We start from the raw sequence: 54,652 nt of genomic DNA, 5'->3' as shown, positions 1-54,652 counted from the left end.
CGGGTCGGCGAAGCGGTCGGCGGCTGCCGCCGACGGCAGGTTCCCGGTGGTGATGTTCAGCCACGGCCTGAACGGACGCCCGGACGACTACGCGACGCTGCTGACCCGCTGGGCGGCGGCCGGCTTCGTGGTGGCCGCGCCGACCTTCCCGCACACCGCCCGGGGCGGCGACGGCAACGTCCTAGACGTGCTCAACCAGCCGGCGGACGTCTCCTACGCGCTGACCGAGGTGCTGGCGCTGGACGAGAAGGCCGGTGATCCCCTACGCGGCCGGATGGCTGCCGACCGGGTGGCCGCCGCCGGACACTCGGCGGGCGGGGTGACCACCATCGGCCTGTTCACCGCCGGCCGCGACGAGCGGCTGGACGCCGGCGTGGTGTTCGCCGGCACCGCACTCGGCGTAGGCACCGCCTTCGCGGGCGCCGCCGCGCCGCAACTGTTCGTGCACGGCGAGCTGGACGAGGTGGTCGACTACGCGGCGGGCCGGGCCGCGTACGACAAGGTGCCCTGGCCGAAGGCGATGCTGAGCCTGCCGAAGGGCGACCACGGGCGGGCGCTGCTCAGCGACGGCGCGGCGCTGCGGGTGGTCTCGGACACCACCGTCGAGTTCCTGCGCTGGTCGCTCTACGGCGACGCGGCGGCCAAGGAGCGCATCCCCACCGACGCCGCCCGCGGCGACATCGCCACCCTCGACGACCACCTCTGACGGCGCGCGGCGGCGCTCAGGCGGTGTGGTCGATGACGACCTTGCCGAAGGTGTCGCCGGAGTGCAGGCGGGCGAAGGCGTCCTCGATCCGGCTGAACGGGACCACGCTGTCCACCACCGGGCGCACCCCGCTGTCGGCGCAGAACGCCAGCAGCTCGTAGAGCTCACCGGGGGTGCCCATCGAGGTGCCCAGGATCTCCAGTTGCATGGCGAAGACCCGGCGCAGGTTGACCATCGGCTCGTGCCCGGCGGTCGCCCCGGAGACCACGATGCGGGCCATCGGCGCGGCCGACTTCAGCGAGTGGTCGAAGGTGGCCGCGCCGACCGTCTCGATCACCACGTCGACCCGCTCCGGCAGCCGGGTGCCCGGCTCGACGGCGGTCGCGCCGAGCGCGGCGATCCGCTCCCGCTTGCCGGGGTCGCGGCTGGTCGCGTACACCCGCTTGCCCATGGCGACGGCGAGCGCGACGGCCGCGGTGGCCACGCCGCCGCCGGCGCCCTGCACCAGCACGGCGTCCGCGTCCTCCACCCGGCCCTTGGTGGTCAGCATCCGCCAGGCGGTCAGCCACGCCGTGGGCAGGCAGGCCGCGTCGGTCGCGGTCAGCTCCTCGGGCAGCGGGACCAGGTTCGACCGGGGTACGGCGACCCGCTCGGCGAACGTGCCGGGGAAGTACTCGGAGAGGATGGACACGCCGCGCGGGTCGCCCGGGGTCACCACCACCGGGTAGACGACCACGGGGTGACCCTCCGGGTCCACGCCGACCGCGTCACAGCCCAGGATCACCGGCAGCTGCCCCTCGGCCAGCCCGACCCCGCGCAGCGACCAGAGGTCGTGGTGGTTGAGCGAGGTGGCCCGTACCTGCACGGTGACCCAGCCGTCGTCCGGATGGGTCGGCTCGGGGCGCTCGCCGACGGTGAGCGCGGCGAGCGGGTCGGCGTCGTCGAAGCGGGTGGCGAAGGCGGCACGCATGATCGGCACCGTAACAAGCTGCGGGCTGGTTCAGAAGGGCCGGGCCGGAACCGGGCCCTTCCGCGCGCCTCAGGCCCGTGCGACGCCGTCGCGGCGGGCGGCCTCGGCGACCGCCGCGGCCACGGCCGGTGCGACCCGCGGGTCCAGCGGCGACGGGACGATCGCCTCGGCGGTCAGCGACTCGGCCACCACGCCGGCGATGGCGTCCGCGGCGGCCACCTTCATCCCCTCGGTGATCCGGGTGGCGCGGGCGTCCAGCGCACCGCGGAAGACGCCGGGGAAGGCGAGCACGTTGTTGATCTGGTTGGGGAAGTCGCTGCGCCCGGTGGCGACCACCGCGACGTGCCGACCGGCCACTTCGGGATGCACCTCCGGAGTGGGGTTGGCCAGTGCGAACACGATCCCGCCCGGGGCCATGCCGGCGACCGCCGCCTCCGGGATCTGCCCGCCGGACACGCCGATGAGCACGTCCGCGCCGCGCAGCGCCTCGGTGATGTCGCCGTGGCGGCCGTCGGCGTTGGTCGTCGCGGCCAGGTCGGCCTTGGTGCCGGTGAGGTCCGTCCGGTGCCGGCCGATGATCCCCTTGGAGTCGCAGACCACCACCTGGTCAGGGTTGACTCCCCCGGCGATCAGCATCTTCGTCACCGCCACCCCGGCCGCGCCGGCGCCGCTGACCGCGACGCGCAGGTCACCGAGCTTGCGGGTGAGCAGGGCGGCGGCGTTGCGCAGCGCGGCCAGCACGACGATCGCGGTGCCGTGCTGGTCGTCGTGGAAGACCGGGATGTCCAGCGCCTCGTCGAGCCGGCGCTCCACCTCGAAGCAGCGCGGGGCGCTGATGTCCTCCAGGTTGATGCCGCCGAAGGAGGGCGCCAGCGCCCGCACCACCGCGACGATCTCGTCCACGTCCTGCGTGTCCAGGCAGACCGGCACCGCGTCCACACCGGCGAACTGCTTGAAGAGCACCGCCTTGCCCTCCATCACCGGCATCGCGGCGCGCGGGCCGATGTTGCCCAGCCCGAGTACCGCGGAACCGTCGGTGACGACCGCGACGGTGTGCGACACCCAGGTGTAGTCGTCGGCCAGGGCCGGGTCGGCGGCGATCGCCTCGCAGACCCGGGCGACCCCGGGGGTGTACGCGAGGGAGAGGTCCTCCCGGCTCGTCAGCGGCACCGTCGAGGCGACGGCCATCTTGCCGCCGAGGTGCAGCCGGAACACGGGATCAGCGGGGTCCACGGTGGACGAAGGCATGGTGGTGACTCCAGGATCTGTCGAGCAGACGGGGCGGCCGGCCCGGCCGCGAGGTGGGCGGCGAGCGGTGGCACGCGGTGCGGGGGGTCACCCGGGCACTTTCCGAGCATAGTGTCGACCCTGCCCGCCGGATGTGAGCAGGGTCATAACGGTCGCGGCCGGACCCGCCCGGGGTGCGGCCAGTAGCGGGCCACCACCCGACCGCGCACGTCCGCCACGCCGTACGCCCGGGAGTCGTCGGTGACCAGGTCGTTGTCGCCGCGCAGCCACCAGCCGCCGTCCTGGGCGCGGACCGCCCGCTTCACCACCAGCAGTTCGGGACGGGTGCGGAAGACGGCGACCACCACGTCCCCGGGCCGGACCGGGCGCCCGCCCCGGCGTACCAGCACCGCGTCGCCGTGCCGCAGCGTCGGGGCCATGGACGGCCCGGTCACCAGGACGGCGGTCAGCGGCCCCCGGAGCCGGGGTGGCTCGGTCGGAGGATCGGGCCGCACTGGTTTCACCTCCACCCGCTTCGGGGAGCACGTCCAGGAGTAATGTCGGCTTGGATCATCGCAAACTTCCCATGGAGGATCCTGATGCGACTTCCACGCATCCTTACGCCCCGCGTGACCGCGAGCGCCCACTGCGACCTGCCGTGCGGCGTCTACGACCCGGCCCAGGCCCGGATCGAGGCCGAGTCGGTCAAAATGATCTGCGAGAAGTACCAGGCGAACACCGACCCGGAGTTCCGCACCCGCGCGATCATCATCAAGGAGCAGCGCGCCGAGCTGGTCAAGCACCACCTCTGGGTGCTCTGGACCGACTACTTCAAGGCCACCCACTTCGAGAAGTACCCGCAGCTGCACCAGCTGTTCAACGAGGCCACCAAGCTCGCCGGCTCCGGCGGCGTCAAGGGCAGCCTCGACCCGGCCACCGCCGACCAGCTGCTGCAGAAGATCGACGACATCTCGAAGATCTTCTGGGAGACCAAGAAGGCGTGACCTCTCCGGTTACCCCGACGATCCGGCCGGTACGTCCCGAGGACGTGCCGGCCGTCGTCGCCATGGTGCACGAGCTGGCGGAGTACGAGCGCGCCCCCGACGAGTGCCACCTCACCGCCGAGCAGTTGACCACGGCGCTGTTCGCGCCCGCGCCGGCGCTCTTCGGCCACGTCGCGGTGGACGAGCACGACGAGCCGGTCGGCTTCGCGCTCTGGTTCCTCAACTTCTCCACCTGGGCCGGCGTGCACGGCATCTACCTGGAGGACCTCTACGTACGGCCGGCGGCCCGGGGCACCGGGGCGGGCCGGCTGCTGCTGGCCACCCTGGCCGAGATCTGCGTCCAGCGCGGCTACCGGCGGCTGGAGTGGTGGATGATCGACTGGAATCCGGCGGCCGGTTTCTACGCCTCCATCGGCGCCGAACCGATGAGCGAGTGGGTCCCGTACCGGCTCAGCGGCGACGCGCTGCACCGGCTGGCCGGTCAGGCCGCGCCCGCCGTCGCACGCCCGACCGACTGACCGGGTAGAGTCCGCGACCGGGGGGATGAGGGTGACTCAACTGACCGGGCAGCCGACGACCGACGACGACGTGGTGCACCTCACCGTGCCCGCCGACGGCGGCTATCTCGGCGTGCTCCGCACCGCCACCGCCGGTCTCGCGGCCCGGTTGCAGTTCGCGCTCGACGAGATCGAGGATCTGCGGATCGCGGTCGACGAGGCCTGCGCCATGCTGCTCGCCATCGCGACCCGCGACGCCGAGTTGGAGTGCCGCTTCTCGGTCACCGAGGACGCGCTGACCGTCGAGGTGACCGTCCCGACCGTGCGGGGGGCGACCCTGCCGGCCGAGTCGTCGTTCGCCTGGAAGGTGCTCACCGCGCTGACCACGTCGGCGTCCGCCACGGCCGCCGACGGCCGGGCGACGATCTCACTGCTCACCCGCCGCTCCGGCGGCTACTGACCCCGGCCCCCGGCGGCCGCGGTCACTGGAAGCCGAGGGCCCGCGTCGTCGGCGGACTCACCAGCAGCCACGAGACGCCGAGGCCGAGCGCGATCAGTGGTACGCCCAGCCAGCCCAGACCGCCCTGGATCATGAACCATCCGATCGGCAGCAGCATCAACTGGAGCACGATCGCCGGGGCGCGGGCGCCGGCCTGACGGCGCAGCAGCGCCCGGCCCAGGGCCCAGAGTGCCGCCGCCGCCCCGAGGGCGAACGCGGTCACCAGCAGCGCCGACGGCAGGTCGGTGGTGGTCGCGGTGAGATCGGCCCAGACCAGCCAGGCGGCGATCAGCCCGACGGCGACCGCCTCGGCCCACAGCAGACGGACCGCCCAGCGCAGCGTGACGGGAATCGGGTCGGAGTCGATGGTCACGCGCGCCACGATACCCGGGCTACCAGGCGGTACAGTGCCGCCCATGCGGGCCGTCCTGGTGGTCAATCCGAAGGCCACCACCACCAGCGAACGCAGCCGGGACGTGCTTGTCCGGGCGCTGCGCAGTGAAGTCGACCTCAGCGTGCGCTACACCCGCCGCCGGGGGCACGCCATGGTGCTGGCCCGGGAGGCCGCCGAGGAGGGGGTCGACCTCGTCGTCACGCTGGGTGGCGACGGCACGGTGAACGAGGTGGTGAACGGCCTCATGACGGCCGAGCCGCCGGTACGCCCCGACGCGGGCACCCGGGCCGACCAACTGCCCGCACTGGCCACCGTTCCGGGCGGCTCGACGAACGTGTTCGCCCGCGCGCTCGGCCTGCCCCGGGAGTGGCCCGAGGGCGCCAGCATGATCCTGGAAGGGCTGCGCCTGGGTCGGCACCGGATCATCGGGCTGGGGCGTGCCGACGACCGCTACTTCACCTTCTGCGCCGGCTTCGGCCTGGACGCCGCGGTGATCCACCGGGTGGAGCAGGCCCGGCGGCGGGGGCGGGTTTCCACTCCGGCGCTCTACCTGCGCTCGACGATGAAGCAATACTTCCTCGGCTCGGACCGCCGGCACCCGGCGATCACCCTCGAGCGTCCCGGCGAGCCGGCAGAGGGCGAGCTGGCCACCGTCATCATCCAGAACACCGCGCCATGGACGTACCTGGGCGATCGGGAGATCAATCCCAACCCGGCAGCGTCGTTCGACCTCGGGCTGGACGTGTTGGCGCTGCGTCAGCTCCGGGTCGCCAGCACCACACGCACGGTGACCCAGTTCCTCACCGGGAGCCCGGATCCACGCGGCCGGCAGGTGCTGCGGCTGCACGACACGGCGGAGTTCACGCTGCTCTCCAACCGTCCGCAGGCGTTCCAGCTGGACGGCGACTACCTCGGCGAGCGGGAGAAAGTCAGATTCACATCCGTTCCCGCCGCACTGAGAGTAATCTGCTAGGTCTCGGGTACTGCCCTAGGTCGACGCGGCCGCCACAACCGCAGCGACGCGGTCGCCGCCACACCGAGGGGCAGGTGCCGGAAATGTCAGCAATGTCACGCGCACTGTACTATATTGATCCTCGACTGTGGCACGCCGGGTAACCAGCAAGACGCTGAAACTCGGGCAAATGGGTTGTGGGCTTGCTCACCGCCCGGAGTTTTTCCGAGCGTCACCCTTGACATCGCGAGTGTTCGTGAAAGTATTCACAAGCGAACTTGAGTTACCGGGACATTGCCTGGATATGCTCGTCAGGTTGAGCTGTTCCAGCAGGTCCACCGGGCTAACAGCCTGCTCACGCACTGCCGAAAAGACGGACGCGAACCGTCACCATCGGCACTGCGGATGCATATAGGAAAAGCACGACAAGCAATAACTGCCACCCATCCAGAATGAGGAGTGTTGCCGCCATGGACTGGCGTCACCATGCTGTCTGCCGCGACGAGGACCCGGAGCTGTTCTTCCCGATTGGGACGTCCGGACCGGCTCTCCTGCAGGTCGAGCAGGCCAAGGCCGTCTGCCGGCGCTGCTCCGTGACCGACCAGTGCCTGCAGTGGGCACTCGAGTCCGGTCAGGACGCTGGCGTCTGGGGCGGGATGAGCGAGGAGGAACGGCGCGCTGTCAAGCGTCGCGGTGGCCTCCGGGTGCTGCGCGCTCACTCCGCCTGATCCCACATCACAGCTGCACGCCCCGGCGGGTCCGCCCGCCGGGGCGTTCTGCTTTCCCGCGCTGAGCGGCACACGGAGCACGGATACCCGTTCCGCCGCCCACCGATCCTGCTCGGGCCGCGAGGCTGGTCACACCGACTCGTCGGCGAGCCGGCCGGGATCGCAGTCGACCCGGCGCAGCACCAACTCGGCCAACTCCGCCGCGTCGGTCAACGGTGCCGCCACGGCCACCGCCCCGGCCGCCCGGGCCGACCGCTGCACCGCGTCGTGAAAGAGGCCCGGCGCCAGGAAGTACGCCGCCACCGCCACCCGCCGAGCACCGGCCGCCCGCAACCGGGAAACCGCGACGCCGGTCGCCGGCGGGGCCGCCGAGGCGTACGACACCCGGCAGGGCACATCGAACTCCGCGCCGAGCGCGTCCGCCATCCGGCCCACCGAGCCGCGGGCCCGGGCATCCCGGGTGCCCGCCGCGGCCAGCACCAGCGCGTCGAACCGGCCCGGCCGCGCCTCGGCCAGCCGGCGGCCCAGCCCGGCCAGCAGCGCCGCGTCCACCGTCCCGTTCGCCGGGCCGAGCACGTCGGTCACCCGTACCGTCAGCGGTGGCCCGTCCTGCGCCGCGGCGGCGACCGCCGCCGGGATGTCCACCCGGTGGTGGTAGGCGGCGGTCAGCAGCAGCGGCACCAGCACCGCACGGCGGTGCCCAGCGCCGGCCAGCGCCCGCAACACGTCGGTCGGCCCGGGCGCGGTGTGGTCCAGCCAGCTCGCCTGGACCCGGGTGCCCGGCCGGGCCGCCGACACGGCGCGGGCCAGCGCCCGGGTCGCCTCGGCCGCCCGCGGATCACGACTGCCGTGGGCGACCAGCACCACCGGATCGGCCGAGGAGGTCAGACGTGCAGGCCGCACTCGGTCTTCTCGAACATCGCCCACCGGCCCGCCCGCGGGTCCTCCCCCGCCTTCGTACGCCGGGTGCACGGCCAGCAGCCGATCGAGCCGTAGCCCTGCTTGAACAGCTCGTTGACCGGCACGTTCCACCGGGCGATGTAGCGGTCCACGTCCGCCTGCGACCACGCGGCGATCGGGTTGACCTTGACCTTGCCGCGCCGGGCGTCGAAGGTCACCACCGGCGTGTTGGCCCGGGTCGGTGATTCGTCCCGGCGCAGACCGGCGGCCCAGGCGTCGTACCCGGACAGGGCCCGCTCCAACGGCTCCACCTTGCGCAGCTGACAGCAGTCGTCCGGGGACTTGCTGAACAGCCGCGGGCCGTACTGGCCGTCCTGCTGCCCGACGGTAAGTCGGGGCCGGATCGACCGGACGTTCACCGGCAGCGTCCGGGCCACCTCGTCGCGCACCCGCAGCGTCTCGGGGAAGTGCAGGCCGGTGTCGAGGAAGACCACGTCCACCCCCGGGGCCACCCGGGACACCAGGTGGGCCAGCACCGCGTCGGCCATCGAGCTGGTGACGCAGAACCGGTCGCCGAAGGTCTCCGCCGCCCAGCGGGCGATCTCCAGCGCCGGCGCGCCCTCCAGCTCCCGGCCGGCCCGCTCGGCCAGCGTCCGCAGCTCGTCCGGGCTGCGCCGGGCCGGGTCCGCCGGCGTCGGCCCCCCGGGGCCGACCAGCCCCAGACCGGCGGCGGACACCAGGCCGCTCACCGGGTCACCGCCCGCGGGAGCAGCCCCGTGAACTTCACCGAGAAGACCCGGGTGCAGGCGTGGCACTCCCAGGCGCCGTGCCCGGCCTCGTGCGGCCGCAGGTCCTCCTCTCCGCAGTACGGGCAGTACAGAGGTGCCGCTCGGTTCTCGCTGCTCATCGCAGTTCCTCCTCGTCGACTCTGATCACCCAGTTGGCGAACGCCTCGCCCTCGCTCCGGCCGGCCAGGTAGCGGCGGGCCAGCCGTTCCACGTACTCCGGAAGCTCCTCGGCGGTGGTCTTCAGGCCGCGCAGCTTGCGCCCGAAGCCGGCGGTCTGCCCCTGCGCCATGCCCAGGCCACCGCCGAGGTGCACCTGGAAGCCCTTCACCTGATGCCCGTCCGGGCCGACCACCAGCTGGCCCTTGAGACCGATGTCGGCGACCTGCGTGCGGGCGCAGGCGTTCGGGCAGCCGTTGATGTGGATGGAGATGTCCGCGTCGAAGTCGCGCAGCCGCTCCTCCAGCCGGGCCACCAGCTCCTCGCCGCGCGCCTTGGTCTCGACGATGGCGAGCTTGCAGTACTCGATGCCCGTGCAGGCCATGGTGCCGCGCCGCCAGGCCGACGGCCGGGCCTCCAGGCCGATCCCGCGCAGGGCGTCGACCAGGGACTCCGTCCGCTCCGGCGGCACGTCGAGCACCAGCAGCTTCTGGTACGGGGTGAGCCGCACCCGGTCGCTGCCGTGCGCCTCGACCACGTCGGCCAGCTTCGCCAACTGCCCGCCGGAGACCCGCCCGACCACCGGTGCCGCCCCCACGTAGTTGCGGCCGTCGCGCTGGCGGTGCACGCCGATGTGGTCGACCGGCTTGTCGGGCAGCTCCGGGGCGGGCCCGTCGAGCAGGGTCCGGCCCAGGTACTCCTTCTCCAGCACGTCGCGGAACTTCTCCACGCCCCAGTCGGCGACCAGGAACTTCAGCCGGGCCCGGTTGCGCAGCCGGCGGTATCCGTAGTCGCGGAAGATGCCGACCACGCCGGCCCACACGTCCGGCACCTCGTTCAGCGGCACCCAGACGCCCAGCCGCTTGGCCAGCATCGGGTTGGTGGAGAGGCCGCCGCCGACCCAGACGTCGAAGCCGGGGCCGTGCTCGGGGTGGTCGACCCCGAGGAAGGCGACGTCGTTCGCCTCGTACGGGGTGTCGACCAGCCAGGAGATGGTCGTCTTGAACTTGCGCGGCAGGTTCGAGTACGCCTTGTCGCCGACGTACCGGCGGACGATCTCGTCGATCGCCGGGGTCGGGTCGACCACCTCGTCGGGGGCCACCCCGGCGACCGGGCTGCCCAGCACGATCCGGGGGCAGTCGCCGCACGCCTCGGTCGTCTGCAGGCCCACCGACTCCAGCCGGCGCCAGATCTCCGGCATGTCCTCTACCCGGATCCAGTGGTACTGGATGTTCTGCCGGTCGGTGATGTCGGCGGTGTCCCGGGCGAACTCGCGGGAGATCTCGGCGACCACCCGCAGCTGGGCCAGGCTGAGCTGCCCGCCGTCGACCCGGACCCGGAGCATGAAGAACTCGTCCTCCAGCTCGTGCGGCTCGAGCACGGCCGTACGCCCGCCGTCGATGCCCGCCTTGCGCTGGGTGTAGAGACCCCACCAGCGGAACCGGCCGCGCAGGTCCTGCGGGTCGATGGAGGCGAAGCCACCGTGGGCGTAGATGTTCTCGATCCGGGCCCGGACGTTGAGCGGGTCGTCGTCCTTCTTGATGCGCTCGTTGGCGTTGAGCGGCTCGCGGTGGCCGAGTGCCCACTGACCTTCACCGCGTGGACGGCGCGGCGCCCGGCCTGCGGGGGCCGTCGGGTCCTCGGACCGGGCCGGGGTGCTGCTGACCGCCATCGCGGCGTCCTCCGTTGTCTGCTGTGCCTCGGGGCAGGCGCGGGGGCGCGGCGGCCGGCCCGTCGATCACGGGCGGGACAACGGTGTCGGAGACAGCCGGCGCGGAGCGCGCCCGAGACGGATTTGTCGGGCGTCGTCAGTGGGCCGGACAGATCGCGCTGCGCACGCGGCCGTAGTCGACGTGGCGACGGGCCACGAAGCGGCGGACGACAGCGGCGGTCATGGGGTCATGCTGCCACACCGCATGGGAGCGGGCCAATGTCCGCGTGCCCGATCCCACATGACGGGTGTGGGCGGGCCGACCCTCGACCAGGGCTGCCGTGGCAGGCTCACCCCGTGGGCATATTGTCCGGAAAGTCGACCGGGAGGGCGCGGAGCGGCCTGCACCGCGTCCCGGTCTGGCTTCCCCCGGCGCTGCTGACCCTGGTGGTGACCGGCACCGGGCTGGGCTCGGCCCAACTCTGGCGCGACGAGCTGGCCACCTGGAGCGCGGCCACCCGGTCGCCGGCCGACCTGGCCCGGCTGGCCGGCACCATCGATGCCGCCACCGGCCCGTACTACCTGCTCATGCACGGCTGGCTCGCGCTCGCCGGCGACTCCACGGTGGCCCTGCGCGCGCCGGCGGCGCTGGCGATGACCGTCGCCGCCGGGCTGCTCGCCGTGCTCGGCGCGCGGCTGGTTGACGACCGGGCGGGTCTCTTCGCCGGGCTGCTCTTCGCGGTGCTCCCCGGCACGTCCCGCTACGGTCAGGAGGCCCGCCCGTACGCCCTGGCGACCATGTTCGCGGTGCTCGCCACCCTGCTGCTGGTGGCGGCACTGCGTCACCCGGGCTGGCCCCGCTGGGCCGGGTACGCCGCAGCCGTGGCGGCGCTCGGGCTCACCCACCTGGTCGCGCTGACCCTGCTCGCCGCGCACGCGCTCGTCGTGCTCGTCGCCTGGTGGCGAGGCCCCACCGCATCCGGGGTGGCCACGGGAGCGGACGAGGCCGGGTCGGGCGGGCCCGGCGAGGCGGACCGGCCGGACCGGCGGGTGTGGCGGTGGGTGGTGGCGCTGCTGCCGACCGCGCTGCTGGTGGGCCCGCTGCTGATCGAGGCGCGGACGCAGCGTTCCCGGCAGTTGGACTGGGTCGCGTCGGCCCGCCTGGACGACCTGAGCGCGCTGCCCGGTGGAGTGGCCCAGAGCTCCGTGGTGGGCGGTCTGCTGGTCGGCCTCGCCGCGCTCGGCGCGGCCCGGCTCGGGCGGCGCGCGCTGCTCCCGACGAGCGCGGTGCTGCTGCCCGTACTGCTGCTCTTCGCAGCCGGCACGGTCGTACCGCTGTGGGTGCCCCGGTACCTGGTCTTCGTGGTGCCCTTCGCCTGTCTGCTGGCCGGCGCGGCGCTGGCCTCGGTCGCCGCGCCGGCAGCGCTGGCGGTGGTGGTCCTGGCCGGGCTGCTCGGTCTACCCGACCAGGCGGCGCTGCGGCGCACCCACGAGTGGCCGCGCAGCGCCCCGGTGGACTACGCGGGCGCCGCACGGGTGATCGCCGACGGGCAGCGGCCCGGGGACGCAATTGTCTACTCGCCCCGGCAGAGCTGGCTCTTCCTCGACCTGGGCATCGGCTACCACCTCGGTGACCCGCCACGGGACGTGCTGCTCACCGAGGACGAGGCCCGCCGGGGCGACCTGTGGGCCGCCGAGTGCCCCCGACCGGCGCAGTGCCTGGCCGGCACGCCACGCGTGTGGCTGGTGCTCGCCGGGCGGCACGCCGAGCCGCTGGTCGCCGTGCCCGGCACCAAGGGCGACGCGCTGCGCGCCGGCTTCACCGTCACGCGGGTCTGGCCGCGCCCCGGGCTGACCGTCGCCCTGCTCACCAGCCGCCCCGGCCGCTGACCTGATCCGGCCGGCGGGCGGGGCGGCGGGGCGGCGGCCGGCGAAACGACGGCGGCGGGCGGCAGGCGGGCGGCAGGCGGCAGGCGGCGGCGCGGGCAGCGGGCCGGCGGCGGGCGACAGGCGGCAGGCGGCAGGCGGCGGCGCGGGCAGCGGGCCGGCGGCGGGCGACAGGCGGCAGGCGGCAGGCGGCGGCGCGGGCAGCGGGCCGGCGGCCGGCGGCAGGCCGGCGGCCGGCGGCAGGCCGGCGGCCGGCGGCAGGCCGGCGGGCGGGCAGCGGCGGGCGGCACCGACTCCGATGAGCGTTATGCCTCTGAGTCATAATGCTTATCCGCGTGCCCGGGCCCGGAGGCGTCCCATGGTGCGGCAGGACTTCCAACGCCGGCATGGCGCCGCATCGCGAGCAGGGCAGGCCGGCGCCGGCCCGGCGCGCACCGTAGGCAGGGCAGGCGCACGCCGGCCCGGCGCCGCACCGCGAGCAGGGCAGGTCCACGCCGGCCCGGCGCCGCACCGCGGCCAGAGCAGGCCCACGCCGGCACGGCGCGCACCGCGGCCAGGGCAAGCCCACGCCGGCCCGGCGCCGCGAGCAGGCAGGCCCACGCCGGCAGGAAGCGGCAGGCAGGAGCAGCAGAGGTGGACGTGGGCGTGCGCGGCAGGTAGGCGCGGGCAGCGCGGGGCGGGCGCCCCGGGCGGGTCAGGGCTGCGAGCGGCCGTCCGGCGCGCTGCGGGCCAGCGGGACGACCAGCACCGCCTCGGTACCGCCGTTGACGCCGGCGCGCAACTCGAGGGTGCCCCGCAGCTCGCCGGTGACCAGCGCCCGGACGATCTGCAACCCCAGCTTGCTGCCACGCTCGGCGTCGAAGTCGGGCGGTAGCCCTCGGCCGTTGTCGGCCACCGAGACGTGCAGCATCTTGCGGAACCGGTGCGCCGAGACCACCACCTCCGGCCGGCCCGACAGGTCGGTCGCGGGGACGAGGGGGTGGATGGCGTCCGGGGCGGCAGGCAGCGTCGGAAGGTCCGGGTCGTCCGCCTGCGGGAAGCCGTGCTCGACGGCGTTGAGCAGCAGTTCGTTGAGGACCATGACCAGCGAGGTGGCGATCTCCGCCGGCAGCACACCGAAGCTGCCCCGCCGGCGCATGCCGACGCTCACCTCGGTGGCCGCGACCTCGGTCGCCGCGCTGGCCACCCGGTCGACGATGCCGTCGAACTCGACCGCCTCGTCGCTGGACATGGAGAGCGTCTCGTGCACCAGGGCGATCGAGGCGACCCGGCGGACCGACTCCTCCAGGGCGACCCGTGCCTCCGGCATGGACACCCGGCGGGCCTGCAGACGCAGCAGCGCGGCCACCGTCTGGAGGTTGTTCTTCACCCGGTGGTGGATCTCCCGGATGGTGGCGTCCTTGGTGATCAGCGCGCGGTCGCGGCGGCGTACCTCGGTGATGTCGCGGACCAGCACCAGCGCGCCGATCGGCACTCCGGCGGGCATCAGCGGCAGCGCCCGGGTGAGCATGGTCGCGCCGCGCGCGTCGATCTCACGCCGGGGCGGCGCCTCGCCGCCCAGCGCGGCCAGGATGCCGTTCGAGGCCTCGGTGCCGTCCAGCGGGTCGCCCGCCAACCGGCGGTGCAGCGCGGCCAGGTCCTCGCCCACGAGGTGCGAGGCGTAGCCGAGCCGGCGATAGGCCGACTGCGCGTTCGGGCTCGCGTAGGTGACCTTGCCGCCGGCGTCCAGCCGGACGAGGCCGTCACCGACCCGGGGGGCGGAGGTGGTCTCTCCCGGGTGCCGGGGCGGCGGGAAGGTGCCGTCGGCGATCATCTGGGCCAGGTCGTCGGCCGTGGTCAGGTAGTTCAGCTCGAGCTGGCTGGGGGTACGCGCGGTGGAGAGGTTGGTGTCCCGGCCGACCACGGCGACCACCTCGCCGGCCTCCCCCTCGGCGGTGCGCAGCCGGACCGGGATCGCCTCGTGTCGGGCGGGTACGTCGCCGTACCAGACCGGGTCGCCCTCCCGCCAGATCCGGCCCTGGGAGTAGGCCACCTCCAGGTGGGTCATCTCCGGCCCGCCGACGATCCGCCCCACCTGGTCGTCCTGGTACGCGGTGGGCGCGGTCGTCGGGCGGACCTGGGCGACGCAGAGGAACGTGCCGTCGTTGTCGACCGGTACCCAGAGCAGCAGATCGGCGAAGGACAGGTCGGAGAGCAACTGCCAGTCGCCGGCGATCCGGTGCAGGTGGTCGATGTCGGCCGGACGGAGGTGGGTGTGCTCCTCGGCGAGGTCGCGCAGCGTGGACACGGTGACCAGCGTGCCACGCCGCGTGTCACATCGTCGCGGTGACCTTCTTCAGGCCGCGCGGCGCGTCCGGGTCCTGCCCGCGGGTCAGCGCCAGCGCCAGGGCCAGCCGCTGCAACGGCAGGATGTCCAGCAGTGGGGCGTACCGCTCGTCGACCTCCGGCACGGCAAGCCGGGTGGCGCCCTCGACGTCGGCGGAGCCGATCACCAGCACGTCGGCGCGGCGCTCACCGAGCCGGGGCAGCACCTCCTCCATCGACCGGCCGCCGGGCCCGGAGCCGACCACGGCGAGCACCGGCACGTCCGGGTCGGTCATCGCGAGCGGGCCGTGCAGCAGGTCGGCGCCGGAGAAGGCGAGCGCCGGCAGGTACGAGGTCTCCATGAGCTTCAGCGCGGCCTCGCGGGCGGTCGGGTACGCGTACCCGCGGCCCGTGGTGACCAGGTGGGCGGCGAACCGGTAGCGGGGTGCGAGCTGGGCCGGGGTGGGATCGGCCAGGGTCTCGGCGGCCAGCTCGGGCAGCGCGGCCAGCGCCTCCCGCTCGGCGGCCGGGAGGGCCCCGTCGCCGGCCCGGATGCCCTCGACCAGCATGAGCAGGGCGAGCAGTTCCGCGGTGTACGTCTTGGTGGCGGCCACCGCCCGCTCGTGCCCGGCGGCGATGTCGACGCTCAGCTCGGCCACCTCGACCAGCGGGGACTCCGGGGCGTTGGTGACCGCGAGGGTCAGCGCGCCGGAGGCGCGGGCGGAGCGCAGCACCTCGGCCAGGTCCGGTGAGCCGCCGCTCTGGCTGACCGCGACCACGAGCGCGTCGGAGAGGTCGGGACGGGCGCCGAAGAGGGTCACCGCGCTGGGCGAGGCGAGCCCGGCGGGCAGGCCGAGCCGGATCTCGGTCAGGTAGGCCGCGTAGAGGGCGGCGTGGTCGGAGGTGCCCCGCGCGGTGAAGACCACGTGCCGCGGCCGGCGCTCGGCGACGGTCGCCGCCACCCGGGCGATCGCGTCCGCGTGCTCGGCGGAGAGCAGTCGGGCGTAGCCGGCCGGCTGCTCGTCGATGTCGGCGGCCATGCCGACCCCTGCACGTGTCACGGAAACCCCTCCCCTTTGCGCGATTGCCGCGCGTTTCCTGCTCAGTCTTGCATCTTTGATCTGATCGGAGCAATCAAACGAGCAGTAGTGCGCAGTTGATCAGCGATTTGCTCCAACATCACCTAGGCTTTCCCCGCTTCACCCGAAAGCTGCGACGAGAGGACCACGTGCCAGAGGGACGGGACGACCCCGGGCTGTCCGCGACGGAGGAGCTGGCCCTGGCCCGGCTGGCGCTGGACGAGGGCGACCTCGACCACGCCGCCGGTCACCTCGCCGGCGCGCTGGCGCGGGCTCCGACCCTGCCCGAGGTGCACGAGACCCTCGCCCGGCTCGCCGTCGCCAGCGGGGGCGGCCTGGACCTCTTCCCGATCAACCACCACACCTTCGTCGGCGCGGTCGTCGCCCGGGCCCACCTGCTCGCCGCCGCCGGACAGCCGGCCGAGGGGCTGGAGCTGCTGGCCGCGGCGACCGCACACGCACCCGCGACGGACTGGGCCGGGGTGCCCTGGGTGACCGCGCCCGAACTGGCCGAGCGGCTCGACCCCGAGCACACCGCGCGGATCCTCATGCAGGTCTGCGCCGTGCTGTCCGACCCGGTGCCCCGCGCCGGCCGGGCCGCGCTCGCCGCGTACCTCACGCTGGCTCGCAACGCGGTCACCGTGCATCCCGAGCACGGGCTGCTGCTGGGAGCGGCGTCCGCGCTGGCCCGGCGGGTCGGCGAGGTCGCGCTGGCGATCCGCTGGGCCGCCCGGGGGGTACGCGCACAGCCGTCGAAGATGGGCGAGGTGTGGCTCGGGTACGCGTACCGCAGCGCGGGCCGGACCCGGGAAGCCCTGGCCGCGCTCGGCCGAGCCGTCGCGCACGACCCCGACGACCTGGCCGTCTACGCCGACATCGCCGGCACGCTCGCCGACACCGGCCGCCTCGACGAGGCGCTGGAGTGGACCGAGCGCGCGCTGGCCCGCGATCCCTCGTTCGACTGCGCCGTGCACACCGCGTACCGGCTGCGGTACCTGCGCGACTCCGACCTGGCCCATCTGGTCGCGCTCGCCGACTTCGCCCGCGACCACCCGGACGACACCCACGAGCACGGTGACCTGGCCCAGTGCTGCCGGGGGAGGCCCTGGCTGGGTCAGGTGACCCCGGCCGGCGGACCGCTGGTCGACGCGCTGCGCTGGGCGGTCACCGAGGACCACGTTGGTCTCGGTGCCGCCGTACGACTGGACGCGGCGGCGCCGCCCAGCGCCGTACGGGCGGCCACCGCGGCGCTGCCGGGGCTGCGGATCGAGGTGGCCGGCGCGCCGGATCCCGACCCGCGCGAGCCACGGCGGGCGTCCGTCCGGCAGCTCTGGCACTACGACGGCAGCACCCCGGCGCCCGCGCTGCCGGCGCCCTCGGCGGCTGCCGAGGAGCGGATCCGGCAGGTCGCCCACCCGGCCTGGCCCCACCCGCCGGCGGCCTACGACGCCGCGGTGGGCCTGGCCGGGCTGGACCTGACCGACCTGCTGGGCCTCCTGGTGCACCCGCCGGCCGCGCCGGCGAGCGCGCTGGGGCGGGTACTGACCGGCCAGGATCCGTCGCTCTGGGTGCGTTGCGTGCAGGTCTGGGCCTGCCTGGGCCTGCTGCACCACCGCACCGACGAGCCGTGGGACGACTCGACCCGGCGCCGGGTGCTGCTTGACCTGGTCTGGGGCGTGGAGGACTGGATCACCGAGGCGGCGCTGTTCGCCCTGGTCACCGCCGCCTGGGTGGACCCGGCGGTGCGGGCGGACGTGGCCCGGGTGGTGGCCGAGCGGCTGGCCGACGCGGCGGCGGTGGCCCGGGTCCGCCCGGTTCCGATCGCCGTCTCGCTGGCGCACCTGGCGCTGGCCACCCCGGCGCTGGATGCGGCCACCGCGGCGCTCGCCGCCGAGCTGATCGACTCGCCGCCCCGGATCCCCCGGCCCCGCGGCCCGCTGCGCCGCCTCTGGCACCGCCTCACCGCCCCCCTGCGCCGCCCCACGCCCCCGGCTGGGTGATCAAGAGGTGCGCGTCCTCCGGAAGCCGGATTCCGGAGGACGCGAATCTCTTGATCGACGAGACCGGCCCCGACCCCGAGGGGGCCGGGGCCGGTCGGGCCGGGGTCCGGGTCAGGCGACCGGGGCCCTGCCGAGGGCGATCTCGGCCTCCTCCTCCGGAGTGGCCTGCGCCGGCGCCTCGTTGGCGGTGCGCAGTGGGATCTCCTTGATGAACCAGGCGAGCACCGGGACCACCACGGTGAACAGCACCGCCCAGGCGAAGACATGCGAGATCGAGTCGGCCAGACCGCCGAGCACCAGCTCGCGCGCCTGGGCCGGCAGCTCCTTGAGCTTCTCCAGGTTCATCGCGCCGCCCTCGCCGCCGCCGCCGCTGAACGCCGTGCCGGCCGGCGAGTCGGCCAGCCGGTTGGCGAAGATGGCGCCGAACAGCGAGATGCCGAACGAACCGCCGATCGACCGGAAGAAGGTGGCCGCGCCGCTCGCCGCGCCCAGGTCCTTCTGCTCCACGCTGTTCTGTGCGATCAGCATCGAGGTCTGCATGAGGAAGCCCATGCCGGCGCCGAGCACGACCATGTACAGCGAGGACTCCAGCTTGCTGGTGCCGGTGTCGAGCAGGGTCAGCAGCCCCATGCCGACGGTCATCACCACGCCGCCGACGATCGGGTAGAGCCGGTAGCGCCCGGTCCGGGTGATGGCGCGGCCGATCACCAGTGAGACCACCAGCATGCCGAACATCAGCGGGAGCAGCAGCAGGCCGCTGTTGGTCGCCGAGGCGCCCTGCACGGTCTGCTGGTAGAGCGGCAGGAAGTTCATCGCGCCGAACATCGCGAAGCCGAGCAGGAAACCGATCAGCGAGATGAGCGCGAAGTTGCGGTTGGCGAAGAGCGCCAGGGGCAGGATCGGCTCGGCGGCCCGCCGCTCGACCACGGCGAAGACGGCCAGGGCCACCACCGCCAGCACGGCCAACCCGAGGATCTGCGGGGACGTCCAGTCGTACTCGTCGCCGCCCCAGGTGGTGATCAGCACGATGGCGGTGATCCCGACCGAGAGCAGCCCGGCGCCGAGCCAGTCGATCCGGTGCTCGGTGCGGTACTTCGGCAGGTGCATGGTGGTGATCAGCAGCACCAGCGCGATGCCGCCCAGCGGCAGGTTGACGTAGAACGCCCAGCGCCAGGAGAGGTGGTCGGTGATGAAGCCGCCGACCAGTGGGCCGGCCACCATGGCGATGGCCATGATCCCGGCGATCATGCCCTGGTAGCGCCCACGCTCGCGGGGCGGGACCAGGTCGCCGATGATCGCCATCACGCCGACCATGAGGCCACCCGCGCCCAGACCCTGCACGGCACGGAAGGCGATGAGCTGGACCATGCCGTCCTCCGGCCCACCCAGCATGCCGGAGCCGGCCATGCCGCAGAGCGCGGAGCCGACCAGGAAGATGCCGACCGAGGTGAGGAAGACCGACTTGCGGCCGTAGAGGTCACCCAGCTTGCCCCAGATCGGGGTGGAGACGGTGGTGCCCAGGACGTACGCGGTGACCACCCAGGTGAAGTGGTCGAGGCCGCCGAACTCGCCGACGATCCGCGGCAGCGCGGTGCTGACGATCATGTTGTCGAGCATCGCGAGCATCATCGCGATCATCAGACCGAAGAGCACGACCCGTACGTTGGGTCGCGCACCGGCCTGGGTTGCCTGTGTCATGGGTAAGCTCCCCCCGAGGATTGCCTTACTTACTTGCCGCCCGGCTAGTCACCTTACTAGCCGCACGGTAAGTTGGGTAGCGAGTGACGGTCAAGCGGATTGGGTGGTGGGCGTGAGGGAGAGCACAGGCGGCACGCGGGAACGCATCAAGGCCGTCGCACTGGAGCTCTTCACCGAGCAGGGGTACGAGAAGACCTCGCTGCGGGAGATCGCCGAGCGGCTCAACGTCACCAAGGCGGCGCTCTACTACCACTTCAAGAGCAAGGACGACATCGTCGCCAGCTTCGTCGAGGACCGGCTGGAGCGGATGGACGCGCTGACCGCCTGGGCGGAGTCGCAGCCGGCGACCCTGGCCACCCGACGCGAGCTGATCTCCCGCTACGCCGACACGATGTTCGCCGGCGAGCAGCCGTCGGTGATGCGCTTCTTCGAGCAGAACCAGACCGCGCTCAAGAGCCTCGCCGCCGGCCAGCAGATGCGCGGCCGGATGATGCAGCTGGCCAACGCGCTGTGCCGGGGCGACGACTCACCCGCCGCCCAGCTGCGCGCCGCGCTGTCGCTGTTCGCGGTCCACACCAGCTGGTTCGCCGTACGGGCGCCGCACATCACCGACGACGAGCGTCGCAAGATCGCCCTGGAGGTGGCCGACGAACTGCTGGCCGCCATCGGTGAGGAACGCGACCAGGACCCGGCCACGGCTCCCCCGGGCAGCCCGCGGCACTGACCCGTGGTCGGTCGCGGCGTCGACCCCGGTGCGCTCGTCGCGCGGGTGCGCGGTCAGTCTCGGGGTAGGTCGAGGCGCAGGCCGAGCAGGTCCACGCCCGGCGCCGGCGACCAGTCCTTCTCGGGCAGCCGGACGAAGCCCATCCGCTCGTACAGCCGGTGCGCCTGGGCGGCCATCCCGGCCCGGACGCAGATCACCACCGCGGTGCAGCCCAGCTCCGCGGCGCGCTCGACGCACGCCCGGACCAGCGCCACGCCCACACCCCGGCCCTGCGCGCCGGGATCGACCGCGAGCATGCGGAACTCCGCCTCGCCCGGGCCGGACAGCTCGGCGAACGGGGAGCCGGGCAGCACGAAGGTCACCGAGCCGAGGATCGCGCCGGTGGACGGGTCCACGGCGACCAGCACCTCGCCGCTGTCCGCCCGGGTGGCCACGTCGGCCAGCACCGCGCCGTACCCGTGCTCGCCCTTGAGCTGACCGTCCGCCTCGTACGCGGCCACGGTCAGTCGCGCCACCGCCGGGAAGTCGGCCGGCTCGGCGCGGCGGACCAGTGGGCCGGTCAATCGATCACCGCGATGAGGTCGCCGTCCTGCACGACGTCGCCCTCGTGCACGGCCAACTGCTTGACCACACCGTCGGACTCGGCGATGACCGGGATCTCCATCTTCATCGACTCGAGGATCACCAGGGTGTCGCCCTCGGACACGGTGTCGCCCGCGGAAGCGACGACCTTCCAGACGTTCGCCACCATCTCGGCGCGGATCTCCTCGGCCATGTCCGGCCCTCCCTCTCGCGGTTTGCCTGCCGACGTATCCAATCATGCGGCAGGCTCGGCGCGGGCGCGCAGCGGTCCGTCACCCGTGACCCCGGCCGCCCCGGGGGAAGGCTGCGGGTGCCGGTCGCACTAGCATCAGCGGGTCGGACCCGGCGTCGGGCGGCCCGGTGGGTGCACCGGCGCCGAGGTCGTGCGCAGGGCGGATCCGACCACTACGAGGAGGTCAGCATGGCGAAGAAGGCCCGGAAGAAGAAGGCCCGGAAGAAGAGCGGCGCGAACCACGGCAAGCGTCCCAACTCCTGAGCGGCACCGACGGGCCGGCGGCCCGTCACCGGTCGGTACGCCGGTGGCCCGGGTCGAGATCGACCCGGGCCACCGGTCTGTCCGTAGGTGTGTCCGACGCTCAGTCGGCCAGCTCGCGCGACTCGGTGGTCTCGAAGACCACCAGCTCGGTCAGCTTGACCCGCAGTCGCTCGCGCAGCTCGTCCGGCGCGGTCTCGTTGCCGCAGCAGCGAGCCACCAGCGCCTTGACCTCCTGTTCGAGGCCGTACTCGCGCAGGCAGGGCCCGCACTCGTCGAGGTGGTGCCGGATCAGCGTGCGCCGCTCGTCGGCGCACTCCAGATCCAGGTAGAGGTAGACCTCCGCGAGCACCTCACGGCAGTCCGTCTCGTGCGGCTCTCCACAGCTCACGTCACACCTCCCGGCCGGCAGCGGCGGTCGAGCCCTTCGAGGACCGCGCGGCGCTGAAGCCCCGCTCCGCAGCGTATTGCTCGAGCAGCTTGCGCAGATTACGACGGCCGCGGTGCAGCCGCGACATCACGGTGCCGATCGGCGTGCCCATGATGTCGGCGACCTCCTTGTAGGAGAAGCCCTCGACATCGGTGAGGTAGACGGCCAGGCGGAACTCCTCCGGCAACTGCTGGAGGGCCTCCTTGACGTCGCTGTCCGGCAGCCGGTCCAGCGCCTCGGTCTCGGCGGACCGCAGCCCGCTGGAGGTGTGCGACTCGGCCTCGGCGAGCTGCCAGTCGGTGATCTCCTCGGTGGGCGCCTGGATCGGCTGGCGCTGCCGCTTGCGGTAGGAGTTGATGTAGGTGTTGGTCAGGATCCGGTAGAGCCAGGCCTTCAGGTTGGTGCCCTGCTCGAACTGGTGGAAGGCGGCGTACGCCTTCAGGTACGTCTCCTGGACCAGGTCCTCGGCATCCGCCGGGTTGCGGGTCATCCGCAGCCCAGCAGCGTAGAGCTGATCGACGAATGGCATCGCGTCCCGCTCGAAGCGGGCCCTGCGCTCGTCCGTCTTCTCGGTGGTCAACCGCACATCCCCTCGCGTCGGATGCTTTCCCGCCGAGGATACGCGCACGGACCTGGCCACAGATTCACTTCCGGCCGGTGTGCTCGTGCTCACCGCACCCGCCCCGCCCGGTTGCGCCGTCGCGGGCCATGCCGGGCTGTTCAGCAGCCGCTTGAGCTGCCGGGCATCCCGTTCGTCCCGTTCCCGGCTCCGTGTCTCGGTCGGCACCGGTCACCCCCTCACCAGAAAAGTCGTCCGGAGTTGGTAACGCGGAACGACGGGTGGGGCATTCCGACCCGACCTCCCGTTCCTGGTCCCGGCGCCGGCGAACGGCCGGCGCTGGGACCAGGAAGGGCCTGGGAGGACGGTTCCGCCCGCCCGAACCGGGCCGGCGGCACCATCGGATGCAACGAGGGGGCCGGCGGGGCGGACACGGGCGGCGCTGCCGGCGGGCGCGCCCCGACGCCTTCGCCCGGGATCGTCAGCCCGCCGTCAGGGCCACCTCACCCAGCCAGGCGAGCACGGCCTCGGCCGTGCCGGCCGGGTCCCCGCGCAGGTCGTGGCGCTCCCCCGGCCGGACGACCACCCGGACCTCGCCGCCCGCGAGCGGCACCCCGAACGGGTCCCGGTCGCCGTTGACCACCAGCGTCGGCAACCCGGTAGACAGTTCCGCGGCCCGGGACCGCTCCGGCCGGCCCGGCGGGTGCAACGGAAACGCCAACGCGACAATCCCGACCGCGCCCACGGCGACCGCTGTGCGGCAGGCCACCCGGGCACCGCTGGACCGCCCGCCGACCAGCAGCGGCACGTCCGGGTGCCGGGCACGCAGCACTGCCAGCACCGCCGTCCACGCCTCGTCGAGGTGCCCGGCCGGGGCCGGCGTCCGCCGCCCCGCCAACCGGTACGGCTGGGTCACCCGGGCCACCGCCAGCCCCGCGCCCACCACGGCGTCACGGACGGCGAGCAGGTCGGGAGCGTCCACGTCTCCACCGGCACCGTGCCCGAGCACGAGCAGGGCGGTGGGCGAGCCGGCCGGCAGGTCGGTGTCGACCCCGGCCGGCCCGCGTGGAGTGTCGAGTCGTTCTGCGTATGGCACCGGACCATTCTGCGGCCCAATCAGGTCACCTCAGGTCAGCTCAGCGGGACCAGGGTGAGCAGTTGGTCCCGCACCGGCGGACCGGCGTCGTCGACCGCGTCCGGGTCGGGTTGGACCTCGCCACGCCAGGCCACCAGCATCGCCCGCCGCTCGCGCGGCGTGGTGGCGCCCCACACGCCGTGACAGTCACCGACCTCCAGGGCCCAGGCCAGGCAGGAACCCTGCACGTCGCAACTGCGGCACAGTGCGACAGCGGCGTCCGCCGGCTCGTTAGGGGCCGGAAAGAACGTCTCCGGATCGACGCTCTGGCACGTGCCTCTGGTGCGCCACGCGTCGTCCTGCCGCCGTTCCCGTAAGGCCCGCAGCAGCCGCGGATCTCGTCGTGCCGCGGCCACCTCGTGCGGGCGGGGCATACGCGCCCGTGTCATCCACCCACCTCCCCCGTGGGACCGGCAAGATCGGTGGCCGTCGTCCGCCCCGTGCGAATCGACAGCCACTACCGGCGCTGTGTTCTATCGCACTTGGCGGTGCCGGGACAAGGGGCTAGCGCGAAGTTGGCTGAACGGCCAGGAGACGTTTCGTCCGCAACCCCGGCAAATCGGCGCCCGACAATGCGGTGCTCGGAATCAGAACAGGGTCAGTTCCTCCGGGCCGGCGGTGGCCATCGACACCCGGGCGGTCAGGTGCGCTCCGTCGTTGCGGACGTCGCCCACCGCCGGCCCGACCGGACGGATCTCCAACCCGGCCAACTGCCGCGCCGACGGTGCGGCCAGCAGAGCCGCCGGGTCGTCGTGCGCGCCCAGCCACGGCGCCCACCGCTCGGGCGTCAGCAGCACCGGCATCCGGTCGTGCACCTCGGCGAGTTCGCCGAGCGCCGCCGTGGTGAGCACGCTGAAGGTGAGCAACCGGTCGTCGCCGGACTCCCAGACCGACCAGATGCCCGCCAGGGCCAGCACCGACCCGTCCGTGGGCGTCATGTAGTACGCCTGCCGCCCGCCATCGGGTCGGCGCACCCACTCGTACCAGCCGTCGGCCGGGACCAGACAGCGCCGGCGGGCGAACGCACCCGCGTACGCGCGGCTGGTGGCCACCGTCTCCGACCGAGCGTTGATCATGCGAGCGGCGCCGGCGGGCGTGCGGGACCAGTGCGGCAGGAACCCCCAGCGGCCGACGGAGAGGGCCCGGTGCCCGTCGGCGGTGAACCGAACCAGCGGCACCGCGTCGGTGGGCGCGACGTTGTGGTCCGGGCCCAGCCGGCCGTCGGTCTCGTCGTACGACTCGAACAGGGCGCTCAGCTCACCGGCGCTCCGGGTCGTCGCGTACCTCCCGCACATGGCGCACACGCTAACCCGCCGTAGGCCCCGCCGGCTGTCCCGCCAACCGGGAGTTCGACCTCCGGCCGGCGTCACCCACCCGCCGACACGGCAGAATGTAACCGTGGGAAACCTGACCGCGACCCGTCCGCCGCAGCCGTGGACCGCGCCGACCGCGTCCGATCCGGTCGCCGCGACGCTGCGCCTGCCCGGCTCCAAGTCGCTGACCGCGCGGGCCCTGGTGCTCAGCGCGCTGGCCGCCGGCCCGTCGACGCTGGCCGGGCCGCTGCGCGCCCGGGACACCGAGCTGATGGCGGCCGGCCTGCGGGCGATGGGCGCGCACGTGTCGATCAGCGACGACGAGCGCTGGCTGGTCCGGCCGCACCGGCTGGTCGGCCCGGCGCACGTCGACGTCGGCCTGGCCGGCACGGTGATGCGCTTCGTGCCGCCGGTCGCCGGGCTGGCCGACGGGCAGATCACCTTCGACGGCGATCCGCAGGCCCGCACCCGCCCACTCGGCCCGCTGATCGGCGCCCTGCGCTCGTTGGGCGTGCGCATCGACGTCGCCGGCACGGGCAGCCTGCCGCTGACCGTGCTCGGCACCGGCCGGGTCACCGGCGGCGAGGTGGTGATCGACGCCTCCGCCTCCAGCCAGCTCGTCTCGGGGCTGCTGCTGGCCGCGCCGCGCTTCGACCGGGGCGTGGTGGTCCGGCACGTCGGCCCACCGGTGCCCTCCGCGCCGCACCTGCGGATGACCGTGCAGTTGCTGCGGGCCGCCGGCGCGGCCGTCGACGACAGCACCCCGGACGTGTGGACCGTCGAGCCGGGTCCGCTCACCGGGCGCGGTTGGGAGATCGAGCCGGACCTCTCCGGCGCCGTGCCGTTCTTCGCCGCCGCCCTGGTCACCGGCGGTGAGGTCACCCTGCAGGGCTGGCCGCGCAGCAGCGCCCAGCCGGTCGAGCAGCTCCGCTCGCTGCTGCAGCGCATGGGCGGCGAGGTGACCCTCTCCACCGACGGGCTGACCGTCCGCGGCACCGGGGTGGTGCACGGCCTGACCGCGGACCTCTCCGACGTCAGTGAGCTGACCCCGGCGCTGACCGCGCTGGCCATGCTGGCCGACTCGCCGTCGGTGTTCACCGGCATCGGGCACATCCGCGGTCACGAGACCGACCGGCTGACCGCGCTGGCCCGGGAGTTCGCCGCGCTCGGCGCGGACGTCACCGAGGCGCCGGACGGGCTGGAGATCCGGCCCCGGCCGCTGCGCGGCGGGGTGTTCCGCACCTACCACGACCACCGGATGGCGCACGCCGCCGCGGTGGCCGGGCTCGCCGTGCCGGGCATCGAGGTGGACGACGTCTCGTGTACCTCGAAGACCATGCCCGAGTTCCCGGCACTATGGTCAGCGATGGTGACCGGCAAGAGCTGACGCGACAGGGGGCAGGTCCTGGCGACCAAACGGCGGGAGTACGACGAGGACGACGTACGGGTCCGACCCGGTAAGTCCTCACGTCCGCGCACCCGCACGCGACCGCAGCACTCCGACGCGGTGGACGGCTTCGTCATCGCCGTCGACCGGGGGCGCTACACCTGCGTGCTGGCCGGGGCGGAACGCGGCGTGGTCGGGGCTGAGCTGCCCACCGTCACCGCCATGCGGGCCCGTGAGCTGGGCCGCAAGTCGGTCGTGGTGGGCGACCGGGTCAGCCTGGTCGGGGACATCTCCGGCGCGGAGGGCGCCCTGGCCCGGATCGTCCGGATCGCCGAGCGCACCTCGGTGCTGCGCCGCACCGCCGAGGACGACGCCACCACCGCCGAGGGTCGGCTGGAGCGGGTGGTGGTGGCCAACGCCGACCAGATGGTGATCGTCAGCGCGTTGGCCGACCCGCCGCCGCGCACCGGGTTCATCGACCGCTGCCTGGTGGCCTCGTACGACGCGGACGTCGAGCCGCTGCTCTGCCTCACCAAGGCCGACCTGGCCGGGCCGGAGGAGGTGCTGGGCTACTACACCGAGCTGGAGCTGCCGTACGTGCTGATCCGCCCGGATTCCGACCTGGCCGCGCTCCGCGCGCTGCTCGGCGGCCGGGTGTCGGTCCTGGTGGGGCACTCCGGGGTGGGCAAGTCGACGCTGGTCAACCGGCTGGTTCCGGAGGCGGCCCGGGCCGTCGGCACGGTCAGCGCGATCGGCCGTGGCCGGCACACGTCCACCAGCGCGGTGGCGCTGCGGCTGCCACCGGTGCCCGGCGTCGACACCGACCCGGGCTGGATCATCGACACCCCCGGCATCCGCAGCTTCGGGCTGGCACACGTCTCCGCCGACAGCCTGCTGCACGGCTTCCCGGACCTGGTCGAGGGCACGATCGACTGCCCGCCCAACTGCCCGCACACCGCCGACGAGACCGACTGCGGGCTGGACGCCTGGGTGGCCGCCGGCAAGGCCGACCCGCGCCGGCTGGCGTCGTACCGCCGGTTGCTCGCCTCCCGCGCCGGCGAGGGTGACTCGCGCGGCGAGAGCGACCAGCGCGGGCCCGGGGAGGGTGACCGGCGCGGACCCGACGAGTGACGCCCCCGGCGTCGGCTAGGTTGCCGGCATGACCGGGTACGCCGACGACCTCGCCCTCGCCCACCTGCTCGCCGACCGGGCCGACGCCATCTCCACGGCCCGGTTCCGGGCGCTCGACCTGCGGGTCGAGGCGAAGCCCGACCTGACCCCGGTCTCCGACGCGGACACCGCCGTGGAGCGCGAGATCCGGGCACTGCTGGCCGAGCACCGGCCGGCCGACGGGCTGCTCGGCGAGGAGTACGGCGAGGAGTACGACGAAGGCCAGGCCAGCGACCCGAGCGGACGGCGGTGGATCGTCGACCCGATCGACGGCACCAAGAATTTCGTCCGGGGCGTGCCGGTCTGGGCCACCCTGATCGCGCTGCTGGACGCCGGTCGGCCCGTGGTCGGCGTGGTGTCCGCCCCGGCGCTGGGCCGGCGCTGGTGGGCCAGCCACGGCGACGGCGCGTACGCCGGCCCGGGCCCCGCCGCCGGAGAGCGGATCGGGGTCTCCGCGGTGCGGCGGCTCGCCGACGCCAGCTTCTGCTACTCGTCGCTGACCGGCTGGGAGCGGGCCGGCCGGCTGGACGCGATGCTCGACCTGATGCGCGACGCCTGGCGCAGCCGGGCGTACGGCGACTTCTACGGCTACATGCTGCTGGCCGAGGGCGCGCTGGACGTGATGGTCGAGCCGGAACTGTCGCTGTGGGACGTCGCGGCGCTGGTACCGATCGTCACTGAGGCGGGCGGCACGATCACCGACCTGGCCGGCCGGCCGGCGCCGGCGGGCGATCCCGGCACCGACAGCAGCACGGTCGCCACCAACGGTGCACTGCACGCCGACATCCTCGCGCGGCTCGATCAGCCAGCCGAGCGCTGACCCTCGGCAACCTCTATCCTCGCCAGGTGGTCTCCTCCGGCTGGTGCTTCCTGGCGACGATGATCGTCGCGTACGGCTTCGCCAACCTGCTCCAGTCGGTGGCCGCCGCCCGCACCACCGTGCACCACACCTTCGATCCGGGCCTGCTGCTGCGGCTGGCCGGGCACCGGACGTACCTGGTCGGGCTGATCTGTCAGATCGGCGGCTTCGTGCTCGCCTTCCTGGCCCGCCGGGACCTGCCGCTGTTCCTGGTCCAGGCCAGCGTGGCGGCCGGGCTGGGGGTGACCGCCATCCTCGGCGTGCTGGTGCTGAAGTGGCGACTACCGGCCGCCGAGGTGGCCCTGCTGGCCCTGCTCTTCGCCGGGATCGGCGCGCTGGTGCTGGCCGCCCGTCCCGCGCCCTCCCGACAGCTCGGCACCGCCGGCACGGTCGCCCTGCTGGTGGCGCTCGGCGGCATCGCGGTGCTCGGCTTCTTCGCGGTCCGGCTGCACGGGGCACCCGGGTCGGTGGCCCTCGGGTCGCTGGCCGGGTTGGCGTTCTCCGCCGCCGCAGTGGCGGCACGGCCGTTGGCGTCCGCGCCGTCCGCCGAGGCGTTCCTGACGCAGCCGCTGTTCTACCTGCTGATCGCCCACTCCATCGTCGGGCAGCTGCTGCTCGGCCTGGCCATGCAGCGCGGTTCGACCACGGCCGCGGTCGCCGCGATGGACGCCGCCGGGGCGGTGCCGGCGGCGGTCGTCGGCCTGCTGCTGCTCAACGACAAGATCTGGCCGGGCCGGGAGTGGCTGGCCGCGGTGGGTTTCCTGGTCACCCTGGCCGCGGTGATCGGCCTGACCCGGTACGCCGAGCCGCAGCACCACGCGAAGGCCCGCCGCCGGGACCGACGCGTCCCGGGTTCGGCACCGGCCGAACCGGTCGAGCAGCGGCTCGGTGCGGCCTGGCCCGCCCGGCCGCCGGCTCAGGCCTCGACCGGCTTGCGGCGACCCACCACCCGCTCGTAGAGGCGCTCCAACGCGCCGGCCGTCCGTTCCCAGGTGTAGCTGCACCGGACCCGGTCCACCGCGGCGTGCCCGTACGCGAAGCGGCCCGCGTTGTCGGCGAGCAGCCGGCGCAGCGTGACGCCGAGCGTCCGCACGTCGCCGGGCGGCACCAGCCGGCCGGTGACCTCGTCGACCACGGCGTCCGCGACGCCGCCCATGGCGTAGCCCACCACCGGCACCCCGCAGGCCATCGCCTCCAGGGAGACACGGCCGGCCGAGGAGTAGTGCGGCGTGCACGCCACCACGTCCGCCGAGCGGTACCAGGTGGCCATCTGGTCGTGCGGCACCGCACCCACCAGCCGTACCTGCTCGGCCACCCCGGCCTGCTCGGCCAGCTCGCGCAGCCGGCGGGCCTCGGTGTGGTTGGCCAGCTGCTCGGCCGGCGGCCCGCCGGCGATCACCAGCTCGGCGTCGCCGACCAACCGCATCGCCCGGATCAGGTCCTCCTGGCCGTGGCCGGGCGAGAGCCCGCCCACCGACAGGATCCGGGCCCGCTGGTCGCGCGGGGCAGCCTCACCGTCGGGATGGAACTGCTCGGTGTCCACGCCGGCCGGCACCATCGCCACCGAGCTGCGTTGCAGACCCATCCGGGTCAGCTCGTCCACCTCGTCGTTGCACTGGGCGACCGCGATGTCCACCGCCCGGGTCAGCGCCCGCTCCAGCGGGATCCGCTCTCCCGGCCCGTCGTAGCCGCGACCGAGATGGCGCAGCTGTTCGACGCCGAGCGAGTGGAAGGTCTGCACGACGGGGATGTCGGTCTCCCGGACCGCGTTCGCGGCGGCCAGCCCGCCGATCCAGTAGTGCCCGTGCACCACCTCGGGCCGCCAGGCGCCGGCCCACTCGTCGGCCAACCAGCGGCCGAACTCGCTGACGTGCGGGATCAGCTCGGCGGTGGGCAGCGGTGTGGGCGGGCCGGCCGGGACCCGGTGCACCCGGTAGCCGTCGAGGTCCACCGTCACCGGGACCCCGGGGTCGTCCCGGCGCTCGTAGAGCCGGACGTCGTGGCCACGCCCGGCCAGTTCGGCGGCGACCCGCGCGATGTGCGCGTGGGTGCCGACGGTTGGGCCGTCAGCGTGCCTGGACGGGCTGGCGTGCGCGCAGACGAGGCCGACGCGCATGGGTCACCTCCCTGCGATCTTCTTCTCCCGGCAGCGTTCCTCCCGGTCCGAGGGTCCCATTAACCGAAGGCTCGGGAGCCGAAACCTGGCAGATCGGGAACAGTGCCACCGACACTTGCGCACAGACAAGGACCGGCGGGTTCCGCGCCGGCGCCCGGCGGCCACTTCGCGTGGCGATCTGCGTGCCGTCGGCGGCATGACCGACCCCGAGCCGGGGTACCGCCCAGGAATGCCGCTGACCCGCAGCCTCGACGACTCGACCGTGGTGATCACCGGTGCCTCCAGCGGAATCGGTGCCGCGACCGCCTACGCGTTGGCCCGGCGGGGCGCCGCTGTGGCGCTGGCCGCCCGCAGCGGTGCGGCTCTGGACCAGGTCGCGCAGCGCTGTCGGGAGCTGGGCGGCCAGGCGCTGGCGGTACCCACCGACGTGACCGACATGGCCTCGATGCAGCGGCTGGCCGACCGTACGGCGGCGGAGTTCGGCCGGATCGACGCCTGGGTCAATAACGCCGCGGTGAGCGCGGTGGGCCTGTTCGACGAGATCCCGGTCGCCGAGTTCCGCCGGGTGCTGGAGGTGAACCTGCTCGGCGCCGTGCACGGCATCCGGGCCGCGCTGCCCCACCTCGGCGCGGCCGGCGGCGGAGTGCTGGTCAACAACGCGTCGGTGCTGGCCGAGGTGGCGATGCCGTACCAGTCGGCGTACAACGCCACCAAGCACGGCATCCGGGGCCTCGCCGACACGGTCCGGCAGGAGCTGCGCGTCACCGGGCGCGGCCACATCTCGATCTGCACGATCCTGCCGGCCACCATCGACACCCCGTTCTTCCGGCACGCGGCCAACCACAGCGGGCGCGAACTGCTGCCGCCACCGCCGGTCTACCCGCCCGAGGTGGTCGCCGAGACCATCGTCAGGATGCTGCGTCGGCCCCGCCGCGAGGCGTACGCGGGTGGCGCGGCGCGGCTGATCGGCCTGCAGTGGCGGCTGGCGCCGGCGCTGGCCGAGCGGACCCTCGGCTGGTACGCGCACCGCACCCAGTTCGGGCCGGCCGCCCGCGCGGACAGCACCGGCAACGTGTTCCACGCCGACGCGGACGCGCACCGCAACGGCGGTTGGCAGGGTCGTCGGCGGCAACTGGTCCGGATGACCGCGGCCTTCGGTCTCGCCGCCGCGGGCACCGCGGTCGGCACGATGGCGGCGTTCAGCCGCCGGTCTCGACTGGAACGGTGATGAGGCGCGCTGACCGGCCGGATGCGCCGTCCGGCACCGGCCGGCACAATAGGGCGATCATGTCGACCGACGTGCGTTGCCTGGTGCAGACCGACGAGGCGTCCGTGGTGGTCCGGCTGACCGGGGTGCTCGACGCGTCCGGCGTCGACCTGGTCCGCGACGCACTGCTCACCCAACTCTGCGACCATCCCGGCACGGTGGTGGCCGACGTGACCGAGCTGCGGGTCGCCGACCCGGCCGGGAGCGGGGTCTTCGCCGACGTCCGCCGGGAGGTCGCCGACTGGCCCGCCGCGGACCTGCTGGTCTGCGATCCCGCCGCGGCCGGGCCGGGCAGTCCGGACGCCGCGCTGGCGGGTGTGCCGGCCTGGCCGACCCTGGACGGCGCGATGGCCGCGGTCGCCGCCGCACCGCTGGCGGCGGTACTCACCGCCGAACTGGCCCCGCAGGTGGGTGCCGCCCGGCAGGCCCGCGAGCTGGTCAACGCCGGTTGCCAGCGGTGGGGCCTGCCGGCGCTGGCGGAGCCGGCCTGCATCGCGATCACCGAGATGGTCAACAACGTGGTGGCGCACGCGCACACGTCGATGACCGTCCGGCTGGCCCCGCGGGGAGACGCGCTGCAACTGGCCGTCCGGGACCACTCCGCGCTGAGGCCGGCATTCGTCGGGCCGGCCCCACTGACGTCGACCGGCGGCCGGGGCCTGCTGCTGATCGACACGATGGCCCGCCGGTGGGGCAGCAGCTCCGTACCGGACGGCAAGGTCGTCTGGTGCGTCCTGCACCCGGACGACGACACCGCGTCCCCCGGCTGATCCGGGCCTTTCCACCGCGCCAGCCCTTTCGTCCGCAATTTGCCCGGTACGGGCACCGCCGGGTCGGTTACGGCGGGAGGGCAGTGGGTAGTGATCAGCCATGCGCGACAACGAGTACCCGACCCCCGTGTCCGACCCCGAGGCGGAGGGGCTGCCCGACACCGCCGACGACGACTCGACCGCCAACGACGACGTGCTCACCGGGCGCGAGGCGGACGGCCCGGAGCCGGCCCAGCTGCCCGGCGACCGTACGCCGGTGGCGGTGGACCGGTTCGGGACCACGGCGGAGGAACAGCTCGACGGCGAGTCGCTGGACTACAAGCTCCAGCGGGAGAGCTACGAGCGCCCCGTCGACGACCCGCTGGCCGGTCCGGTCGACCCGAAGATCGCCGACGAGGCGGAGAACGAGGCGGCCGCGGCGCAGGCACAGCTGGACGCCGACGTGATGGACCAGGGCCCCACCTCGGACCCGAAGTCCCCAGTCTCGCTCTACGACCACGGTCAGCTCGGCACAGTGGCCGACGCGACGGTGGGCCGGCTGGTGGAGCCGGACGAGGGCGCGCACACCGACCAGGAGACCGACTCCGTGGCGTACGACGCGGGGTCGGCCGGCGGTGGGGCGACGGCCGAGGAGCTGGCCATGCACGAGACCCAACCGCCGCGCTCGGTGTGAGGGCGGCCGCGGGGCAGCCGGTCGCCGGCACCGGCGGCCGGCTCAGTTGTCGAGGCCCCGCTCGATCGCGTACCGGGTCAGCTCCACCCGGTTGTGCAGCTGCAACTTGCCGAGGGTGTTCTGCACGTGGTTCTGCACCGTGCGGTGGGAGAGCCCGAGTCGCTGCGCGATCTGCTTGTACGACAGCCCCTTGGCCACCAGGCGCAGCACCTCGGTCTCCCGGTCGGTGAGCGCGGGCGCCCCGACCTCCGCGCCGTGCGCCAGGGCGGCTGCGGGCCCTCCCCCGACCGCCAGCCGGCGATACTCGCCTAGCACCAGGCCGGCCAGGCCCGGAGTGAAGACGGGCTCGCCCGCCGCAGTACGGCGTACCGCGTCGAGGAACTCCGCGGGCGCCGCCGACTTCATCAGGTACCCGGTGGCCCCCGCCTTGACCGCGTCCAGCACGCTCTGCTGCTCGCCGCTGGCACTGAGCATCAGCACCCGCACCTCGGGCAGCGCCGCGCGTATCCCCTGGATCACCTCGACGCCGGAGATGTCCGGCAGTTGCAGGTCGAGGACCACCACGTCGGGCCGGGCCGCGGCGGCCACCCGGACGGCCTGGCGCCCCTCGCCGCTGGTGGCGACCACCAGGTGACCGGCCTCGGTCAGGTCCCGGGCGACGCCCTCGCGCCACATCGGATGGTCGTCGACCACCATCACCCGCACCGGGCTCACCGGTCGGCCCTCGGCACGCTCAACTCGATCTCGGTGCCGGCGTCGGGAGCCGACACGATGCGGACCGTGCCGCCGAGGTCGGCCACCCGTCCCCGGATCGACTGGGTGACCCCGAGCCGCCCCTGCGCGGCGGCCTCGGCGAGCCGCCCGGCCGGAATCCCCGGCCCCTCGTCCCGGACCGACACGGTCACCGTCGCCCCCTCGTCCTCGACCAGCACCCAGGCCCGTCCGCCCGCGTGCCGACCGACATTGTCCAGCGCCGCGCCGGTGGCGGCGGCGAGCTCCCGGGCCACCGGCCGGGGCAGCGGCACCGGGGTGGCCGGCGCGGAGAGCGACACGGTCGACGAGGCGTACCGGCCGAGCAGGGACCGCAGGTCCACCTCACCGGCGTCCGCCCCCGGGCCGGCCGGGTCCGCGGTCCCGGTGATCAGGGCGCGCAGCGCGGCCTCCTGCTCGCCGGCCAGCCGGGCCAGTTCGCCGGCCTCGCCGGGCAGGTCCGCGCCCCGGCGCTGGACGAGGGCCAGCACCTGGAGCACCGAGTCGTGGATACCCCGCGCCAGCCGCTCCCGCTCCCGGGTGGCCGCCTCCAGCTCCACCGCGCGTTGCAGCCGTTCCTCGGCGGTCACCGCCAGCCGGGCGACGTGCCCGACCACCACCCCGGCCAGCAGCATCAGGATCACCCCGGTGAACGAGGACTGACCGATCCGTTCCCGGGTGGCCAGGTCCGCGCCGGCGAACAGCAGCGCGGCCACTGTGCCCCGCCGCCGGCCGCCCGAGACCGCCCAGGCCAGCACCGGGCCGGCCATCCAGGCCACCCCCAGGGTGGGTACGCCGGTGGCGAGCGCCGCCCGGCCGACCGCCCACGGGGTGGCCAGCACGATGGCCAGCACCACCCCGAGGTCGGCCAGCAGCAGCGGCCAGCGCCGCCAGGCCGGCCGGGCGTACCCGAGCGCCGTCGCACCGGTCCAGACGATCATCACCAGGACCAGGGCGCCGACGGCGAGCGGGTGGGCGTACCGGTCGGCGTCGCGCACCGCCAACACGCAGACGTACGCCAGGGAGGCCAGCCGGAACACCGTGAGCGCACGCCAGAGCGGCACCTCGAAACCACCCGGCGGCGACGGCATGGCCGTCACGATGCCACAGCCGGGCCAGGTGCCCGAAGGCCGACCGGTGCGAGCCGGGAAACCCTGTCGTACGGTGGAAAAAGCCGCGAAGACAGCGAGATCCGCCGCCGGGACGGGGCCATGACGAATGCAGATCCGAGCCCACCGCGTACGGTTGTGCCCATCGAACCTGCCCTCCTGATCGCCGAGGCCTTCGACCAGGCCGAGGTGACCGAGCTTCGACACTCGGTCACCTCCTGCGCGCACGCCGCCGGGCTGGGCGGTCAGCGGCTGGACGACTTCGTGCTGGCGATCAACGAGCTGATCACGAACGCGGTGCGGCACGGCGGCGGCCGGGGCTGGCTGCGGCTCTGGCGGCAGCCCTCGGCGCTGGTCTGCGAGGTCGCCGACCACGGTCAGGGGATCAGCGCCCAACGCCTCGGTGACCGGAGCCGACCGGAGCCGGAGACCGCCGGCGGTTGGGGTCTCTGGCTGGCCCGCGAACTGACCGACACCATGGAGGTGGTGACCGGCACCGCCGGCACCATCGTCCGCATCACCGCCACCCTCACCTCCGGCTGACCCGCGCCCCGCCGAGAGGGCGGGGTCAGGAGAAGAGGGCGGAGACCGACTCGCCGTTGTGGATCCGGCGCATCGCCTCGGCCAGGGCGGGGGCCACCGACAGCACCTGGAGCTTCGGCGTGCGCTTGGCCTCCGGGATGGGCACCGTGTTGGTGCAGACGATCTCCAGCACACCGTCCTGCGCACCGAGCCGGTGCAGCGCGTCGCCGGAGAAGAGCCCGTGCGTACAGGCCAACCGGATCGACCGCACCTTCAGCCCGCGCAGGTGCTCCATCAGCTCGATCACCGTGCTGCCCTTGGCGATCTCGTCGTCCAGAACGATGACGTCCCGGTCGGCCACCTCGCCGATCACCGCGCTGATCTTCACCAGGTCGTCGCTGAACCGCTGCTTGGCCCCCGCCGCCACCGGCGTGCCGAGCATCCGGGCGAAGGCGGCGGCCTCCTTCGCGTTGCCCAGGTCCGGCGAGACCACCACCGTGTTGCTCAGGTCGTAGCGCTTGAAGTGGTTGGCCAGCTCGCGCAGCGCGTGCAGGTGGTCGACGGGGACGCTGAAGAAGCCGTGCACCTGCGGCGAGTGCAGGGTCAACGCGAGCACCCGGTCGGCGCCGGCCGAGGTGAGCAGGTCGGCGACGAGGCGGGCGCCGATCGAGATCCGCGGCGCGTCCTTCTTGTCCGAGCGGGCGTACGCGTAGTGCGGCAGCACCACGGTGATCCGGCCGGCGGAGGCTCCACGGGCCGCGTCGATCATGAGCAGCAGCTCGACCAGATGCTCCTGCACCGGCGGCACCAGGGGCTGGATCAGGAAGACGTCCCGCTCCCGGCAGTTGGCCTGCAGCTGCACTTCCAGGCAGTCGTTGGCGAACCGGGACACCCGTACCGGGTGCAGCGGGACATTCAGGTGGGCACAGATCTCGGCGGCGAGGTCGGGGTGGGCGGTTCCACTGAAAACGGCGATGTCGCGCACGTCCGCACATCGTAGGCGACGTCGAGGGGGTGGTGACGCCGGTCGCACCGCGCCGCCGCTTTGGGTACGGTGCTGCCGTGACCCCCCAGTACGTCGCCGCCATCGACCAGGGCACCACCTCCTCGCGGTGCATCGTCTTCGACCGGGCCGGGGACATCGTCGCCGTGGCGCAGCGCGAGCACCGGCAGATTTTCCCCCGGCCAGGCTGGGTGGAGCACGACGCCGAGGAGATCTGGGACAACGTCGAGCGGGTGGTCTCCGAGGCGCTGGACACCGCCGGCACCGACGCGGCCGGGCTCGCCGCCGTCGGCATCACCAACCAGCGGGAGACCACCGTGGTCTGGGACCGGGCCACCGGCCGGCCGGTGGCCAACGCCGTGGTCTGGCAGGACACCCGGACCGGGCCACTGCTGCGCGAGCTGGAGCGGTCGTACGGTGAGGAGAAGTTCCGGGCCCGCACCGGCCTGCCGCTGGCCACCTACTTCGCCGGGCCGAAGCTGCGCTGGCTGCTCGACGAGGTCGACGGCCTGCGGGAGCGCGCCGAGCGCGGCGAGGTGCTCTTCGGCACCATCGACAGCTGGCTGATCTGGAAGCTCACCGGCGAGCACGTCACCGACGTGACCAACGCCAGCCGGACGATGCTGATGGACCTGACCACCCTCGACTGGGACCCGGAGCTGCTGGAGGCGATGGGTGTGCCGGCCGCGATGCTGCCGCAGATCCGCTGCTCCGCCGAGGTGTACGGGACGGCCACCGGCGTGCTGGCCGGGGTGCCGGTGGCCAGCGCGCTGGGCGACCAGCAGGCGGCCCTGTTCGGGCAGACCTGCTTCCAGCCGGGCGAGGCCAAGTGCACCTACGGCACCGGCAGCTTCCTGCTGCTCAACACCGGGACCAGCCCGGTGCCCTCGACGCACGGCCTGCTCACCACCGTGGCCTACCGGATCGAGGGGCAGCCCGCCGCGTACGCCCTGGAGGGCGCGATCGCGGTCACCGGTTCGCTGGTGCAGTGGCTGCGGGACAACCTCGGGCTGATCTCCACCGCGCCCGAGGTGGAGGAGCTGGCCCGCACCGTGGACGACAACGGCGGCTGCTACGTGGTGCCGGCGTTCTCCGGCCTGTTCGCCCCGCACTGGCGCAGCGACGCCCGGGGCGTCATCGCCGGACTGACCGGCTACATCACCAGGGGGCACCTGGCCCGGGCGGTGCTGGAGGCGTCGGCGTGGCAGACCCGCGAGGTGGTCGACGCGATGAACGCCGACTCCGACGTGGCGCTACGCCGGCTGCGGGTGGACGGCGGGATGACCGCCAACGGGCTGCTCATGCAGTTCCTCGCCGACGTGCTCGACGTACCGGTGGTGCGCTCCCGGATCACCGAGACCACCTGCCTGGGCGCCGCGTACGCCGCCGGCCTGGCGGTCGGCTTCTGGCCCGACCTGGCCACCCTGCGGACGCAGTGGCGCTCCGACGCCCAGTGGGAGCCGGCGATGGCCCCGGAGCTGCGCGAGCGGGAGCTGGGCAACTGGCGCAAGGCCGTGCAGCGCACCCTCGACTGGGCGGAGTGAGCCGTGCCCGTGACCAACCCCTGGCTGGGCGGCCCCAGCCCGCGCGAACGCCTCGACCGACCGAGGTTGGAGGAGCGCATCCTCAACCTGCTGTCGTCGCAGAACATGTGCGTGCTGGCCACCACCGGCCCGGACGGCCCGCTGGCCACCCCGGTCCGCTACTTCCACCTCGACTTCGCGCTGATGTTCACCACCGCGGCGAAGTCGCCGAAGATGCGCAACATCGCCGCCGACCCCCGGGTGTCGATCGGGGTCTTCGCCCCGCTGGTCGGTCAGGCCAGCAGCCGGGGTGCGCAGCTCTTCGGCCGGGCCCGGGACCTCGATCCACAGGATGAGGACTTCGCCCACTACTGGCCGGCGGTGCGCTGGCAGTCCGACCATGTCGAGCGGTCACGCAGCCTGGACGAGCCGCCCGACGGGCCGCTGGTGGTGGTGGAGGCGGATCGGATCGTCTACACCGAGCACTGGCTGCGCCGCGACGGCTACGCCCCGCGCCAGTTCTGGACGCGCTCCCCGACGTCTTGATCGCCTCTGAGACCCGTCCGGCTCAGCTCCAGCGGTTGCCGGTGAGCTTCTCGTAGACGTCGACGTAGCGGGCCCGGGTCGCCTCGACCACCTCGGCCGGCATGTCCGGCGCCGGTCCCTGCTTGTCCCAGCCGCTGCCGGTGGCCCAGTCCCGCACGTACTGCTTGTCGTAGGAGAACTGCACCCGGCCCGGCTGGTACGACTCCGCCGGCCAGAACCGCGACGAGTCCGAGGTGAGCAACTCGTCGGCGAGGACCAGGGTGCCGTCCGGAGCCCAGCCCAGCTCGATCTTCGTGTCGGCCACCAGGATGCCGCGGTCGGCGGCCAACTCGGCGCCGCGCCGGTAGATGTCGATGGTGATCTGCCGCAGCCGCTCGGCGGTCGCCTCGCCCACCTTGTCCACCACGTCGGCGTACGTGATCGGCTCGTCGTGTTCGCCCACCGGCGCCTTGCTCGACGGCGTGAAGATCGGCTCGGGCAGGATCGACGCCTCACCGAGGCCCCGGGGCAGCGGCACGCCGGAGACGGCACCGGTGCGCTCGTACTCGCGCAGGCCGCCGCCGGTGAGGTAGCCCCGGGCGACGCACTCGACCGGGACCATCTCCAGCCGCTGGACGCGGATCGCCCGCCCGGCGAACTCCGCCGGCACGTCGGTGGCCGAGATGACGTGGTTGGGCACCAGGTCGGCGAGCTGGTCGAACCACCACAGCGAGAGGGCGGTGAGCAGGCGACCCTTGTCCGGGATGGGCGTCGGCAGCGCCACGTCGTAGATCGAGATGCGGTCCGAGGCGACCAGGATCAGGTCGTCACCGTCGGCGTAGACGTCCCGGACCTTGCCCGAGTGCAGAAGTTCCACGCGCCCTAGTACACCACGCGTCGGCGCGCGGCCCGTTCCGGCCACCGCGCCTCGGCTGTCGGACCGGGACGGCGTGGGTCAGACCGGGGCACGCCGGTCCGAACCGGCCACCGGCCGCGGAAAGGGCGGCAGGTGACCGGACGGACGTTGACACTCTCCGGTGCCGCCTGCGTGAATGGTCCGACCGCCGCCGCCCGCAGGTGCCAGGAGACCCCGTGCCCGTTGTCCGACCCCCGATCGACCGCCTCGGCGCCGACCCGGGCCGGCGCCGGCTGCTCGGCGCGCTGCTCGGTGCCCCACTGCTGGCCTCCGGCAGCCTCACCGGCTGCAGCGACGACGCGGCGGCACCCGCCCAGGACGGGCCGATCGAGCTGTCGGTCTTCTGGTGGGGCGGCACCCGACGGGCCGAACTCACCGAGAAGGCGCTCCGCCTCTACTCGCAGCGCAATCCCCGGGTCACCTTCCGGGTCACCTGGCAGGGCGCCGACGGTTACTACGACCGGCTGGCCACCCAGGCGGCCGGCGGCAACGTGCCGGACCTGATCCAGCTCGACGACACCATGCTGACCGAGTACGCCCAGCGCCAGATCGTCCTCGACCTGAGCGAACACGTCGCCGACCACCGGTTGGACCTGCGGATGCTGCCCGAGGGTCTGGTCCGCTACGGCAGCGTGGACGGCCGGACGATGGCCGTGGCCAGCGGACAGACCCACGCGGCGGTGGTCTTCAACCGGGACCTGCTGGACCGGCTGCGGGTGCCCGACCCGCGCAGCGGGATGACCTGGAGCGAGTACGTCTCCTGGGCGGAGGAGGTGACCCGAGCCAGCGACGGCCGGGTGGCCGGCACCATGGACCCGTCCGGCGACTACCGGGCACTCTGGCTGTGGCTGCGCTCCGAGGGCGGCGAGTTCTACCGCGGCCGGCAGCTCGGCTTCGGCGCGGACGAGTTGATCGGCTGGTTCGAGCTGTGGCAGCGGGCGCGTCGCGTACGGGCCACGCCGGGCGCCGCGCTCGTCGAACAGGCCGACAGCGGTCAGCCGGCCCGGCAACTGGTCGTCACCGGCCTGACCGCCGCGTCGTTCGCCTGGTCGCACCAGCTACCCGAGCTGCAACGGCTCACCCGGTCGGAGCTGGGTCTGGTCGGCCTACCGGGTTCGCTCGGGGCGCAGTGGGCGCGGGCGTCGATGTACTGGGCGGCGTTCCGCGGCACCCGCCACCCGGACACCGTGCTAGACGTGATCAACTTCCTGACCACGAACGGCGAGGCGGGCACCGTCCTCGGCCACGAACGGGGCCTGAACCCCAGTCTCGCCGTACGCCGCTACGCGGAGGGCAGCATCACCGACCCGGCCCAGCAACGGGCCGCCACCTTCGGTGCCAGCATCGCCGACCGCCTCGGGCCCGCACCGGCGCCACCCCCGAAGGGGCACACCAAGGTGCGGTCCCTGCTGGTCGCCGCCGCGGAGAGCATCCGCTCCGGCCGGGCCGGCACCCGTGCCGCCACGTCCCGCTTCCTCGCCCAGGCCGACGCCGCACTGGCGACCTGACCTGACCGTCGCCCCCCGACTCCGGCGATGTCCCGTAAGCCCGATGGCCGGCGCGCCGAGCCGGGCGGCAGCGCTAGCGGCCCGCACCCGTCGAGCCGGGCGGCCGGATGGGCCGGCGTTGCGGTGCCGGCCCATCCGGCCGAGGGTCAGCGCGGCGGGCCGCCCCGGCGGTTACGCATCAGCCGCAGCACCAGGAACACGATGATCGCCACCACCACGAGGCAGCAGAGCAGACCGAGGAAGCCGAAGCCGCCGCCACGGGAGCGCCGGCGGGCGGCCTCCACCACGACTTCGCCGGTACCTGTGGACGCCCAGGCCGCCACCGGCACGAAGACCGCCAGTACGACCGCACCGAGGACCGCGCTGAGCCGGCCCCACCACTTGCCGAAAGAAGACATGTGCCCATCCTCGCCGAGAAGTGCAACCCCGGCACGCTGGTCACCTGATGGGGGTGGGTGGCCGTGCGCCGGGCGAGGCGGGCCGGACATGCGAACGGCCCCCGAGGAGATTCTCGAGGGCCGTTCGTCGTGGTAGCGGGGACAGGATTTGAACCTGCGACCTCTGGGTTATGAGCCCAGCGAGCTACCGAGCTGCTCCACCCCGCGTCGACTTGATAAGACTAACCCATCCGTCCCCACGATGATCAGCGGGGGTCCACTTCCGCCGAGCCGGTTGCCGGCGAGCGGATGGGGCATGCGAAACGGCCCCCGAGGAGATCCTCGGGGGCCGTTCGTCGTGGTAGCGGGGACAGGATTTGAACCTGCGACCTCTGGGTTATGAGCCCAGCGAGCTACCGAGCTGCTCCACCCCGCGTCGGCTCGATAACCGTAGCGCACCGACCCGGGCCACCGCAAAGCGACCCGGATCCCGCCGTCGCCGACCCCGCTGACCGGCCGCGTCAGTCGAGCCAGTCCTCGATCGCCGCCACCGCCCGCCGACTGTCGGCGTCGACCTGGGCACGGTCGGCCGAGGTGTTCTCCCAGCCCTGTTCCCAGAGCACCGTCACCACGTCGCCGGTCCGGATCGCCCGGATCAGCCGGACCTCGTCGCCGCCCGGTTCGCCCCTGCCGTCCAGGAACGGAGCCCGCATCTCGAACAGCACCGACTCGTCGCCGTACCTCCCCGGGTCCAGCAGCCGCTGCCGCCAGGTCCTCCCGGCCTGGTCGGGCAACTCCTGCCGGGGGCAGGCACGCACGGCCTGCCGCAACTCCCGCAGCGCGTCGTCGGCACGCCCCGCCCGGTAGATGGTGATGGTGTGCCGGTAGCTGCCGTCCGGCACGTACCCCTTCGGAGTTTCCGGCAGCTTGTAGGCCAGGTACCGCGCACGGCGCTGCACCACGGCGGACTCACTGGGATACCGGGCCGCGCAGAGCACCGGCAGCATCGGCCCCTCCGTATGAGATTCCAGGCCGGTCCGGTTAGCGGCCGCCAGGACGAAGAAGGCGCGGTCCGGGATCGAGGTGGGCCCCGGGTGCGTCGGGGCGCCGGTCGTCGGAGCCGGCGGCCTACCGCTCGGCGTGCGCGACGGCGCCAGCGTCGCAGGGGCCGGCGACGGGGACAGCGACGGGGTCGGCCGGGGAGCGGGTCCGGTCGGTACCGGGCCGGGGGTGTCGGCGGGCGGCGGCAACGGCGGGGAGCCGTCCGCCGAGAGCACCAGCCGGCCACCGGCGGCCACCCCGCCCAGCAGCAGCGCCACCGCGAGCGCGGTACCGGCCACCCGGGCCCGGGCCCGCCGGTCCGCGCGCCGCCGCACCACCTCGGGGGGGGCCAGTTCCTGGCCGTCGACGGTGGCGGTGAGCGACCGGTACAGGTCGGCGAGTTCAGCTGACATCGTTGGCCTCCAGCTCCACGGTGGAGAGGTCGGGCAGCAGCGCGGCGAGCCGGGACCGGCCCCGGGACAGCCAGGACTTCACGGTGCCGACGGGTACGTCGGCCTCCCGGGCGATCTCCTCCACGGACATGTCGAAGAGGTAGTGCAGGGCCAACGCCTGCCGCTGGGCGGTCGGCAGTTGGCGGAGCGCGCGGACCAGCAGGACGGCGTCCTCGCTCGGTGGCGCGACAGTCGGCGGCGGCCCGGTGCGGCTCAGCACCGCCCGCCAGCGGTGCAGGCGCCGCCAGCGGTCGGTCGCCAGCCGGGCCACCACCAACCGCAGCCAGGCCTCCGGCGCCGGATGCGTCGACAGCCGTCCCCACTGCCGCCACGCCCGGGCGTACGCCTCCTGCACGAGATCCTGCGCCTCGGTGTGGTCGCCGGTGACCGCGTAGCCGTACCGCAGCATCCGCCGGGCGGTGCCCCGATACAACTCGTCGAAGCTCTGCGCGTCCCTCACGGCTGTTCCCCCTCGTCCGCACCCCGTTGCAGTGAGGACGGTCAACCGGTGCCACAGGTTGCGGGCCGCACGGCCCGGGCCTGTCGGAGAGGCGACAGCCGCGCCCGGCCGGCGGACACGGCGGAGCCCCCGCCATCCGGACCGGGTGCGGTCCGACGACGGGGGCTCCGAGAGGTACGCCCCGTAGCGAGGGGTCAGCCGCCAGCGGCCGCCGACGGAGTGGCGCTGGGGGTGCCGGACGGGCCGCCGCTCGGCGACGGGCTGCCACCCGGGTTCGGAGTGGCCGCCCGCTGGGCCTGCTGGAAGGCGGTGAGGGCCTCGTCGAGCGTCTTGAGCGCCCGCCCGTACCGCTCGAAGTCACCGGAGGTCTGCGCCGCCCGCACCTCCGTGATGGCCGTCTGCACCCGCTCCGCCGCGATGGCCAGTTCCCCGGTCAGCGGTGGGGGGTTGCCGCCGGTCGGCGGCGGCGGGTTGCCCCCGGTCGCCGGCGGCGGCGGAGCGCCCTGCCCGGCCCGCTTGCCCTGGTCGACAAGCTGCTTGATGCCGTCGTTGATGTTGTCGGCGAGCGCCACGAAGGAGCCGCCGTCGCCGTAGGAGAGCAGCACCTTCTGCAGCAGCGGGTACGCGTCCTGCTGGTTGCTCTTCACGTACACCGGCTCGACGTAGAGCATGCCGTCGCCGAACGGCAACGAGAGCAGGTTGCCGTACTGCACCTGGGCCTGGTTGCTGGAGAGCAGGTTCAGCTGCTGGCGGATGTTGGCGTTGTTGGTCATCTGCTGGTGCACCTGCACCGGACCGGAGATCCGGGTCTGGTCCGGCAGCTCCAGCACCTCCAGCCGGGGCTGCCCGTCGACGTACGACCCGGAGATCAGCGCGGCCAGGTTCTGCCGACCGTTCGGGGTGACCGCCGCCGTGAGCTGGAAACGCGCCGACTCCTGCCCCGGGAACTGGGTGAACAGGTAGTACGGCGGCTGCTTCTGACCGCTGTCCGGCGCGTCCGGCACGTTGGGCACCTGCCAGAAGTCCTGCGCGGAGTAGAAGTCGCCCGGGTTGGTCACGTGGAACTTGGTGAGCAGGTTGCGCTGCACCTTGAACATGTCCGCCGGGTAGCGGAGGTGCTCGGTCAGCTCGACCGGGATGTCCTTCTTCGGCAGCACCAGGTCACCGCCGAACGCCTTGTTCCACGCCTTGAGCACCGGGTCGGTGTCGTCGAACTCGTAGAGCTTCACCGTGCCGTCGTACGCGTCGACGGTGGCCTTGACCGAGTTGCGCATGTAGTTGACGTTCTCCCGGGCCAGCTGGAACGTGCCCCGGTTGGTCAGCTCGTCGGTGGTCTCCTCGCGCAGGTTGATCCGCTCGGCGTACGGGTACGTGGCCGCCGTGGTGTAGCCGTCGACGATCCACTGCACCCGGCCGTCCACCACCGCCGGGTACGGGTCGCCGTCGAGGGTGAGGAACGGCGCGACCTTCTCCACCCGGTCCCGCGGGTTGCGCACGTAGAGCAGCTTGGAGTCCTTGTTGACCGCCTCGGAGAGCAGGAAGTTCGACTCCTGCTCCTTGATGGCGTAGAGCAGCCGCCGGGGGAACGAGCCGATCTCCACGCCGCCGGTGCCGGTGTAGGTGTACGACTCGCCGCCGCCCTCGCCGACCGGCCGGTCGAACTCGGCCTTCTTCTTCGGGTCGGCCTGGCCGACGATCGCGTAGTCGTCGTTGTTCATCCGCTCGCCGTAGTAGATGCGCGGCTGCTTGGCCGTGATCTGCTCGGTCTGCGAGGAGCACGCCTCCTGGGTCTTCTCGCCGAGGAAGCCGGAGACGAAGAACGGCTGCCCGCCGCAGACCACCTGGTTGGCCGGGGCGGCCACCAGGCCGTAGCCGTGGGTGTAGACGGTGTGCCGGTTGATCCAGGTGTTCTGCTGGTCGGTCAGCTCGCTGTAGTTGATCTCGCGGACGCCGACCACGTAGTCGGAGGTCTTGCCGTTCACCCCGTACCGGTCGATGTCCAGCTTCGGGCCGAAGTCGTAGAAGCCGCGCACCTGCTGGAGCTGGGTGTACGTCTCACTGACCAGTTGCGGGTCGAGCAGCCGGACGTTCGACACCACCGAGGTGTCGGTGGCCAGGCTCGGCGGTGGGGTGAGGTTGTTCGCCGCGTACGGGGTGGTCTTCGTGACACCCAACCCGAAGGCCGACCGGGTCGCGTCGATGCTGCGCTGGATGTACGGGGCCTCCTTGTCCTTGGCGCTCGGCTTGACCTCGAAGGTCTGCACCGCCCAGGGATAGATGCCGCCGATGGCCACCGCGGAGACGCCGAGCAGAGCCAGCGAGATGCCCGGCCAGACCAGGTTCCGCATCCACGCGTTGGAGAACACGATGATCGCGATCGCCACCACGATCGAGATGTACGCGAGAATCTCCTTCGCCGGAAGCAGCGCGTTGACGTCGGCGTACCCGGCGCCGTACAGCTTGGCGCCCTCGTTGTACTCCAGCAGCATCGCCCGCCGGTCCAGCACGTACGCGACAGCCTTGAGCAGCACGAAGACCGCGACCAGACTGCTCAGGTGGGCGCGGGCGGCGTTGCTCATCCGGTCACCGACGCCCTGGAGGCGGACACCGCCGAAGATGTAGTGCACCGCGAGCGCGCCGACCAGGGCCAGCACCACCGCGGTGAAGCCCACCCCCAGCAGGTAGCGCCAGAACGGCAGTTGGAAGACGTAGAAGCCGACGTCGACGCCGAACTCCGGGTCCTTGATCCCGAAATCCCCGCCGTTGCGGAACAGCAGCCACTGGGTCCACCGGCTCTGCGCGGAGAGGCCGGCGAAGAGCCCGATCACGGCGGCGGTCAGCGCGATCCAGGTGCCGAGGCGGGGGCTGAGCGCCATCCGGTAGCGCTCCAGCGTGGCCTGCTCCACCGAGTGCGGGCGCAGGCGCGGGCGCAGCCGATGCGCCAGCCACAGGTTGCCGCCGACGATCACCGCCATGCCGACGCCGATGGTGAGGAAGAGCAGCAGCCGGGTGACCAGGACGCCGGTGAAGACCTCGGTGTAGCGGACCTCGTCGAACCAGAGCCAGTCCGTCCAGGCCTGGACACCCCAGCCGAGCAGGGTGAAGAGCACGAACACCCCGACCAGGACACCGATGGTGACGCGTCCGCGCCGGCTCATCCTCGGCAGGGGGCTGCTGCTACGCATGACCACTGTTGGCTCCGCACGCTCGATATGATCGGCTCCGACCAGGAGCCCAGAGTACGGGGTGTTCCTGAACGTGTCGGGGCACGGTCACACCGCTCAGCAGCGGGTCGGCTGGCCCCCGGCGCGCAGCGTCTCCAGCGCGGCCAGCGCCTCGTCCAGCGAGCCGACCTTGAGCAGCGGCAGGTCTGGCTGTGGGTTACGGACCGCCTCCGCACAGTTGTCCGCCGGCACCAGGAAGACCTTGGCGCCGGCATCCTTCGCGCCCACCAGCTTCTGGGCGATCCCGCCGATCGGGCCGACCTTCCCCTCGTCGTCGATCGTGCCGGTGCCGGCGATGACCTTTCCGCCGGTCAGGTCGGCCGGGGTCAGCTTGTCCACGATGCCGAGGGTGAACATCAGGCCGGCGCTCGGCCCGCCGATGTCCTCCAGGTCGATGTTCAGCGTGAACGGGTGCGGCTGCTGCTGGTCGATCTCGATGCCGATCCGCGGCCGACCGTCCTGCTCGCGGCTGGTCACCTTCGCGGTGCCCGGCACGCCGTCGCGGGTGTACCCGATGGTCAACGCGGTGCCGGCCGGCTTGGCCTTGATCAGCTCGGTGAGCTCGGTGGCCACCGGCACGGGCTGGCCGTCGACCGAGGTGACCACGTCACCGGGCTTGAGCACCCCGGCGGACGGGCCATCCGCGTTGACCGTCTTGACCACGACCTGCACCGGGAAGCCCAGCTCACGCAGCGCCGCGGTCTCGGCGCTGGTCTGCGACGCCTTGAAGTCCTCGGCGTTGCGCTGCTCGACCTGCTCGGTCGACTCCCCCGGCGGGTAGACCAGCTCGCGCGGCACCACCGCCTCGTCGTCCGAGAACCAGCCGGCGATCGCCGCCCGGAGCCGCACCGTCGGCTGCACCCCCACGGTGGTCAGCCGGAGCTGGCCGGCGGAGGTGGAGGTCTCCCGGCCGGAGATCTGGATGACCTCCTTGCCGTCGGACGTGCCGAGGGTGTTGACCGTCGGGCCGGGGCCGAGCACCACGTACGGGATCGGCACCCGGAGCACCCCGATGCTGAGCAGTGCGGTGAACAGGGCACCGAGCAGGACCGTCAGGCCACGACGTCTCATGCGGCAGAGCGTACCGACCGGTCCGGCCGGGTCCGCCGCACGCGCGGCGCGACTTCGCCCTCAGCGCAACGCCAGCGGCGGCGACCTGGGGCGCCTCGCGCGTACCGTAGACGTCGTGCCTGATATTCCGTTCGGTTTCGCGCTCCCGGGTGGGCAACCACCAGACCCCAACGATCCCGCGCAGATGCAGCAGTTCATGTCGCAGTTGCAGCACCTGCTCTCCGCGCCGGGCAGCGGGCCGGTCAACTGGGACCTGGCCCGGCAGGTGGCGGCCAGCCAGCTCGCGGCGGCCGGTGACCCGGCGGTGTCGCCGTACGAGCGCAACGCGGTCGAGGAGGCGCTGCGCCTGGCCGACCTGTGGCTGGAGCCCGTCTCGGCGTGGCCCACCGGCATCCACTCCCCCGTGGCCTGGAACCGCAACGAGTGGATCTTCAAGACGCTGGACGTCTGGCGCAAGCTCTGCGACCCGGTGGCCAGCCGCATGGTCGGCGCCATGGGCGACCTGGTGCCGCCGGAGGCGCGCGCCCAGCTCGGCCCGATGCAGTCGATGGTGGCCACCCTCGGTGGCGCCCTCTTCGGTGGGCAGCTCGGCCAGGCGCTCGGCTCGCTCGCCGCCGAGGTGCTCTCCGCCGGTGACATCGGCCTGCCGCTCGGCCCGGCCGGCACCGCCGCGCTCGTCCCGGCCAACATCCGCGCGTACGGCGAGGGCCTGGAGCTGCCCGAGGACGAGGTACGCCTCTACGTGGCGCTGCGGGAGGCCGCCCACCAGCGGCTGTTCCAGCACGTCCCGTGGCTGCGCGGGCACGTGCTCAGCGCCGTGGAGATGTACGCCTCGGGCATCCGGGTCAACCGGGAGGCGATCGAGGAGGCAATGGGCCGGGTCGACCCGACCGACCCGGAGTCGATGCAGGCGATCGCGCTGGAGGGCATCTTCACCCCCGAGGACACCCCGGCGCAGAAGGCGTCGCTGGCCCGGCTGGAGACCGCGCTCGCCCTGGTGGAGGGCTGGGTCTGCCACGTCGTCGACAGCGCCGCCAGCGACCGGCTGCCGAACGTCGTCCGCCTGGGTGAGGCGTTCCGTCGTCGCCGCGCCGCCGGCGGTCCCGCCGAGCAGACCTTCGCCGCCCTGGTGGGGCTGGAGCTGCGCCCCCGCCGGCTGCGCGAGGCGGCGGCGCTCTGGGCCGCACTCACCGAGCACCGCGGCATCGCCGGCCGGGACGCCCTGTGGGGCCACCCCGACCTGCTCCCGTCGGACGACGACTTCGCCGACCCGGTCGCCTTCGCGATGGCCGACCTGGACCTGAGCGAGCTGGACAACTTCGACTTCACCGCCCCCAGTGGCGTGGAGGAGAAGGCTCCCGGCGAGCGCGACGACACCGACGGCGACGACAAGCCCTGACGGTGCTCTTCGGGGTGCTCCTCTCTGACGTGAGGGGCACCCCGACCCGTCCCGCCGACCGGCGCGCGGTTGCCTGTTGCGCGTTGCCGCTTGCCGGGTCGGGCGGGTTGGCGGTCTTGGCGGGTTGGCCAGTTGGCGGTCTTGGCCAGTTGGCGGTCTTGGCCAGTTGGCGGTCTTGGCCGGATGGCGGGTTGGCCGAGGGTCAGGCTCGGGGGCTTGAGCCCGAGAGCAGGGCGCGGGTCGCCTCCCAGCCCTCGAAGGCCGGGTCCAGCGTGGCCAGGTCGGCCGGGCCGCGCAGCCGACGCCAGCCAGCGGTGACCGCCACGTCGCCGGGACGTGGAGCGTTCGCCCGCACCTGCGACGGCGTCGCGGTGTCCAGGTCCAGCACCGGCAACCACGCCGGTACGGGCAGCCGCGTGGCGACGCCGAGCAGGCCGGGGCCGCCGCCCTCGACCGGGGCGAGCGCGACCGGCCGGGTGGTGAGCGGGCGCAGCAGCTTGCCCACGGTGAGACCGGGCAGGTCCGGCGCGTCCGCGGCGAGCACCGCCGCCTGGTCGTAGCCGTCGAGCGCGGCGAGGACCGCGTTGACGGTCGGCTCCGGAATCTCGTGCACCGCCGTACCCGGCCAGACCACCGCATCGGCCAACTCCCGGTCGGCCGGGGTGACCGCCACCGCGACGTCCACCTCGTTCAGCGTGGCCAGCAGGTCGACGACATCCTCGGCGAGCGCGGCCCGCCACTGCGCCGGATCGATGCCAGGCGGCGACCAGGCCACCGGCCCCAGCACCGCCACCACCACCCGCCGACTCACCCATCGACCCTAACCCGTCCCCACCCACCCCACCCGCCCCATCCCCGCTGCGGCCCAACCCGCCCCAGCCCATCCGCCGCTCAACCCGACCGACCCAGCCCAGCCGACCAACCGTGCGCCGGCCCGGAACGAGTCGATGGTCAGGTCGAGGGCGGCCTCGCATCCGACCAGTCCCGCCGCCACCAGGCAGGCCGAGCCGAGTCGGGTTGGGTGCCTTGGGCCGTCTATGTCGAGCCCGGATCGGCGATGCCCGGCCCGCAGTCCAGCCCGAGTCGGCCCGGCCCGTCTCAGCTCGGCCCGAGCCGGCTCAGCCCAGCCCGGCTCGGCCCGGCTTGGCTCGTCCCAGCCCGCCCGGCTCGGCTCGGCTCGGCTCGGCTCGGCCCGGCCCGGCCCGGCCCGGCCCGGCTCGGCTCGGCTCGGCTCGGCTCGGCAATCATGAATCGACAGTCGAAGCCGTTGATCGACTCGGGTTCCTGCAAATCGGGGCATCCTCGCCACCCGGACACCCCGACATCAAGGAGCCCGAGTGGATCATGCGAGGTAGGCAGGTGAAATCGGCCGTGCACCGGCTCGCATGGAGCCCCGCCGAGGAGCGACCCCGCTAAGACGAGCCCCGGCTGAGCTGGAAGCCGCTGACCTGGGTCCGGTTCAGATGGGCCCAGCTGAAGAGGGCAGCGGCGAAGCGAGTCCACCTGAGGCGGCACCGCTGAGGCCGATACCGCACAGGCAGAGCGATGACTCACCGAGATCACGCCGACCACGGGAGTGGCCTCGCGCCTGTCGCTGTGAGGACGGCGACCAGCCACCGAGGGGTGGGGCCCGCCGTGCCCGGCGGAGGGATCAAGCCTGACCGCCCGGAGCCGGGCACGGCGGGCCCCACCCCACCCACGACGCACCGCAACGTCGTAACTGAAGACCCGCCCCCACCGGCAAGCCGCCGGCGCTCAGTCGGTCAAAGGGGCGCCGGAGACGGCGGCCACGCCCTCAAGGTAGCCCCGTGCCCGTTCGGCCTTCGCGTAACGGCCGACCAGCGCCCAGAAGCGGGCGTTGTGGCTGGGCACGATGAGGTGGGCGAGCTCGTGCAGCAGCACGTAGTCGATCACCCAGTCGGGCATGTCCTGCACGCGGTGTGAGATGCGGATGCTGCGGTCGGCGGGGGTGCAGGAGCCCCACCGGCCGTTCTGGTTGGTGACCCAGCGGACGCTGGCTGGGACGGCCTGCGCGCCGTGCTCGGCGAGATAGAGGTTGATCAGCCGGGTGGCCCGGGCCAGCAGTTCCGCGTCCGAGCGGGCGAGTCGGCCCTCTCGGGCGGCGAGCCGGGCGAGCATCCGGTCGACCCACTCGCTCTCCTCGGCGCGGGAGAACTGGTCGGGGATGAGGACGACCACCCGCTCACCATCGCGGTACGCGGACACCGTGCGTCGCCGGCGCTGACTGCGCCGCACCTCGACGACCGGCTTACGCGTCCCCGCCATCACTGGCCCGCGCAGCCTCTGCTACGTGTCACGAAGGAAAGCTAATGCGTACTGACCAGGGGTCCGCAAGAGTCAACCACTCGACACGCGCCCGGAAGATGGCGATTGGTCGCCAGGAGTCCCGAAAAAATCTTTGCCGGGTGGCCGCTACCCGCCTCCGTCACCCTTCGTGGCGGTGGCCAACGGCATGATCCGCTTCTCCTCCACCGTAAGTGATCACGTTTCGCGGCGCAGCCGGGGGGCACTCGCACGGGTGGCTGAGAGGGTTTGGTCGGCGTGTCCCTGCCAAACTGACTTATCCGACCTATTTCGCCATGCACACTCTCGACGTCGACTTGCTCACAGTGGCGATGCACAGCTGACATGGAACCGCCCAGACCTGGGTAGGGTCCGCGGACCAGCGGTCACGAGCGTGACCGCGGAGTGAGACCCAGCGCCGGCGCCCCGTGTGGCCCGCCGCCGGGAAACCCGCCGGGACGGCATTGACCGGCGGACGAGACGAGGAGGGCACCGTGGCCGACCAGGCCCAGACCTACAACGGTTACTGCGTCAAGTGCAAGGAGAAGCGGGACTTCGAGGGGCACGTCGAGGTTTCGAAGACCGGAATGAACATGGCAAAGGGCAAGTGTCCGGTGTGCGGCACAACAGTGAACCGCATCCTCGGCAAGGCCAAGGTCTGACCCGTACGGGTGGACGGGGGCGGGGTGGCCGACGGCCACCCCGCCCCCGTTGCCGTTGGGTCGCCGCCACTGTCGGGTGCCCGACACCACTGCCGTCGGGCTGTGGATAACCCGGCGAATCCTGTGGACAGCGCTGGACAGTGGTCCGGCAAGCTGTGGACAACGATCGACGCAGCGCACGGAAGCGGTCACGATTCGTCGTCATGACCCGTACCGTGCTCCCCCGGCCGACGCTGCTGCCTGGCCTCACCCGGATCTGGCGCGACCGGCACACCCTCCAGCTCGGCGTGGGCCCCGGCCCGGCCGTGCTGCTGGAACTGGCCAACCCGCGCGCCGCCCACCTGCTCGACCTGCTCGACGGCACCCGCAGCGAGCGAGGCGTGCTGACCCACGCGGCCGCCGCCCGGGTCGACGCCGACGAGGCCCGTACGCTGCTCGACGCGCTGCGCGCGGCCGGCCTGCTGGTCCCCGCGCACACCCTGCTCCCCCGCGACCTGACCGGTCCGGTCCGGGCGCGACTCGCCGCCGAGGCCGGCGCACTCGCCCTGGTCGCGTCCCGGCTGCCCGGCACCCCGGCGCAGGTCCTGCGCCGCCGGCGGTCCGCCCGCGTGCTGGTCAGCGGCGCCGGTGGGCTCGGCGCACCGCTGGCGGTGGCGCTGGCCCAGGCCGGCGTCGGGCAGGTGGTTCCCGACCTCGCCGGGCCGGTACGCCCCATCGACCTCGTCGGCACCGGCATCCCCGCCGCAGAGCTGGGTCGCCCACTGGCTCCCGCGGTACGCGCCGCGGTCACCCGCGCCGCACCCGGCACCGGCACGCACCCGAGCCCCGCCGGCCGGCCGGACCTGGTGATCCACCTTGGCACCGACCGCCCACCCGCGCTGCTCGCCGCCGGTCACGCCCAGCGGCGCCAACCGCACCTGCTGGTCACCCTGCGCGAGGGCGTACCCGTGATCGGGCCGTTGGTCCGGCCCCCGGGCGGGCCGTGCCTGCACTGCGTGGAGCTGCACCGGGCGGACCGCGACCCGGACTGGCCGCGGCTCGCCGCCCAGCTCGCGGCCGGGCAGCCGGCGTCCGCCGGCGCGACCGGTACCCTGCTCGCCGCCACCGGGTACGCGCTGGCCGAGGCGTTGGCGCAGCTCGACGGCGGCAGCCCGGAGACGCTGGGAGGCGCGGTCGAGGTCGCCGGAGCGGGCCGGCTCCGCCGCCGCGGCTGGTCGCCGCACCCGGCGTGCGGGTGCTCGCGAGGTCGGGTCTGAGTACCAGCCCAGCCGCAGAGCAGCAGTGGGCCCCTTCAGTCGGTAACAATGACCGGGTGACCGACATCCCGCGCCGGGCCGTGTCCCGGACCGCCAAGCTCGCCGCTCTGCCGCTCGGCTTCGCCGGTCGGACCGTCCTCGGCATGGGTAAGCGGGTCACCGGGCTGGCCTCGGACGTGATCTCCGCGGAGATCCAGCAGCGCACCGCCGAGCAGTTGTTCAGCGTGCTGGGCCAGCTCAAGGGCGGGGCGATGAAGTTCGGCCAGGCGCTGTCGGTGTTCGAGGCGGCGCTGCCGGAGGAGATCGCCGCGCCCTACCGGCAGGCGCTGACGAAGCTGCAGGAGGCGGCACCGCCGCTGCCGGCCGCCAGCGTGCACAAGGTGCTGGCCGAGCAGTTGGGCCCGGACTGGCGGGACCGGTTCGTGGAGTTCAACGACACTCCCGCCGCGGCGGCCAGCATCGGCCAGGTGCACCGGGCGAAGTGGCGGGAGCCGGGGTACGGCCCGTCGGGCGAGCCGAACAGCCGGGACGTCGCCGTCAAGATCCAGTACCCGGGCGCCGGGGACGCGCTGCTCGCCGACCTCAAGCAGCTCGGCCGGCTGGCCGGGATGTTCCGGGCCATCCAGCCGGGGCTGGACGTCAAGCCGCTCCTGGTCGAGCTGCGCGAGCGGATCACCGAGGAGCTCGACTACGAGCTGGAGGCCGAGTCGCAGCGGGCCTTCGCGGCCGCGTACGCCGACGATCCCGAGATCTACATCCCGGCGGTGGTCTCCGGGTCGCCCCGGGTGCTGGTCACCGAGTGGGTCGAGGGCACCCCGATGGCCGACATCATCCGGGAGGGCACCGAGCAGCAGCGCGACGAGGCGGGCCGGCTGATGGCCACCCTGCACCTCTCCGCGCCGCCGCGGGCCGGGCTGCTGCACGCCGATCCGCATCCGGGCAACTTCCGGCTGCTGCCGGACGGGCGACTCGGCGTGATCGACTTCGGGGCGGTGGCACGGATGCCGGAGGGCACCCCGGAGCCGATCGGCCGGATCGCCGCGCTGGCGTTGCGTGGCGACGCGGACGAGGTGGTGGCCGGCCTGCGCAGCGAGGGCTTCATCAGCTCCACCGAGCCGATCGACGCCGAGGGGGTGCTCGACTTCATCCGCCCGATGCTGGAACCGATCGCCGCCGAGGAATTCCGCTTCAGCCGGGCCTGGCTGCGCTCCGAGGCAGCCCGGCTGGCCAGCCCCCGCTCACCGACCTACCAGCTCAGCCGCCGACTCAACCTGCCGCCGTCCTACCTGATGATCCACCGGGTGACCCTCGGCTCGATCGGAGTGCTCTGCCAACTGGAGGCGAAGGCGCCGTACCGGGGCATCCTGGAGCGCTGGCTGCCCGGCTTCGCCCCGGTGAGCTGACCCGACCGGGATACGGAAACGCCGAGGGGCGGGTGGCCGGAAGACCGGCCACCCGCCCCTTCTTCGGATGGTTCTAGAGAACGCCCAGGTCGCGAGCCGACTGGTTGCGGCTGGTCATGGCGACGGTACGGGCGGATCGGGCTGCCTCAGTGCTCGTGGTGGTACGACCGGCCTGAGAGAGTGTTGTGATACCTCGGCGTGATCATCGCTGACTCTGTCAGCGATGATC

Annotated in this window: 54 protein-coding genes, 2 tRNA genes and 2 pseudogenes (1 of these 58 cut by a window edge); 25 read left to right on the top strand and 33 right to left on the bottom strand. The window is 73.4% G+C overall.

Translation table 11 applies throughout. The features are described from left to right. Nucleotides 1-706 carry the 3' portion of an alpha/beta hydrolase family protein gene (locus ACFOW4_RS27370; RefSeq protein WP_377532986.1) on the top strand. The gene continues 260 nt to the left of window position 1, outside the view, so the window shows 706 of its 966 coding nt (coding positions 261-966); its start codon lies off the left edge, out of view; its stop codon occupies nucleotides 704-706. 16 nt (nucleotides 707-722) lie between these two features. Here the strand turns inward: ACFOW4_RS27370 and ACFOW4_RS27365 are convergent, their stop codons facing one another. The 3 genes from ACFOW4_RS27365 to ACFOW4_RS27355 form a co-directional block, all read right to left on the bottom strand. Beyond that, nucleotides 723-1,685 (bottom strand): zinc-binding dehydrogenase, encoded by a 963-nt coding sequence (locus ACFOW4_RS27365; RefSeq protein ID WP_377532984.1) that lies wholly within the window; start codon nucleotides 1,683-1,685, stop codon nucleotides 723-725. 60 nt (nucleotides 1,686-1,745) lie between these two features. Further along, entirely contained in the window at nucleotides 1,746-2,924 is a 1,179-nt protein-coding gene (locus ACFOW4_RS27360) for an NADP-dependent malic enzyme (RefSeq protein WP_377532982.1), read from the bottom strand. Between the two features lie 143 nt (nucleotides 2,925-3,067). Then, nucleotides 3,068-3,418 (bottom strand): S24/S26 family peptidase, encoded by a 351-nt coding sequence (locus ACFOW4_RS27355; RefSeq protein ID WP_377532980.1) that lies wholly within the window; start codon nucleotides 3,416-3,418, stop codon nucleotides 3,068-3,070. Between the two features lie 84 nt (nucleotides 3,419-3,502). On the opposite strand from ACFOW4_RS27355, the gene sodN reads away from it, so the two are divergent. The 3 genes from sodN to ACFOW4_RS27340 are packed head-to-tail and all read left to right on the top strand — an operon-like array spanning nucleotide 3,503 to nucleotide 4,864. Continuing rightward, nucleotides 3,503-3,907 carry a superoxide dismutase, Ni gene (sodN, locus tag ACFOW4_RS27350; protein ID WP_377532978.1) on the top strand — a complete coding sequence of 135 codons (405 nt, stop codon included), beginning with the start codon at nucleotides 3,503-3,505 and terminating at the stop codon, nucleotides 3,905-3,907. Beyond that, nucleotides 3,904-4,425: a GNAT family N-acetyltransferase gene (locus tag ACFOW4_RS27345; RefSeq protein WP_377532976.1), complete on the top strand. Its 522-nt coding sequence runs from the start codon at nucleotides 3,904-3,906 to the stop codon at nucleotides 4,423-4,425. The genes sodN and ACFOW4_RS27345 overlap by 4 nt, the downstream gene beginning before the upstream one ends. Before the next feature lie 31 nt (nucleotides 4,426-4,456). Next, on the top strand, nucleotides 4,457-4,864 hold the full coding sequence (locus tag ACFOW4_RS27340; protein ID WP_377532974.1) for an ATP-binding protein: 408 nt from the start codon (nucleotides 4,457-4,459) through the stop codon (nucleotides 4,862-4,864). A 22-nt stretch (nucleotides 4,865-4,886) separates the two neighbouring features. Here the strand turns inward: ACFOW4_RS27340 and ACFOW4_RS27335 are convergent, their stop codons facing one another. Next, nucleotides 4,887-5,276, bottom strand: a complete 390-nt coding sequence (locus ACFOW4_RS27335; protein WP_377532972.1) for a hypothetical protein — start codon at nucleotides 5,274-5,276, stop codon at nucleotides 4,887-4,889. A gap of 43 nt (nucleotides 5,277-5,319) precedes the next feature. Between ACFOW4_RS27335 and ACFOW4_RS27330 the strand changes: the two genes are divergently transcribed. Together ACFOW4_RS27330 and ACFOW4_RS27325 are read left to right on the top strand one after the other, a co-directional pair. Beyond that, nucleotides 5,320-6,270 (top strand): diacylglycerol/lipid kinase family protein, encoded by a 951-nt coding sequence (locus tag ACFOW4_RS27330; RefSeq protein WP_377532970.1) that lies wholly within the window; start codon nucleotides 5,320-5,322, stop codon nucleotides 6,268-6,270. Between the two features lie 449 nt (nucleotides 6,271-6,719). Further along, nucleotides 6,720-6,977 (top strand): WhiB family transcriptional regulator, encoded by a 258-nt coding sequence (locus ACFOW4_RS27325; RefSeq protein WP_007072794.1) that lies wholly within the window; start codon nucleotides 6,720-6,722, stop codon nucleotides 6,975-6,977. Nucleotides 6,978-7,106: 129 nt separating this feature from the next. Here the strand turns inward: ACFOW4_RS27325 and ACFOW4_RS27320 are convergent, their stop codons facing one another. From ACFOW4_RS27320 to ACFOW4_RS27305, 4 genes are read right to left on the bottom strand one after another with little or no spacing between them, the layout of a single operon-like run. Next, nucleotides 7,107-7,880, bottom strand: a complete 774-nt coding sequence (locus ACFOW4_RS27320) for a sirohydrochlorin chelatase (RefSeq protein WP_377532968.1) — start codon at nucleotides 7,878-7,880, stop codon at nucleotides 7,107-7,109. Further along, nucleotides 7,862-8,626, bottom strand: coding sequence for a phosphoadenylyl-sulfate reductase (locus tag ACFOW4_RS27315; RefSeq protein WP_377532966.1), 765 nt, complete (start codon nucleotides 8,624-8,626; stop codon nucleotides 7,862-7,864). Before ACFOW4_RS27315 ends, ACFOW4_RS27320 begins: the two co-directional genes overlap by 19 nt. Then, on the bottom strand, nucleotides 8,623-8,784 hold the full coding sequence (locus ACFOW4_RS27310; RefSeq protein WP_377532964.1) for a hypothetical protein: 162 nt from the start codon (nucleotides 8,782-8,784) through the stop codon (nucleotides 8,623-8,625). Before ACFOW4_RS27310 ends, ACFOW4_RS27315 begins: the two co-directional genes overlap by 4 nt. After that, nucleotides 8,781-10,493 (bottom strand): nitrite/sulfite reductase, encoded by a 1,713-nt coding sequence (locus ACFOW4_RS27305; RefSeq protein WP_377532962.1) that lies wholly within the window; start codon nucleotides 10,491-10,493, stop codon nucleotides 8,781-8,783. Before ACFOW4_RS27305 ends, ACFOW4_RS27310 begins: the two co-directional genes overlap by 4 nt. 336 nt (nucleotides 10,494-10,829) lie before the next feature. On the opposite strand from ACFOW4_RS27305, the gene ACFOW4_RS27300 reads away from it, so the two are divergent. After that, nucleotides 10,830-12,362, top strand: coding sequence for a glycosyltransferase family 39 protein (locus ACFOW4_RS27300; RefSeq protein ID WP_377532960.1), 1,533 nt, complete (start codon nucleotides 10,830-10,832; stop codon nucleotides 12,360-12,362). Between the two features lie 691 nt (nucleotides 12,363-13,053). Here ACFOW4_RS27300 and ACFOW4_RS27295 read toward each other — a convergent pair. The 3 genes and pseudogenes from ACFOW4_RS27295 to ACFOW4_RS27285 form a co-directional block, all read right to left on the bottom strand. Beyond that, nucleotides 13,054-13,392 (bottom strand): annotated as a pseudogene (locus ACFOW4_RS27295) (ATP-binding protein); the annotation flags it as partial. Beyond that, nucleotides 13,383-14,646 (bottom strand): annotated as a pseudogene (locus ACFOW4_RS27290) (histidine kinase N-terminal domain-containing protein); the annotation flags it as partial. The pseudogenes ACFOW4_RS27295 and ACFOW4_RS27290, both read right to left, overlap by 10 nt. Before the next feature lie 25 nt (nucleotides 14,647-14,671). Further along, complete coding sequence (locus ACFOW4_RS27285) at nucleotides 14,672-15,703, bottom strand: SIS domain-containing protein (protein ID WP_377533163.1); 1,032 nt, start codon at nucleotides 15,701-15,703, stop codon at nucleotides 14,672-14,674. Between the two features lie 188 nt (nucleotides 15,704-15,891). Between ACFOW4_RS27285 and ACFOW4_RS27280 the strand changes: the two genes are divergently transcribed. Beyond that, nucleotides 15,892-17,742, top strand: coding sequence for a tetratricopeptide repeat protein (locus tag ACFOW4_RS27280; RefSeq protein WP_377532958.1), 1,851 nt, complete (start codon nucleotides 15,892-15,894; stop codon nucleotides 17,740-17,742). 111 nt (nucleotides 17,743-17,853) lie between these two features. On the opposite strand, the gene ACFOW4_RS27275 is transcribed toward ACFOW4_RS27280, so the two are convergent. After that, nucleotides 17,854-19,440, bottom strand: a complete 1,587-nt coding sequence (locus tag ACFOW4_RS27275; RefSeq protein ID WP_377532956.1) for an MDR family MFS transporter — start codon at nucleotides 19,438-19,440, stop codon at nucleotides 17,854-17,856. Between the two features lie 106 nt (nucleotides 19,441-19,546). On the opposite strand from ACFOW4_RS27275, the gene ACFOW4_RS27270 reads away from it, so the two are divergent. Beyond that, entirely contained in the window at nucleotides 19,547-20,164 is a 618-nt protein-coding gene (locus ACFOW4_RS27270; protein ID WP_377532954.1) for a TetR/AcrR family transcriptional regulator, read from the top strand. A 53-nt stretch (nucleotides 20,165-20,217) separates the two neighbouring features. Here ACFOW4_RS27270 and ACFOW4_RS27265 read toward each other — a convergent pair whose 3' ends face one another. Together ACFOW4_RS27265 and ACFOW4_RS27260 are read right to left on the bottom strand one after the other, a co-directional pair. Next, nucleotides 20,218-20,727, bottom strand: coding sequence for a GNAT family N-acetyltransferase (locus ACFOW4_RS27265; protein WP_377532952.1), 510 nt, complete (start codon nucleotides 20,725-20,727; stop codon nucleotides 20,218-20,220). Beyond that, entirely contained in the window at nucleotides 20,724-20,939 is a 216-nt protein-coding gene (locus ACFOW4_RS27260; protein ID WP_377532950.1) for a biotin/lipoyl-binding carrier protein, read from the bottom strand. Before ACFOW4_RS27260 ends, ACFOW4_RS27265 begins: the two co-directional genes overlap by 4 nt. Before the next feature lie 228 nt (nucleotides 20,940-21,167). Between ACFOW4_RS27260 and ACFOW4_RS27255 the strand changes: the two genes are divergently transcribed. Then, entirely contained in the window at nucleotides 21,168-21,242 is a 75-nt protein-coding gene (locus ACFOW4_RS27255; RefSeq protein WP_369700219.1) for a 50S ribosomal protein bL37, read from the top strand. Nucleotides 21,243-21,342: 100 nt separating this feature from the next. On the opposite strand, the gene rsrA is transcribed toward ACFOW4_RS27255, so the two are convergent. The 5 genes from rsrA to ACFOW4_RS27230 form a co-directional block, all read right to left on the bottom strand. Continuing rightward, nucleotides 21,343-21,630 carry a mycothiol system anti-sigma-R factor gene (rsrA, locus tag ACFOW4_RS27250; protein ID WP_377532948.1) on the bottom strand — a complete coding sequence of 96 codons (288 nt, stop codon included), beginning with the start codon at nucleotides 21,628-21,630 and terminating at the stop codon, nucleotides 21,343-21,345. A 1-nt stretch (nucleotide 21,631) separates the two neighbouring features. After that, nucleotides 21,632-22,456 carry a sigma-70 family RNA polymerase sigma factor gene (locus tag ACFOW4_RS27245; protein WP_377532946.1) on the bottom strand — a complete coding sequence of 275 codons (825 nt, stop codon included), beginning with the start codon at nucleotides 22,454-22,456 and terminating at the stop codon, nucleotides 21,632-21,634. A 253-nt stretch (nucleotides 22,457-22,709) separates the two neighbouring features. Then, on the bottom strand, nucleotides 22,710-23,324 hold the full coding sequence (locus ACFOW4_RS27240; RefSeq protein ID WP_377532944.1) for an alpha/beta family hydrolase: 615 nt from the start codon (nucleotides 23,322-23,324) through the stop codon (nucleotides 22,710-22,712). Nucleotides 23,325-23,359: 35 nt separating this feature from the next. Beyond that, nucleotides 23,360-23,752 carry a WhiB family transcriptional regulator gene (locus ACFOW4_RS27235; RefSeq protein ID WP_377532942.1) on the bottom strand — a complete coding sequence of 131 codons (393 nt, stop codon included), beginning with the start codon at nucleotides 23,750-23,752 and terminating at the stop codon, nucleotides 23,360-23,362. Between the two features lie 198 nt (nucleotides 23,753-23,950). Next, nucleotides 23,951-24,658 (bottom strand): SOS response-associated peptidase, encoded by a 708-nt coding sequence (locus ACFOW4_RS27230; protein ID WP_377532940.1) that lies wholly within the window; start codon nucleotides 24,656-24,658, stop codon nucleotides 23,951-23,953. A gap of 103 nt (nucleotides 24,659-24,761) precedes the next feature. Between ACFOW4_RS27230 and aroA the strand changes: the two genes are divergently transcribed. From aroA to ACFOW4_RS27210, 4 genes are all read left to right on the top strand, one after another. Further along, complete coding sequence (gene aroA / locus ACFOW4_RS27225; RefSeq protein ID WP_377532938.1) at nucleotides 24,762-26,063, top strand: 3-phosphoshikimate 1-carboxyvinyltransferase; 1,302 nt, start codon at nucleotides 24,762-24,764, stop codon at nucleotides 26,061-26,063. A 120-nt stretch (nucleotides 26,064-26,183) separates the two neighbouring features. Next, complete coding sequence (gene rsgA, locus ACFOW4_RS27220; RefSeq protein ID WP_377532936.1) at nucleotides 26,184-27,194, top strand: ribosome small subunit-dependent GTPase A; 1,011 nt, start codon at nucleotides 26,184-26,186, stop codon at nucleotides 27,192-27,194. A gap of 28 nt (nucleotides 27,195-27,222) precedes the next feature. Continuing rightward, a complete protein-coding gene (gene hisN / locus ACFOW4_RS27215; protein WP_377532934.1) occupies nucleotides 27,223-28,053 on the top strand; it encodes a histidinol-phosphatase in 831 nt (276 codons plus the stop codon). A gap of 59 nt (nucleotides 28,054-28,112) precedes the next feature. Next, the gene (locus ACFOW4_RS27210) at nucleotides 28,113-29,051 is read left to right on the top strand and encodes a hypothetical protein (RefSeq protein ID WP_377533161.1); all 939 of its coding nucleotides are present in this window, start codon (nucleotides 28,113-28,115) and stop codon (nucleotides 29,049-29,051) included. Here ACFOW4_RS27210 and ACFOW4_RS27205 read toward each other — a convergent pair. Next, nucleotides 29,009-30,208, bottom strand: a complete 1,200-nt coding sequence (locus ACFOW4_RS27205; protein ID WP_377532932.1) for a glycosyltransferase — start codon at nucleotides 30,206-30,208, stop codon at nucleotides 29,009-29,011. The two genes, ACFOW4_RS27210 and ACFOW4_RS27205, sit on opposite strands and share 43 nt — an antisense overlap. Nucleotides 30,209-30,404: 196 nt before the next feature. On the opposite strand from ACFOW4_RS27205, the gene ACFOW4_RS27200 reads away from it, so the two are divergent. The 3 genes from ACFOW4_RS27200 to ACFOW4_RS27190 all read left to right on the top strand — a co-directional run bounded on the left by ACFOW4_RS27200 (nucleotide 30,405) and on the right by ACFOW4_RS27190 (nucleotide 32,918). Then, a complete protein-coding gene (locus ACFOW4_RS27200) occupies nucleotides 30,405-31,436 on the top strand; it encodes an SDR family oxidoreductase (RefSeq protein WP_377532930.1) in 1,032 nt (343 codons plus the stop codon). A gap of 59 nt (nucleotides 31,437-31,495) precedes the next feature. Beyond that, the gene (locus ACFOW4_RS27195) at nucleotides 31,496-32,245 is read left to right on the top strand and encodes an ATP-binding protein (RefSeq protein ID WP_377532928.1); all 750 of its coding nucleotides are present in this window, start codon (nucleotides 31,496-31,498) and stop codon (nucleotides 32,243-32,245) included. A gap of 100 nt (nucleotides 32,246-32,345) precedes the next feature. Beyond that, nucleotides 32,346-32,918, top strand: a complete 573-nt coding sequence (locus tag ACFOW4_RS27190; RefSeq protein ID WP_377532926.1) for a DUF5709 domain-containing protein — start codon at nucleotides 32,346-32,348, stop codon at nucleotides 32,916-32,918. Between the two features lie 42 nt (nucleotides 32,919-32,960). On the opposite strand, the gene ACFOW4_RS27185 is transcribed toward ACFOW4_RS27190, so the two are convergent. Both ACFOW4_RS27185 and macS read right to left on the bottom strand, forming a co-directional pair. Further along, the gene (locus ACFOW4_RS27185) at nucleotides 32,961-33,614 is read right to left on the bottom strand and encodes a response regulator (protein ID WP_377533159.1); all 654 of its coding nucleotides are present in this window, start codon (nucleotides 33,612-33,614) and stop codon (nucleotides 32,961-32,963) included. A gap of 14 nt (nucleotides 33,615-33,628) precedes the next feature. Further along, complete coding sequence (macS, locus tag ACFOW4_RS27180) at nucleotides 33,629-34,759, bottom strand: MacS family sensor histidine kinase (RefSeq protein ID WP_377532924.1); 1,131 nt, start codon at nucleotides 34,757-34,759, stop codon at nucleotides 33,629-33,631. A gap of 120 nt (nucleotides 34,760-34,879) precedes the next feature. Between macS and ACFOW4_RS27175 the strand changes: the two genes are divergently transcribed. Then, nucleotides 34,880-35,320 carry an ATP-binding protein gene (locus ACFOW4_RS27175; protein ID WP_377532922.1) on the top strand — a complete coding sequence of 147 codons (441 nt, stop codon included), beginning with the start codon at nucleotides 34,880-34,882 and terminating at the stop codon, nucleotides 35,318-35,320. A gap of 25 nt (nucleotides 35,321-35,345) precedes the next feature. Here the strand turns inward: ACFOW4_RS27175 and ACFOW4_RS27170 are convergent, their stop codons facing one another. Beyond that, entirely contained in the window at nucleotides 35,346-36,284 is a 939-nt protein-coding gene (locus ACFOW4_RS27170; protein ID WP_377532920.1) for a ribose-phosphate diphosphokinase, read from the bottom strand. A 77-nt stretch (nucleotides 36,285-36,361) separates the two neighbouring features. On the opposite strand from ACFOW4_RS27170, the gene glpK reads away from it, so the two are divergent. Together glpK and ACFOW4_RS27160 are read left to right on the top strand one after the other, a co-directional pair. Beyond that, complete coding sequence (glpK, locus tag ACFOW4_RS27165) at nucleotides 36,362-37,846, top strand: glycerol kinase GlpK (protein ID WP_377532918.1); 1,485 nt, start codon at nucleotides 36,362-36,364, stop codon at nucleotides 37,844-37,846. A gap of 3 nt (nucleotides 37,847-37,849) precedes the next feature. Continuing rightward, nucleotides 37,850-38,371 carry a pyridoxamine 5'-phosphate oxidase family protein gene (locus ACFOW4_RS27160; protein WP_377532916.1) on the top strand — a complete coding sequence of 174 codons (522 nt, stop codon included), beginning with the start codon at nucleotides 37,850-37,852 and terminating at the stop codon, nucleotides 38,369-38,371. A gap of 22 nt (nucleotides 38,372-38,393) precedes the next feature. Here ACFOW4_RS27160 and ACFOW4_RS27155 read toward each other — a convergent pair whose 3' ends face one another. Next, nucleotides 38,394-39,227 carry a phosphoribosylaminoimidazolesuccinocarboxamide synthase gene (locus ACFOW4_RS27155; protein WP_377532915.1) on the bottom strand — a complete coding sequence of 278 codons (834 nt, stop codon included), beginning with the start codon at nucleotides 39,225-39,227 and terminating at the stop codon, nucleotides 38,394-38,396. A 215-nt stretch (nucleotides 39,228-39,442) separates the two neighbouring features. Between ACFOW4_RS27155 and ACFOW4_RS27150 the strand changes: the two genes are divergently transcribed. After that, nucleotides 39,443-40,774, top strand: coding sequence for an ABC transporter substrate-binding protein (locus ACFOW4_RS27150; protein WP_377532913.1), 1,332 nt, complete (start codon nucleotides 39,443-39,445; stop codon nucleotides 40,772-40,774). Between the two features lie 146 nt (nucleotides 40,775-40,920). On the opposite strand, the gene ACFOW4_RS27145 is transcribed toward ACFOW4_RS27150, so the two are convergent. From ACFOW4_RS27145 to ACFOW4_RS27115, 7 genes are all read right to left on the bottom strand, one after another. Next, nucleotides 40,921-41,172 carry a hypothetical protein gene (locus tag ACFOW4_RS27145; protein ID WP_377532911.1) on the bottom strand — a complete coding sequence of 84 codons (252 nt, stop codon included), beginning with the start codon at nucleotides 41,170-41,172 and terminating at the stop codon, nucleotides 40,921-40,923. Nucleotides 41,173-41,302: 130 nt separating this feature from the next. Then, nucleotides 41,303-41,379 (bottom strand) — tRNA-Met (locus tag ACFOW4_RS27140). Between the two features lie 131 nt (nucleotides 41,380-41,510). Then, nucleotides 41,511-41,587: transfer RNA gene (locus ACFOW4_RS27135), tRNA-Met, on the bottom strand. Nucleotides 41,588-41,672: 85 nt separating this feature from the next. Continuing rightward, a complete protein-coding gene (locus tag ACFOW4_RS27130) occupies nucleotides 41,673-42,605 on the bottom strand; it encodes a hypothetical protein (RefSeq protein ID WP_377532909.1) in 933 nt (310 codons plus the stop codon). Continuing rightward, nucleotides 42,595-43,104 (bottom strand): SigE family RNA polymerase sigma factor, encoded by a 510-nt coding sequence (locus ACFOW4_RS27125; RefSeq protein ID WP_377532907.1) that lies wholly within the window; start codon nucleotides 43,102-43,104, stop codon nucleotides 42,595-42,597. The genes ACFOW4_RS27130 and ACFOW4_RS27125 overlap by 11 nt, the downstream gene beginning before the upstream one ends. Nucleotides 43,105-43,298: 194 nt before the next feature. Continuing rightward, entirely contained in the window at nucleotides 43,299-46,289 is a 2,991-nt protein-coding gene (locus tag ACFOW4_RS27120; protein WP_377532905.1) for a UPF0182 family protein, read from the bottom strand. A 96-nt stretch (nucleotides 46,290-46,385) separates the two neighbouring features. Then, on the bottom strand, nucleotides 46,386-47,399 hold the full coding sequence (locus tag ACFOW4_RS27115) for a PDZ domain-containing protein (protein ID WP_377532903.1): 1,014 nt from the start codon (nucleotides 47,397-47,399) through the stop codon (nucleotides 46,386-46,388). A gap of 115 nt (nucleotides 47,400-47,514) precedes the next feature. On the opposite strand from ACFOW4_RS27115, the gene ACFOW4_RS27110 reads away from it, so the two are divergent. Then, entirely contained in the window at nucleotides 47,515-48,798 is a 1,284-nt protein-coding gene (locus ACFOW4_RS27110; RefSeq protein ID WP_377532901.1) for a zinc-dependent metalloprotease, read from the top strand. A gap of 202 nt (nucleotides 48,799-49,000) precedes the next feature. On the opposite strand, the gene ACFOW4_RS27105 is transcribed toward ACFOW4_RS27110, so the two are convergent. Next, nucleotides 49,001-49,609: a hypothetical protein gene (locus ACFOW4_RS27105; protein ID WP_377532899.1), complete on the bottom strand. Its 609-nt coding sequence runs from the start codon at nucleotides 49,607-49,609 to the stop codon at nucleotides 49,001-49,003. Between the two features lie 944 nt (nucleotides 49,610-50,553). Further along, on the bottom strand, nucleotides 50,554-51,084 hold the full coding sequence (locus tag ACFOW4_RS27100) for a M48 family metallopeptidase (protein WP_377532898.1): 531 nt from the start codon (nucleotides 51,082-51,084) through the stop codon (nucleotides 50,554-50,556). Between the two features lie 512 nt (nucleotides 51,085-51,596). Here ACFOW4_RS27100 and ACFOW4_RS27095 point away from each other — a divergent pair. The 3 genes from ACFOW4_RS27095 (at nucleotide 51,597) to ACFOW4_RS27085 (ending at nucleotide 54,423) form a co-directional block, all read left to right on the top strand. After that, nucleotides 51,597-51,764 carry a DUF5679 domain-containing protein gene (locus ACFOW4_RS27095; protein WP_007464795.1) on the top strand — a complete coding sequence of 56 codons (168 nt, stop codon included), beginning with the start codon at nucleotides 51,597-51,599 and terminating at the stop codon, nucleotides 51,762-51,764. 203 nt (nucleotides 51,765-51,967) lie between these two features. Continuing rightward, nucleotides 51,968-53,020, top strand: coding sequence for a TOMM precursor leader peptide-binding protein (locus tag ACFOW4_RS27090; RefSeq protein WP_377532896.1), 1,053 nt, complete (start codon nucleotides 51,968-51,970; stop codon nucleotides 53,018-53,020). 56 nt (nucleotides 53,021-53,076) lie between these two features. Further along, nucleotides 53,077-54,423 carry an ABC1 kinase family protein gene (locus tag ACFOW4_RS27085; RefSeq protein WP_377532894.1) on the top strand — a complete coding sequence of 449 codons (1,347 nt, stop codon included), beginning with the start codon at nucleotides 53,077-53,079 and terminating at the stop codon, nucleotides 54,421-54,423. Nucleotides 54,424-54,652 lie beyond the last annotated feature (229 nt).

The sequence above is a fragment of the Micromonospora sp. GCM10011542 genome, assembly GCF_042650685.1.
Taxonomy (GTDB): domain Bacteria; phylum Actinomycetota; class Actinomycetes; order Mycobacteriales; family Micromonosporaceae; genus Micromonospora.
This window is presented reverse-complemented; position numbering and strand designations above follow the sequence as displayed.

What these genes read in the sequence shown, in the direction of transcription:
- ACFOW4_RS27305 (WP_377532962.1), bottom strand. Translation starts at nt 10,493, where the DNA reads ATGGCGGTCAGCAGCACCCCGGCCCGGTCCGAGGACCCGACGGCCCCC.
- ACFOW4_RS27185 (WP_377533159.1), bottom strand. Translation starts at nt 33,614, where the DNA reads ATGGTGGTCGACGACCATCCGATGTGGCGCGAGGGCGTCGCCCGGGAC.
- ACFOW4_RS27145 (WP_377532911.1), bottom strand. Translation starts at nt 41,172, where the DNA reads ATGTCTTCTTTCGGCAAGTGGTGGGGCCGGCTCAGCGCGGTCCTCGGT.
- hisN (WP_377532934.1), top strand. Translation starts at nt 27,223, where the DNA reads ATGACCGGGTACGCCGACGACCTCGCCCTCGCCCACCTGCTCGCCGAC.
- ACFOW4_RS27360 (WP_377532982.1), bottom strand. Translation starts at nt 2,924, where the DNA reads ATGCCTTCGTCCACCGTGGACCCCGCTGATCCCGTGTTCCGGCTGCAC.
- ACFOW4_RS27260 (WP_377532950.1), bottom strand. Translation starts at nt 20,939, where the DNA reads ATGGCCGAGGAGATCCGCGCCGAGATGGTGGCGAACGTCTGGAAGGTC.
- ACFOW4_RS27285 (WP_377533163.1), bottom strand. Translation starts at nt 15,703, where the DNA reads ATGGCCGCCGACATCGACGAGCAGCCGGCCGGCTACGCCCGACTGCTC.
- ACFOW4_RS27200 (WP_377532930.1), top strand. Translation starts at nt 30,405, where the DNA reads ATGACCGACCCCGAGCCGGGGTACCGCCCAGGAATGCCGCTGACCCGC.
- ACFOW4_RS27325 (WP_007072794.1), top strand. Translation starts at nt 6,720, where the DNA reads ATGGACTGGCGTCACCATGCTGTCTGCCGCGACGAGGACCCGGAGCTG.
- ACFOW4_RS27235 (WP_377532942.1), bottom strand. Translation starts at nt 23,752, where the DNA reads ATGACACGGGCGCGTATGCCCCGCCCGCACGAGGTGGCCGCGGCACGA.
- ACFOW4_RS27210 (WP_377533161.1), top strand. Translation starts at nt 28,113, where the DNA reads ATGATCGTCGCGTACGGCTTCGCCAACCTGCTCCAGTCGGTGGCCGCC.
- ACFOW4_RS27175 (WP_377532922.1), top strand. Translation starts at nt 34,880, where the DNA reads ATGACGAATGCAGATCCGAGCCCACCGCGTACGGTTGTGCCCATCGAA.
- ACFOW4_RS27090 (WP_377532896.1), top strand. Translation starts at nt 51,968, where the DNA reads ATGACCCGTACCGTGCTCCCCCGGCCGACGCTGCTGCCTGGCCTCACC.
- ACFOW4_RS27205 (WP_377532932.1), bottom strand. Translation starts at nt 30,208, where the DNA reads ATGCGCGTCGGCCTCGTCTGCGCGCACGCCAGCCCGTCCAGGCACGCT.
- macS (WP_377532924.1), bottom strand. Translation starts at nt 34,759, where the DNA reads ATGCCGTCGCCGCCGGGTGGTTTCGAGGTGCCGCTCTGGCGTGCGCTC.
- ACFOW4_RS27130 (WP_377532909.1), bottom strand. Translation starts at nt 42,605, where the DNA reads ATGTCAGCTGAACTCGCCGACCTGTACCGGTCGCTCACCGCCACCGTC.
- ACFOW4_RS27100 (WP_377532898.1), bottom strand. Translation starts at nt 51,084, where the DNA reads ATGGCGGGGACGCGTAAGCCGGTCGTCGAGGTGCGGCGCAGTCAGCGC.
- ACFOW4_RS27195 (WP_377532928.1), top strand. Translation starts at nt 31,496, where the DNA reads ATGTCGACCGACGTGCGTTGCCTGGTGCAGACCGACGAGGCGTCCGTG.
- ACFOW4_RS27330 (WP_377532970.1), top strand. Translation starts at nt 5,320, where the DNA reads ATGCGGGCCGTCCTGGTGGTCAATCCGAAGGCCACCACCACCAGCGAA.
- ACFOW4_RS27230 (WP_377532940.1), bottom strand. Translation starts at nt 24,658, where the DNA reads ATGTGCGGGAGGTACGCGACGACCCGGAGCGCCGGTGAGCTGAGCGCC.
- ACFOW4_RS27275 (WP_377532956.1), bottom strand. Translation starts at nt 19,440, where the DNA reads ATGACACAGGCAACCCAGGCCGGTGCGCGACCCAACGTACGGGTCGTG.
- sodN (WP_377532978.1), top strand. Translation starts at nt 3,503, where the DNA reads ATGCGACTTCCACGCATCCTTACGCCCCGCGTGACCGCGAGCGCCCAC.
- ACFOW4_RS27310 (WP_377532964.1), bottom strand. Translation starts at nt 8,784, where the DNA reads ATGAGCAGCGAGAACCGAGCGGCACCTCTGTACTGCCCGTACTGCGGA.
- ACFOW4_RS27115 (WP_377532903.1), bottom strand. Translation starts at nt 47,399, where the DNA reads ATGAGACGTCGTGGCCTGACGGTCCTGCTCGGTGCCCTGTTCACCGCA.
- ACFOW4_RS27190 (WP_377532926.1), top strand. Translation starts at nt 32,346, where the DNA reads ATGCGCGACAACGAGTACCCGACCCCCGTGTCCGACCCCGAGGCGGAG.
- ACFOW4_RS27120 (WP_377532905.1), bottom strand. Translation starts at nt 46,289, where the DNA reads ATGCGTAGCAGCAGCCCCCTGCCGAGGATGAGCCGGCGCGGACGCGTC.